This window comes from Streptomyces ruber (assembly GCF_014648075.1).
GTDB lineage: Bacteria > Actinomycetota > Actinomycetes > Streptomycetales > Streptomycetaceae > Streptomyces > Streptomyces ruber.
In genome coordinates, this window is sequence record NZ_BMQK01000001.1 from 787,259 (window position 1) to 844,400 (window position 57,142).

A 57,142-nucleotide genomic window follows, 5' to 3' on the forward strand; every position below is an offset into this window, starting at 1 on the left:
CGCCCGTCGCCCACCGCCCCCCTTGTCCGACGCGCTCCGCGCGGCACCTGTGGGGTTCGCCGCGCCGACGATCACGGCGAGCGCGGTGGAGACGAAGAGGGCGTTGCCGAGGCCCCAGCCCGCGCGGAAGCCGACCAGTTCGCCGACCGAGCCCGAGGAGCCTGACAGGGCCGCGAAGACCACGACCAGGGCGAGCCCCAGGAGCAGGGTCCTGCGGCCGCCGATCCGGCTGGAGACGAAGCCGGTGACCAGCATCGCCACGGCCGTGATCAGGAAGTACGAGGTGAAGAGCAGCGAGACCTGGCTCGCCGTGGCGTCCAGGCCCCGGGCGATGGACGGCAGGATCGGGTCGACGAGCCCGATTCCCATGAAGGCGACGACGGACGCTCCGGCGGTCGCCCAGACGGCCTTCGGCTGCCGCAGCAGCCCGCCCGCGCGCGCGTCGAACGGATCGTCCCCGGCCTGTGTGGTTCCTCCGACTGTCGCGTCGGTACCTCCCGCGCTGCTGCGCATGCCTGTCCTCCATGGCACGAAGGGATGAGTGGTGCATACACAGGATAAGTTAGCCTCGCTAATTAATGCAAGATACATCTAGTTTCGGCCGGTGACATGCCCCGTCCGGACGGGTGATCGTCCTTGACGGGAGGGGGCACGGGTAGGACCGTTGGGCCCTATGAGGGGCGAACCCAGTTGCCCGAAGTGTGGTGGCCGGGTCAGGGCTCCCGGCCTCTTCGCCGATTCCTGGCAGTGCGACGTGCACGGCACGGTGCATCCGCTGCAGCCCGTGCTCCCGCCCAGCGTCGAGGCCCTCAGCGTCGTGGTGCACCGCGCCCAGGTGCCGGTGTGGATGCCGTGGCCGCTGCCCGTCGGCTGGCTGTTCACCGGCGCGGCCTTCGCGGGCGACGACCGCAGTGGCGGCCGGGCCACCGCCGTGGCCTGCTCGGGCCCCGGTCCGCTCGGCGGCATCGGCGAGCTGCTGCTCATCGCGGAGGAACTCGGCGTGGGTCTCGGCGCACGGTACGCGGGCATCGACGGCCCCGACCCGGGCCCGTCCCTGAACGTGGAGAAGCCGCCCCAGGCGAAGGTCCTGGCCGCCGGCCGCCCCACCCCGCTCTGGCACGTCTCCGGCACCCCCGACGACCGCGCCGTCTTCGTCGGCGAGGCGCGCGGGCTGTGGCTGTGGGCGATCGTCTGGCCGGAGCAGTCCGGCATGCTCATGTACGACGAACTGGTGCTGACGGACCTGCGGGACGCGGGCGCCGAGGTCGATCTGCTGCCGTGCGGGGCGCTGTCCCCGAGGATCCTGGAGCCGTAGGGGGCTGCGGCAGGGGTCTGCCGTGGGGAGGGGTGCGGTGGGGGGCGCTGCGGCAGTCCCCTGCCGTAGGGAACTGCGGCAGGGGTCTGTCGTGGGGAGGAGCGCGGTGGGGGCGCTGCGGCAGGGGTCTGCCGTGGGGAACTGCGGTAGGGGGCGTAACCGGGGTACGGCTGTGACACATGAGGTCGGGCGCCGGTTATTCTGGAGCCGCCCCACCGTTCCCTCGCAGCCTGGAGCCCGCGTCGTGCGTATCGATCTGCACTGCCACTCCACGGCTTCCGACGGTACGGACACCCCGGCCGAACTGGTGCGGAACGCGGCAGCCGCCGGACTGGACGTCGTCGCGCTCACCGACCACGACACCACGCGCGGGTACGCCGAGGCGATCGGCGCGCTGCCCGAGGGGCTCACGCTGGTCACGGGTGCCGAGCTCTCCTGCCGCCTCGACGGCGTCGGCATGCACCTACTGGCCTACCTCTTCGACCCCGAGGAACCCGCGCTGCTCGCCGAGCGCGAGCTGGTGCGGGACGACCGGGTGCCGCGCGCCCGGGCCATGATCGCCAAGCTGAACGAGCTGGGCGTGCCGGTGACCTGGGAACAGGTCGCGCGGATCGCCGGCGACGGTTCGGTGGGCCGGCCCCACGTCGCCAGCGCCCTCGTCGAGCTCGGCGTCGTACCGACCGTCGGCGACGCCTTCACCGCCGACTGGCTGGCCGACGGCGGCCGGGCCCACGTCGAGAAGCACGAGACCGACCCCTTCGAGGCGATCCGGCTCGTCAAGGCCGCGGGGGGCGTCACGGTCTTCGCGCACCCCGGCGCCTCCAAGCGCGGCCGCACCGTGCCCGAGTCCGCCATCGCCGACCTGGCCGCCGCCGGGCTCGACGGCATCGAGGTCGACCACATGGACCACGACCCGGCGACCCGGGCGCGGCTGCGGGGCCTGGCCAAGGAGCTGGGCATCCTCACCACGGGCTCCTCGGACTACCACGGCAGCCGCAAGACCTGTGTCCTCGGGGAGTACACGACGGACCCCGAGGTGTACGGCGAGATCACGCGCCGGTCGACCGGGGCGTTCCCCGTGCCGGGGGCCGGGGGAGCCGTCGCCCGGTGAGCGGCGCGTGACTCCGTCACCGGGCGACCGACCCGGCTGACATCCCCACCCGCGTCTCCTCCCGCAGCCGTCCGCTGTCGCGGCGGCCGGCTCCCGGGCGTGCGCCGCGCGCTGCCCTGTGCCTTCGCGTGCCGCCAGGTGCCTTCACGCGCTCTCCGCGCGTAAGGGCTGGGCATGCGGGCGGCTGCCGCGCTCCCCTTCCTTCCCTTCTTCCTTCCTCCGACCACCCCTGTTCCATCTCGGCAAGGCGCTCCTGTGTTCGACCTGGCAGTTTTCGGTTCCCTCTTCCTCACCCTGTTCGTCATCATGGATCCGCCCGGGATCACCCCGATCTTCCTCGCGCTCACCGCGGGACGGCCGGCCAAGGTGCAGAAGCGGATGGCGTTCCAGGCCGTCTGCGTGGCCGGCGGAGTGATCGTGCTCTTCGGGCTGCTCGGCCACCAGATCCTCGACTACCTGCATGTCTCGGTGCCCGCGCTGATGATCGCGGGCGGGCTGCTGCTCCTGCTGATCGCGCTGGACCTGCTGACCGGCAAGACCGACGAACCCAAGCAGACGAAGGACGTGAACGTCGCTCTCGTTCCCCTCGGTATGCCGCTGCTCGCCGGACCGGGTGCCATCGTGTCGGTGATCCTCGCGGTCCAGAAGGCGGACAGCGTGACGACGCAGGTGTCCGTGTGGGCCGCGATCCTCGCCATCCACGTGGTGCTGTGGCTCACCATGCGCTACTCGCTGCTGATCATCCGCGTCATCAAGGACGGCGGCGTGGTGCTGGTGACGCGGCTCGCGGGCATGATGCTCTCCGCGATCGCCGTGCAGCAGATCATCAACGGGGTGCTGCAGGTGATCGAGGGAGCCTGAGCGGCGGGCGGACGCGCGGTCCGACACGCGGTCCGACACGCACGGAGCCCCGTGCGGCGCCGGTGTCTGTCCGGTGTCGCACGGGGCTCTGCGGAGCGCCTTGGTGTGGTGTTACGAGGCGTTCGAACTCGCGGGACGGATCCACAGGCGCTGTCCGATGGCGGCGGCCTGCTGGACGATCTGGTTGACGGAGGCGGCGTCCACGACGGTGGTGTCCACGGGCGTGCCGTCGACGTCGTCGAGTCGCATGATTTCGAAGCGCATGGCCTCTCCCTTCGTCTGGTCATCCTCCTCATGAGGACTACTGGAGCGGGTGTGCACGGAACGCCGTGTTCCGCGTTCCCGCAGAAGTCAACGGGGTGAGTGTTACGAACATTCCCTACGCTAAGGAAAATTTTCGAGACGCTAAATACTTGCGAGTAAGAGGAGTCGGGCGAGCGGACCCGGGCGAGCAGGCCCGGGCAGGCTGGGACCTGAAGGGAGCGGTTGTGTCCGGAGCGTGATCATCGAGACAATGGCTCCATATGAACGACGACCTCACGGCGCTGGGCGCCCGCATCGACCGTACGAACGAGCTGTTGCAGCGCGTGCTCGCCGAGGTGTCGAAGACGCCCTCGACCCATGCGATCTTCGTCGATGCCGGGTACCTGTACGCGGCCGCGGGACGGCTCGTCGCCGGCACGGAGGACCGGCGGTCCTTCGACCTGGACGCCGAAGGTCTCATCGACGCCCTCATCGACCGGGCGCGCACGGTCTTCGCGGACAGCCGGCTGCTGCGCGTGTACTGGTACGACGGGGCGCGGCGCCGCATCCACACGGCGGAGCAGCAGTCGATCGCCGAACTGCCCGACGTGAAGGTCCGGCTCGGCAACCTCAACGCGAACAACCAGCAGAAGGGCGTCGACTCCCTGATCCGCAGCGACCTGGAGTCACTGGCCCGCCACCGGGCGATCAGCGACGCGGCGCTCCTCGGCGGTGACGAGGACCTGGTGTCGGCGGTCGAGGCGGCGCAGGGATACGGGGCGCGCGTGCACCTGTGGGGCATCGAGGCACCCGAAGGGCGCAACCAGGCCGAGCCGCTGCTGTGGGAGGTCGACAGCCAGCGCACGCTGGACCTCGACTTCTTCAAACCCTTCGTCGCGCGGCGGACCGCACCCTCGTACGACGCCGCGGCCGTCGCCCGGCCCACGCGCGAGGACGTCCGGTTCGTGGGGGCGCAGATCGCGGCCAAGTGGCTGGCGGCGCGGGGACGCGAGGCGATGGCGGAGCTGCTGCACGGACACCCGTACCTGCCCGGGTCCGTGGACCAGGATCTGCTGGTCGAGGCGGAGGGGCTGCTGCAGTACTCGCTGCGGGGGCAGGCGGATCTGCGGCGGTCGTTGCGGGACGGGTTCTGGGAGCACCTCCAGGCGCAGTACTAGGGGGACTAGGGGGGAGTTGGGGGCCAGGGGGACCAAAGGAACTGAAGGAACCGAAGGAACCGAAGGAACTAGTAGGGGGCGCCGTCCCAGAAGCCGACGAGGGCGCGTGCCGTCGCCTCCGGCCGGTCCGTGTTGGGCGAGTGCTCGGCGCCCTCGACGACGGTGCGGTGGGCACGGAGGCGTAGCGCCATGTCGTCGAGGAGGGGCACCGGCCAGGTGTCGTCGCGTTCGCCGGAGAGCACGTGGACGGGGATGCGGAGAGCGGCCAGTTCGGCGACCCGGTCGGGTTCCGTGCAGAGCCGGCGGCCGGTGGCGATCAGCTGGGCCGGGCTGCCCGCGAGCCAGCGGCGGCGCAGCGCGGCGTTCTCCTCCGCATCGCCGTCGGGGGTGCCCGCGTCGGTCTCCTCGGGCGGCTGCACGGGGGACTCCATGGCCTGGATGGCCTCCCACACCGCGGCCATGTCCAGCACGGCGAGCGCGTCGCGGAGCAGCTTCACGCGCTGCTGCTGGGAGGCGGAGATCCGCGCCGGCCCCGAGGACATCAGCGTGAGCGAGGCGAACGGCGCCGGGTCGAGGAGCACCGCGGCACGGGCGATCTGCCCGCCGAGGGAGTGGCCGACGAGATGCAGCGGAGTGCCGGCGCCGACCGCCCGCGCCTGGGCGAGCACGTCCTGGGCCAGTTCGTACTGGTCGTAGGCGGACTCGTCGTCCCTGGGGCCGGGCGTCTCGTACTGGCCGCGGCCGTCGACGGCGACGGTGCGGTAGCCGGCGTCCGCCAGGGGCCGGTGCAGGGCGATGAAGTCCTCCTTGCTGCCGGTGTACCCCGGGAGCAGCAGAACGGTGCCCTTCTCGGCCGTGCCCGCCGCCATCTCGATCACGGCGAAGTCCCCGCGCGTGGTGCGCAGGCGGTGGGCCCGGGCGCCCGGAGGCGGGGTGAAGGTGGGAGGACGGCTCATGACAGGAGGCTATCCGGGGCCGGCCGCGGGGCGTTCTCCCGGGGTCCGCCGCACACGCCGGTACGCCGACGGCCCGGCCTCCTCGGTTCGCTTCGGCGGCCGAGGGGGCCGGGCCATCAGTGGCGCGGTGGCGCGGTGAACGCGATGGCGGGGTGACGGACGGCGTGCGCGTCCTGTGCGTCCGTCAGGCGTCCGCGGGCTCCGTGGCCGCGGTCTTGCGGGTGCGGCGGCGGGGCTTGGTCTCGGTCGCCTCGGTCGCCTGGGGTGCCTCGGTCGCCTGGGTGGGGACCGGGGTCTCGGTGGCGGTGGTCTCCTTGGCGGCCGCGGTCTTGCGGGTGCGGCGGCGCGGCTTGGCCTCCGCGGCCTCCGGTGCCTCCGATGCCTCCTCGGTGGTGGCCGCGGCGGTCTTGGCCGTGGCCGCGGTCTTGCGGGTACGGCGGGGCTTGGCCCCCGCGGCCTCCGGTGCTTCCGATGCTTCCTCGGTGGTGGCCGCGGCGGTCTCGGCCGTGGCCGCGGTCTTGCGGGTACGGCGGGGCTTGGCCGGGGCCGCGTCCTCCGTCGCGCCGTCCGCCGGGGCGGCTGCCGTGGTGGCCGTCGCGGGCTCCGTGGCCGCGGTCTTGCGGGTGCGGCGGCGCGGCTTGGCGGGGGCTTCCGCCGTGGCCGTGGCTGTACTCGTGGCCGTGTCCGCGCTTGTGGGCAGGGTTCCGGTGGTCGCGTCCTCGGCCCTGGTGAGGGCGGTCTCCGTGGTCTCGGCAGTGGCAGCGGCCGGGGCCGGCTCCGCGCTCCTGCGAGTGCGGCGACGGCGCGGCTTGGGGGCTTCCTCCGTGGCCACCGCGGTCTCCGGGGTGCTCACGGCCACCGCCGCGGCCACGGCCTCGGTGGGCTGCGGGGCCTCCTGGACGGCCGGCCGCTCCGCCGTCGCTCCACCGCGGGTACGGCGGCGACGGCGCGGCTCGGTGGTCCCGGCCGGCTCGGGGGAGTCCACCGGCTTCTCGGCGCTCGGGGCCGTACCGGGGGCCGCGCCCTCGACCGGTGCGCCGGCGCGCGTGCGACGGCGACGGCGCGGAGTGCGCGCCGGACGCTCCTCGCGCTCGCGACGGTCCTGCGCCGGGGCGGAGCCGGCACGTCCGCCGCGGGTCCGCGAGCCCGTCTCGCCCAGGTCCTCGACCTCCTCGGCCGCGAGCCCGGCGCGGGTGCGCTCGGAACGCGGCAGGACACCCTTCGTGCCCTCGGGGATGTCCAGGTCCGCGAACAGGTGCGGCGACGTGGAGTACGTCTCCGGCGGGTCGTTGAACGGGAGGTCCAACGCCTTGTTGATCAGCTGCCAGCGCGGGATGTCGTCCCAGTCGACCAGCGTGATCGCCGTACCGGTGTTGCCGGCGCGGCCCGTGCGGCCGATGCGGTGGAGGTAGGTCTTCTCCTCCTCCGGCGACTGGTAGTTGATCACGTGCGTGACGCCCTCGACGTCGATGCCGCGGGCGGCGACGTCGGTGCAGACCAGCACGTCGACCTTGCCGTTGCGGAACGCGCGCAGCGCCTGCTCGCGGGCGCCCTGGCCGAGGTCGCCGTGGACCGCGCCGGAGGCGAACCCGCGGCGCTGGAGCTGCTCGGCGATGTCCGCGGCCGTGCGCTTGGTACGGCAGAAGATCATCGCCAGACCCCGGCCCTCGGCCTGCAGGATGCGGGCGACCATCTCCGGCTTGTCCATGGAGTGCGCGCGGTAGACGTGCTGCGAGATGTTCGCGACCGTCGCGCCCTCGTCGTCCGGTGCCGTGGCCCGGATGTGCGTGGGCTGCGACATGTAACGGCGGGCCAGCCCGATCACCGCGCCCGGCATGGTGGCCGAGAAGAGCATGGTCTGGCGCTTGGCCGGAAGCATGTTGATGATCTTCTCGACGTCGGGCAGGAAGCCCAGGTCGAGCATCTCGTCGGCCTCGTCGAGCACCAGGGCCCGCACGTGCTTCAGGTTCAGCTTCTTCTGGCCGGCCAGGTCGAGCAGACGGCCCGGGGTGCCGACGACCACGTCGACGCCCTTCTTCAGGGCCTCGACCTGAGGCTCGTACGCGCGACCGCCGTAGATCGCGGCGACACGCACGTTACGCACCTTGCCCGCCGTCAGCAGATCGTTCGTGACCTGCGTGCAGAGCTCGCGCGTGGGGACGACGACGAGGGCCTGCGGAGCGTCGGTGAGGGATTCGGGCCGGGCGCGGCCGGCCTCGACGTCGGCGGGGACCGTCACGCGCTCGAGGAGCGGGAGGCCGAAGCCGAGCGTCTTGCCGGTGCCGGTCTTGGCCTGGCCGATGACGTCGGTGCCGGAGAGGGCGACCGGGAGCGTCATCTCCTGGATGGGGAAGGGGGTGGTGATGCCGACGGCTTCCAGGGCCTCGGCTGTCTCGGGAAGGATTCCGAGTTCACGAAACGTCGTAGTCAGGGTGCTGCCTCTTCTTGTGTGCGCGGTGCGAGGCGAGCGCGGGGGTCGTCTTTAACCGTGCCGGGGACGTCGGCCGCCTCACGGGCGGGCCGTGGGGCACGGGACCACTGCCGACGCTCTAGCGCTCGTACCGCTGAGGGTCCCTCCGATCGTCGTACGCACAGTGCCGTACGGTCAGGGAGGGCTGTCGGGTCGGAGCCGATCGGGCCACCGACCGGGCATCCTCATTCGTGCGGCCCGTCGAGTACTCGGCGGGCGCATTACCACCATACCCCGGATTCGCGCACATGCGATGGCCGATTTGGTCACGTAGTGGTCGTCACACTGTTTGACCAGGACCTTACGCCGTGCGGCAGGCGGGCTATTGTGCGCTCCATGACGACGTCTGACAAGCCTGACCACGCAGCCGAGACCTCCGCCGCGCCCACCGCCGTGGCCGCCCAGGACTGGGAGCGGGCCGCCGCCGACCCGCAGTACCGTGCCGCGGTCGTGGATCTTCTCGGAGCGCTCGCGTACGGGGAACTGGCGGCGTTCGAGCGGCTCGCGGAGGACGCCAAGCTGGCGCCGACACTGGCGGACAAGGCGGAGCTGGCGAGCATGGCGTCGGCGGAGTTCCTCCACTTCGAGCGGTTGCGGAAGCGGCTCACCGAGATCGGCGAGGAGCCGACGCGGGCCATGGAGCCGTTCGTCGCCGCGCTCGACGGGTTCCACCGCCAGACGGCTCCCTCGGACTGGCTGGAGGGGCTCGTCAAGGCGTACGTCGGCGACTCGATCGCCAGCGACTTCTACCGGGAGGTCGCGGCCCGCCTCGACGCGGACACGCGCGACCTCGTGCTCGCCGTGCTCGACGACACGGGGCATGCGAGCTTCGCCGTCGAGAAGGTCCGCGCGGCCATCGACGCGGACCCGCGCGTGGGCGGCCGGCTCGCCCTGTGGGCGCGGCGGCTGATGGGCGAGGCACTGTCGCAGTCCCAGCGGGTCGTCGCCGAGCGCGACGCGCTGTCGACCATGCTCGTCGGCGGCGTCGCGGACGGGTTCGACCTGGCCGAGGTCGGCAGGATGTTCTCGCGCATCACGGAGGCGCACACGAAGCGGATGGCGGCGCTGGGACTGGCCGCCTGAGAGCCGGCGCGGACTCGAACGGGCCGGGCCCGACGAGGCCCGTCCCGCAGTGCCGGCTGCTCGCTCCGCCGCGTGGCCGTACCTCTCACGGCAGTCGCCGTGCCCGGCGTTCCTCACGGGGCGCCGTCACGCTCCCGCGAGGAGCCGTCCTCCGGCGTGCGGGGCGGTGCGGGGCGCAGCGGTGGCCGGGCCGCCGTGTGGCGGTCCGGCGGCGTGTCACGCCGTCGCGGAGTGGCGCCGCAGTCTTTCCGAGGGCCGCAGCAGCAGCGACAGCGAGGCGGCCGAGACGGTCAGCGCGCCGCCGAGGACGACCAGCAGGTGCCCGGCTCCCAGCGCGGTGTGCGTGACGAACGCGCCGAACAGGGACCCCGCGACGCCGGTCGCCAGTACCAGGGTCCGCGACGGGAGGCGGTGCGGCAGCCGGTACACGGCGGCCCACGCGAGAACGAGACCGACAACCAGGGAACCGAGCGCTTCCAAGAACATCATGAGGGTTCCCTCCCGCACGGCCAGGGGCAAATCGGTCGTAGCCGGTCCTACCCTTCGCGAGCGTCGGCCAATCCTTCCCGCGGGCGGCATGTGCTCCATCTGCGCAGTTCAGGCCATGCGCGCGGGCTGGGCGCCGGCGCACGGGAAAGGGGGCCCGGCGGCGATACGCCGCCCGGCCCCCTTCACCACTGGCTCGTGCCGTGCCCCTACAGCGCGCTGAATCCGACCTTGCGCACGGAAGGCTCACCGATCTCCACGTACGCCAGACGGTCGGCGGGGACCAGGACCTTGCGGCCGTGGTCGTCCACGAGGCTCAGCAACTGCGACTTTCCGGACAGTGCCTCGGAGACCGCGCGCTCGACCTCCTCAGCACTCTGACCGCTCTCCAGAACGATCTCGCGGGGCGCGTGCTGCACGCCGATCTTGACCTCCACGGCTATGTCCCTCCGACGGTCAGTGAAGTGCGCGGCCTGCCGCGCTGTACCCAGCACACATTAGCCCGGCTGAGGGGACGAACACGGTCCGGTCAAGAACGCCAGGAGCGAACATCCGACGGGGCGCGGTCCCGGCCGGCCCGTCGGCGCACCGTTCCCGGTCCGGCTGACCGGCTGTCGGTGCGGCCGGCCGGATCCCGGTGTGGCCGGTCGGAAGTCGGTGCGGCCGGTCGGATCTCAGTGCGGCTGGTCGGTCCCGTGCAGCGGGAAACCCGCGATTCCCCGCCAGGCCAGCGAGGCCAGCAGCTGCACCGCCTGGTCGCGAGGCACGCTGCGGTCGCTGTGCAGCCAGGAACGCGCCACCACCTGCGCCAGACCGCCCAGCCCCGACGCGAGCAGCATCGACTCCGCTCGCGACAGACCGGTGTCCTCGGCGATGACGTCGCAGATCGCCTCAGCGCACTCGGTGGTGACCTTGTCGACGCGCTCGCGCACCGCGGGCTCGTTCGTCAGGTCCGACTCGAAGACCAGGCGGAAGGCCCCGCCGTCGTCCTCCACGTACGCGAAGTACGCGTCCATCGTGGCGCGGACCCGCTGCTTGTTGTCGGTCGTCGACGCCAGGGCGATCCGTACCGAGTCGATCAACGACTCGCAGTGCTGGTCCAGCAGGGCCAGGTAGAGATCGAGCTTCCCCGGGAAGTGCTGGTAGAGCACCGGCTTGCTGACGCCGGCGCGCTCGGCGATGTCGTCCATCGCGGCCGCGTGGTACCCCTGCGCGACGAAGACCTCCTGGGCGGCGCCCAGGAGCTGGTTCCGTCGGGCTCGGCGCGGCAGGCGAGTGCCCCGCGGGCGTACCGCCTCTGTCTGCTCGATGGCTGTCACGCCGCCTCCCAAAATCGTCCACATGCGGTGTGCGCCGCGCCGCCATCGTACTTTTGGGTAACCCGGGTGTGCGCGGTGCGAGCGCAGAATTTCACGGACAGGACGCCGGGGAAATGGTGTGGATCGCGCCAAACGGGGTCGGGCTGGGCGTACGGGCCCTCAGCCCCGTCGCCCGTACGCCCGACACCTCGCTCACCAGTGCCTTCCGGTCCTGCCCGGCGTTCTCACGGGGACGTCCCGCCGGGCGCCCCGCGCGCGGGACGTGACATCGGCGGACACGTCCCCGCGCGGGGACGCGCCACGGTCGTCACCGGTAGTCGTCCTCGTCCAGTTCGACGACCCGTGCCTGCTCGACGCGGTCGGCGTCGTCGGCGCTGTACGACTCGGTGCCGGTCAGCCGGTCGTCCCGGTTCGGCGTGATCTCCGTGTGCTGCTCGGCGGCGTCGGCCTCGGGTGCCTCGACGTCGAACTCGGGGGCGTCCGGTTCGGTGTCGAGGACCTCGGGGTCGGTGGGGTCGACGGTCATGCAGGGCTCCCTTCCAGGACCTCGGGTTTTCGTCCTTCTGGCTTCCCGGCCTCTGCGAGTGCCCTGTTTTCGAGCCTAGGAGACACACGATCGAGGCGCTATGCGACCTTACGGCGGTCCCGGCTCCCCGGTGTCCGCGGCGCACCCTCGGTGGCCCGGCGGAAACACCGCCGGTCTCCGCCGTGTACTGTCCGTGACTTCTTCCTGCCGGCGCATGGCCCGGGGCACCGCGCGGAGAGAACCCGCGGACCGGCGGAAAAGGCAGGAAACCTGCGAGGTCCAGCAGAAATCAGGGAGACGCACGAGCCCCGCGAGAACGGCTAACTCCCGTTGGTCCCACCGGTTCTGTGACAGCGAACACGTGAACCAGTGCGTGATCGTCTCGTAACATTGCCGCATGTCTTCGACCGAGTTGCCGTTCCCCCCGCCGGCCACTGTGCTCCCGAAGGTGGCACCCGTCAGGGTCGCGGAGGGTGAGCGGCTGCGATCGGTCGGGCTCCGGGGCAGCACGCTGACCGTACGGTCGAGACCGCCCCTGCGGGAGGGCCTGCCGCCCGCTCTGTACGTGCACGGGCTGGGCGGCTCCTCGCAGAACTGGTCGGCGCTGATGCCGATGCTGGACGAAGTGGCCGACAACGAGGCGCTCGACCTGCCCGGCTTCGGCGACTCGCCGCCGCCGGACGACGGCGACTACTCGATCACTGGGCACGCGCGCTCGGTGATCCGGTACCTCGACGCGGCCGGGCGCGGGCCCGTCCACCTCTTCGGCAACTCCATGGGGGGCGCGGTCGCCACGCGTGTCGCGGCCGTACGCCCCGATCTCGTCCGTACGCTGACGCTGATCTCGCCCGCGCTGCCGGAGGTCCGTGTGCAGCGGTCCGCGGTGCCGACAGGACTGCTGGCACTGCCGGGCGTGGCGGCGCTGTTCACACGTCTCACCAAGCAGTGGACCGCCGAGCAGCGCGTACGCGGGGTCACGACGCTGTGCTACGGCGATCCCGGGCGCGTGTCGCCGGAGGGGTTCCGTCACGCGGTGGAGGAGATGGAGAGGCGGCTTCAGTTGCCGTACTTCTGGGACGCGATGGCGCGCTCCGCGCGCGGGATCGTGAACGCGTACACCCTGGGCGGCCAGCACGGACTCTGGCGCCAGGCCGAGCGGGTCCTCGCGCCCACGCTCCTCGTCTACGGCGGCCGCGACCAGCTGGTGTCGTACCGCATGGCCCAGCGGGCCGCCCGCGCCTTCCGTGACTCCCGGCTGCTGACCCTGCCGGACGCGGGGCACGTGGCGATGATGGAGTACCCGGAGACGGTGGCCGCGGCGTTCCGGGAACTGCTCGCCGACACGGAGGGACGGGGCGGTCCGTCCGGTGCGGCGGACGGTCCGGCGGGTACGGGCGCGCGCGTGGATGTGAAGACGGACGAGCCCGGGTCCAAGGCCAAGTCCGAGTCCAGGTCCAAGTCAGGGCCCGAGTTCGAGTCCGGCAAGAATTCCGGTACCGGTTCCGGTACCGACGCCTCCGGCACGGGGAGTTGAGGCGCGGCGTGGGACGACACAGCCGCAAGGGACGCGCCGCCAAGGGCGGGGCGACCGACGTACCGGCGGCCCCGGGAACGGGGCCGTCCACCGGCGAGACCGGTGGGGCGCCGTCGCCTTCGGCGCCCGCGTCCGCGGAATCGATGGCACGTGTGGGCTACGCGGGGCACGCGGGGCCTGCCGCTCCTCCGGGGTCACCGGGACCGTCGGGGCCGGTACGGCCGATGGGTCCGACGAGACCGGGGGAGCCGACGGCTCACGGGACGCCCCCGTTCGCCGGCGGAACACCCGCGCGCGGGTTGCCGCCGCTGCCCGACGGCTATGCGGCGCGCGAGACGCCGGGCGGCGGGGCGGGCACGCCTCCGCGCGGGGTGCCGCACCTGCGTGTGGACACACCCGGGGGCGGGGCTACCCGGCTGCCGGACGGAACCCCCGAGTACGGCACCCCCCGTGTGCGCGGCGGGCACCCCGAGCAGCGTGAGACCGGCGGTGGATGGGGAAACCTGGGCAGGGGAACCGACAGCGGGACGGTAGCGGCCGGTGGCAGCGCCGGCACCGGTCCGACCGCGGAGGCGGGGACCCGCGCGGAGGCCGATCCCGCCGACGCGGCTGCCGGAGCCGGCACCGGGCGGTGGCAGGGCGCTTTCCTCGGCGACCGGCGACGTGCAGCGCGCGGGAAGTCGGCCGGACGCCCGGAGCCCCGCATCCCCCGGCAGCGCGAGGAGCCCGGGGTCAGGTCCGCCTCGTACCCCGACACCGATACCCGCCCCGCCTACCTGAACATGCCGCCCGCCGGTCCCCGGCAGGCCTATCTCGATGCCTTCGAGGAGGTCGACGACGTCTTCGCGCCCGGGCAGCGGCACCGGGTCGCCACCGCCGCCGCCCCCGCGACGGCCACCGGCAGCGGAGGCGACGGGGCCCACCGGACCCGCCGGACGGGCGCGCCCGATGGGATTGGCCGGGCCGGCGGCGGGAACGGCGACGTGCCGGCCGGGGCCCCGGGCGCCGAGAAGGGCAGGGGCGGCAGAGGACGGGCCTTCACGGGGATCGCGGCCGCCGCGGTGACCACCGCGCTGGCCGTCGTCGTGGCCGGGCAGGTCGCGGGCGGGGACGACGGCGCCACCGTGCCCTCGCAGGCGGCCGGGGGCGGTGAACGGGACAGCCAGGACGAGTTCGCCTCGCGGAGCGACGGGCGCCCCACCCCGTCCGGGGCGTCGAGCCCGGCGCCGCTGTCGTACGAGCAGAAGATGGACAAGACCTACGCGCTCGCCGCCGACCTCGACGGGAGCGGGGAGTTCCAGGCGGTCACGGGTTTCGACAAGGCACCCGGAGCGGGGCAGAAGTACCGTTACCGCGTCGACGTCGAGGAGGGCCTCGGGCTGGACGGGGAGCTCTTCGCGGAGGCCGTGCAGAAGACCCTGAACGACGACCGGAGCTGGGCCCACAACGGTGGCCGGACCTTCGAACGGATCTCCTCGGGCAAGCCGGACTTCGTCATCACGCTGGCCAGCCCCGGCACCACGGCCGACTGGTGCGCCAAGTCGGGCCTGGACACGACCATCGACAACGTTTCCTGCGACTCTGCCGCCACCGACCGCGTGATGATCAACGCCTACCGCTGGGCGCAGGGGGCGGAGACCTACGGCGACCAGATGTACGCGTACCGGCAGATGCTGATCAACCACGAGATCGGGCACCGTCTCGGGTACAACCACGTGACCTGCGACAAGGACGGCGACCTCGCGCCCGTCATGCAGCAGCAGACGAAGTTCCTCGAATACCGGGGCATCCACTGCGAAGCGAACCCCTGGCCGTTCCCCAAGACCTGACGGTCCGTGACGTTCGGGGACCGGTTCGACTCGTGGCGCCGGGGGTTCGGTCTGCTAAGGCCGTAAAACGCCGGTCGCGCGTGAAAGTTACGGCCGTTCACCCCTTCCGGTGGCGCGACGGACAACCGTCCGTCGCGCCACCGTCATGTCCGCATACGTTCGTCCCGCCGCGAGCCGCCGGTCCGACGGTGGCTGCCCACACGCGAGATGGGGGATGCACACGTGCGCATCGGACTGATCACCGAGGGTGGGTACCCGTATGCGAGTGGCGACGCCGGGCTCCGGTGCGACCGCCTCGTGCGCGGACTCGGGCAGCACGAGTTCGATGTCTACGCCCTCAGTCGCAGCGAGCGGCAGGAGGACGAGGGCTGGGTCCGGCTGCCGCCGCAGGTCAACCGGGTGCGGACCGCCCCGTTGTGGACGGCGGTGGACGACGGCGTCCGCCACGGCCGCCGTACCCGGCGGAGATTCGCCGAGGCGTACGGGGAACTGGCGGCCGCAATCTGCGCAGCGGCCGGGGGGCCGGTGGCTCCGCCGGTGGCTCGCGAGGGTGAGGACGACTTCGGTGATTCCGGTCTTTCCGGTCTTTCCGGTCTTTCCGGTGTCTCCGGTGTCTCCGGTGTCTCCGGTGTTTCCCGTGTCGCTGGCGTCTCGAGCGTCTCGAGCGTCTCGGGCGTCGTCGGCGCCCGCGGCATTGAGGCGGACCGTTTCGGCAACGCCCTCTACGCGCTCGCCGATCTCGCTCGTGACGAGGGCGGACTCGTCGGCGCACTGCGTTCGGAGGCCGCCGTGCGCGCGCTCGAACGCGCTTGTCGGGCGCCCGGCGCGGCGAGCGCCGCCGGTTCGGCGCGCGTGCCCGATCTCCTCACCGTCGCCGCCCACCTAGAACGCTCCCTGCGCCCCCTCTCGCTCGACTGGTACGGCGACGACGGGCTCGGCTCGGTCGACGTGTGCCACGCCGCCGACGGCGGGGCGGCCGCGTTGCCCGGGCTGCTGGCCCGCCATTTCTCCGGCGTTCCGCTGCTGGTCACGGAGGACCGCGTGCCCTTGCGGACGCACTACCTCGAGGCCGCCGGCAGCACCCCCGTCCGCGCGCTGCTCGCCTCCCTCCACGCGCGGCTGACAGCCGAGGTGTACCGGCAGGCGGCCTGTGTCACGGCCGGCGACGCGCACGTCCGCCGCTGGCAGGAACGCTGCGGTGCGAACCACGCCGGGCTCCGTACAGTCCGCCCCGGTGTGCGGCCGTCCCGCTCCGCCGCCCCGGCCGACCTCGCCGACCCGTACACGCTGGTCCGGGTCGGCCGCATCGAAGCCGCGGAGGACCTGGACTGCCTCCTGCGTGCCTTCGCGGAGATCCACGGCACCGAACCGAGAGCCCGGCTGCGCGTCATCGGCCCGCTCGACGAGGGACCGGACGGCGCGGCCTGGATCGAGGACTGCGAGACCGTGGCCGGGAAGTTCTTCCCCGCTGGGCCCGGCGAGACGGAAGGCGTGCGGGCGGACGGCGGTCGTCCGGTGTCGTTCGAGGTGATCGGCGCCGTTTGCGGGGCACCGGGCCTGGTGGAGGCGTACGCGGCCGGGGCGGTCGTCGTCCTGCCGAGTGTCGCCGAGGACGTTCCCGGCAACCTCGTCGAGGCCATGTTCCGCGGCCGGGCGACGGTCTCGCCCGATGTGGGAGCGGTGGCGGAGGTCGTCGGTGACACGGGACTCGTCGTGCCGCCGCACGAACCCATGGCGCTCGCGGACGCGTGCCTGGCGCTGCTGCGCGACCCGGAGCGCCGCGCACGCCTCGGCGCGGCCGCCCGCGCGCGAGCCCTTGAGTTGTTCACCGTCGAGCAGAACACCGCAGCCTTCCACGACATCTACATGGAGATCATCTCCCGTGCTCCGGTGCGAAGGCCGTTCGTGGACGAGGCGGGTGAGCCGCTGCCGTTCGCCGTCCCGGCCGAGGCCCACGTGCCCTGGCGCTGGGCGCAGCAGCCCCAGTCGGTGGAGCTCGTGCCCACGCCGAAGTCCGGGCGTACGGGAGAGGCGGTGCGATGAACGAGCGGGGACCTGTGGCCGTCCCGACCGCGGAGGGCGAAGCCAAGGAAGACGAGACCAGGGAGGACAAGGCCAGGGAAGACAGGGTCAAGGGGGGCGGGACCAGGGGGGACGAGGCCAGGGAAGACAGGGTCAAGGGGGGCGGGACCAGGGAAGACGAGGCCGCGAAAGGCGCGGACGCGACCCCCCAGCCTCCCGCGACGTCTTCACCACGTTCGGACTCCGCGGACCCCGTCAAAGCGCTGCTGCACCGCCATCGCGCACTCTGCGAGCGGGCCGTCGACCCGCTGGAGATCGCGGCGCGTCTCGAAGCGCACGGCATGACCGATCGCACCGCCGCCCGCTTCCGGCACCGCGACGTGTTCTCGCTGGCCGAGGAGCTGTACGCACGCGTGCCCCGTGTCGAGGAGACGCGGACGCCGGAGCGCGAGGTGGCCGGTGCGCCGGACGCGCTCACCGGGTGGACAGTGCTCGCCCTGCTGCCGGGCGCCCTGTGCGCGGTGACCTTGGGCGGCGCGTATCTCACCGAGGGCCGGCCGCGTCTCGTGACCGCCGCCGTCGGAGCCGTCGCCGTCCTCCTCGGTCTGCGGGCCTCCCTCCACCGAGGACCCTCGCACGCCCGACGGACCCGCCCCACGGGCAGCGCAGGCACAGCCACGTGCTGGCTGCTCGCGTACGCCCTCTGCGGCGACGGGCTGCTCGGGGCCGCTCTCGACGGCGGGCCGGACGGACCCTGGCCCCTGGCCACCGCGTCCGTCCTGGCCCTCGCCCTGGCGTGGGCCCCGGCGACCTGGTGTGCCGGTCTCTTCGCCGTACGCGCCCGCCGTGGACTGGCCGCGAGCCGGAGCCTGGGGGAGTTCGCCGACTTCGTACGTCCCCTTCTCCTCGGTGTGTCCGCCGTCTTCCTGTCCGCCTTGGCCGCGCTGCTCGCCCTGTGCGGCGCGGTGCTGCACGAACCCGTTGCCCATGCCGGAGCGGGCTCTCTGGGAGCGCTGCTGTTCCTCGCCCGGCTCCTCATCGCGCACGGCTGCCCGCGTCTTCCCGCCGCCGTCCTCAACTCGGCGGCGACGTTCGAGGCCGCTGCTCTGGCCACGGTTCTCATCGGCCGGCTGCCGGGCTGCTCGATCCTGACCGTTCCCGTGGAGACCGCCGTCGGCGCCTGGGGGCCGGGTGCCGTACCGGCACTGGCCTGCGGACCGGCCGCTCTGGGCCTCCTGATCCATGCCACTCGCACGCTCACCCGGGCCACGGTCCACACCACACCGCTCGGAACCCCTTGAACCCGGCTCGCCCCCGTCTCCACCGCGCCGGGACCCGCCCGCCCCAGGAGACGCCCGTGTGACCGGCAACCGCGCTCGACCGGTCCGGCACCCCGCGACGGGGTGCGAGCGCGCCCCTCCCGCGGAGCCGACACCGCGGGCCCTCCCCGACGCACGGCACCACCCCGTAAGGAGAACACCAGATGATCACCTCCCGAACCGGAGAGTCCGCCCCGGGAGCCGCCCGATGAGAGTGCTGCTGATCGGAGCCAACGGATACCTCGGCCGGTTCGTCGCCGATCGCCTGCTCGCCGACCCGGCCGTGCAGCTCACCGCACTGGGCCGGGGCGACGACGCCGACGTACGGTTCGACCTCGCCACCGGCAGCCCCGGCGCGCTCACCCGCTTCCTCGACGCGGTCCACCCCGGAGTGGTGATCAACTGCGCCGGAGCCACCCGAGGCGGCGCACGAGAACTCACCCGGCACAACACCGTCGCCGTCGCCACCGTCTGCGAGGCCCTCCGCCGCAGCGGTTGCGGGGCGCGCCTCGTCCAGATCGGCTGCGCCGCCGAGTACGGCCCCAGCCAGCCCGGCTCCTCCACGGCCGAGGACGCGGTACCACGCCCCGGTGGCCCGTACGGCGTGAGCAAGCTCGCCGCCACCGAACTGGTCCTCGGCTCCGGACTGGACGCCGTCGTGCTGCGCGTGTTCTCGCCCGCCGGTCCCGGCACCCCGGCCGGTTCGCCGCTCGGGCGCCTCGCCGAAGCCATGCGCCGTGCCATGCAGTCCGGTGACGGCGAACTGAAACTCGGTGGCCTCGGCGTCCAGCGCGACTTCATCGACGTCCGTGACGTCGCCCGCGCCGTCCACGCCGCCTCGCTCTCCGCCGCCCAGGGGGTGATCAACATTGGTTCCGGCCGTGCCGTGCGCCTCCGCGACACCGCCGCCGTCCTCGCCCGGGTCGCCGGATACGGCGGCGCCCTGCACGAACTCGACGGGCCGCCCGGGCACGTCCGGTCGGCCATCGGACACCCGCGCAGCGACCCGGACCACGCCTCTCCGGTCACCTACCCGTACCCGGACGGCTGCGGCAGCTGGCAGCAGGCCGACGTACGCACCGCCCGCGACCGGCTCGGCTGGCGGCCCCGCATCAACCTCGAGGAGTCCCTAGCCGACATCTGGATGGAGGCGGCATGCCGTATCTGACCGGCACGGCGGCCGGTGCCACGCACGACCGGCCGGTGTCCCCGGCGAGCCGGTCCAGACCGCGCAACGGTGTTCCGCCGCACCGTCTCCCGGGAGGCCGTGCCCGGTCACTGGGACAACACCGTCTCGCGTGCTGGACCAGGTGTCTCGGAATGAAAAAGGGCGTGGCAGTGTTACCGGGAGAGCAACTGTAGTGATTGACCGATCAACGGAGTCCCCGTGTCGCTGCCACCCCTGGTAGAGCCAGCTTCTGAGCTCACCGTAGATGAGGTCCGCCGGTACTCCCGCCACCTGATCATCCCCGACGTGGGCATGGACGGGCAGAAGCGGCTGAAGAACGCCAAGGTGCTCTGTGTGGGCGCCGGTGGCCTCGGTTCTCCTGCCCTGATGTACCTGGCCGCGGCGGGCGTCGGCACGCTCGGCATCGTCGAGTTCGACGAGGTGGACGAGTCGAACCTGCAGCGCCAGATCATCCACAGCCAGGCCGACATCGGCCGTTCGAAGGCCGAGTCCGCGCGGGACTCGGTCAAGGGCATCAACCCCTACGTGAACGTGGTCCTGCACGAGGAGCGGCTCGAGGCCGACAACGTGATGGACATCTTCAGCCAGTACGACCTGATCGTTGACGGCACGGACAACTTCGCCACCCGTTACCTGGTCAACGACGCCTGCGTGCTGCTGAACAAGCCGTACGTGTGGGGCTCGATCTACCGCTTCGACGGCCAGGCGTCGGTGTTCTGGTCCGAGCACGGTCCCTGCTACCGCTGCCTCTACCCGGAGCCCCCGCCCCCCGGCATGGTTCCGTCCTGCGCCGAGGGCGGCGTCCTCGGTGTGCTGTGCGCGTCCATCGGCTCCATCCAGGTCAACGAGGCGATCAAGCTGCTCGCCGGCATCGGTGAGCCGCTGGTCGGCCGACTGATGATCTACGACGCCCTGGAGATGCAGTACCGCCAGGTCAAGGTGCGCAAGGACCCGAACTGCGCGGTCTGCGGCGAGAACCCGACCGTCACCGAGCTCATCGACTACGAGGCATTCTGCGGCGTCGTCTCCGAGGAGGCCCAGGAGGCGGCGGCCGGGTCGACGATCACTCCCAAGCAGCTCAAGGAGTGGATCGACGACGGCGAGAACATCGAGATCATCGACGTCCGCGAGGTCAACGAGTACGAGATCGTCTCGATCCCGGGCGCCAAGCTCATTCCGAAGAACGAGTTCCTCATGGGCACCGCCCTGGAGTCCCTGCCGCAGGACAAGCGGATCGTCCTGCACTGCAAGACGGGTGTCCGCAGTGCGGAAGTCCTCGCCGTGCTGAAGTCGGCGGGCTTCTCCGACGCGGTCCACGTCGGCGGCGGCGTGATCGGCTGGGTCAACCAGATCGAGCCGCAGAAGCCGGTGTACTAGGCCCAGGCCGTCCCTGGAGGGGCTCGGCACCGTCGGTGCCGAGCCCCTTCCTGCTGTCGCCCGGGTGGTCCGGGAGCAGCGCGGGGCGGGCCGGCCCGGAGCCCGTTCGTCCGTGGGTCGCGTTACGAGCAGACCTTGCCGTCCGCCGGCACCTTCCCGTTCAGCAGGTACGCGTTGATCGTGGAGTCCACGCAGTCGCTCCCGCTCCCGTACGCCCCGTGGCCCTCGCCCTTCCAGGTCAGCTCCACACCGACGCCCTCGCCCAGCTCCTCCGCCATCCTCTGCGCACCCTCGTACGGCGTCGCCGGGTCCCCGGTGTTGCCCACGACCAGCACGGGTGCCGCTCCCGGTGCGCTCACCTCCGGTGTGTCGAACTGACCGGGCACCGGCCAGTCGTGGCACCAGCCCGCGGTGTCCCAGCCCAGGAACTCGCCGAACACCGGAGAGATCTTCCTGAACTCCGGCAGCAGTTCCTTCGTCTCCTCCAGCGTCGGCCGTTGCTTGTCGTCCAGGCACGATATGACCCGCTGCGAGTGCGTCGTCGTGCCGTACCGGCCCGAGGGGTTGCGCTCGTTGTAGGCGTCGGCGAGCGCGAGCAGTCCCGTGCCGTCCCCCTTCTCGGCCGCGTCGAGCGCGCTGGTCAGGGTGGGCCAGCTCTGCTCGCTGTAGAGCGGCAGCACGATGCCGGTGGTCGCCAGCGTCTGGGTGAGTTCGCGTTCCGCCGACGTCGGCAACGGGGTGGCGTCGATCCGGTCCAGCAGGTCCGCGATCTTGCGCGTGCCCTGTTCCGGGTCCTGGCTGGTGGACCTGAGGTAGTTGTCGAGCGCGCGCTGGAAACCGCGGGCCTGGTTCTTGGCGTGGCCCGCGGTGTCCGCGGTCGGGTCGACGACCGCGTCCAGCACCAGACGGCCCACGTTCTCGGGGAACAGGTGGGCGTAGACGCCGCCGAGTTCGGTGCCGTAGGAGATGCCGAAGTAGTGCATCTCGTCGTCGCCGAGGACCTGTCGCATCAGATCCATGTCGCGGGCCGAGTCGGTCGTCGACACGTGCGCCATCAGTTTGCCCGCGGTCTTCTCGCAGCCCGCTCCGAAGTCCGCCGCGTCCTTGAGGTACGCCGCCTCCTCGGCCGCGTCGTCCGGCGTGGCGTCCACGGATTCGGCGGCCTCGATGTCCTTGTCGCTGCGGCAGCGCACGCCCTCGCTGGCGGCGACCCCGCGCGGGTCCCAGCTCACCAGGTCGTACCGCTTCTGCAGATCGCCCGCGATGTCGGCGTACGAGGGCATCATGGACACGCCCGAGCCGCCCGGGCCGCCGAAGTTGAACAGGAGTGAGCCGATGCGCTCGCTGCTGCCGCCGCTCGCCCTCGACCGGATCAAGGCGAGTTCGATCGTCTCCCCGTCAGGCTTGTTCCAGTCCAGGGGTGCCTTCAGTGTCGCGCACTGCCAGGCGCCGCCGGGGGCGGGACCGTCCGAGGTGGCCTTGCACTTGCCCCAGGAGGGTTTCTGCGAGGTCAGTGAGGCTGGCAGTGTCGGTGTGCCGTCCGCCGACGGCGTGGCCGACGACGTCGTGTCCCCCTTGTCGTCCGCGCCGTCCGTGCCGTCTGCGGATGGGCCACCGCCGCAGCCGGCCAGCAGCAGTGCGGCGGTGGCCAGTCCTGTCCACCGTACGAATCGCGCCATGTGCACTTCCCCCTCGCAATGTCGTCCACCGAAGGTCGCGGATGACGGTCGTGCCATCGTATGCGCACCGCCGCGAGCGCCGTGGTGGCCTGTGGATAACTTCCTGACCTGTGCTTTTTCGGGTGTTCCGCCTTCGTTTCATGAGCACACGGCTCCCGCCTCGGGTACGTCTCCGCGGAGCAGGTAGCCGTTCACGGCGTCCCGCACGCATGTGTTCCCGCTGTCGTACGCGCCGTGGCCCTGGCCCTCGTACGTGAGCTCGACCCCGACGCCCTTGCCGAGCGCGGCCGCCATCTTCCGTGCGCCCTCGTACGGTGTGGCGGGGTCGCCGGTGTTGCCGATCACGAGGATCGGTGCCGCGCCGGATGCGCTGACGTCGGGGTGCTCGGCGGCTCCGGGCACGGCCCAGTCCGTGCAGCCGACCATGCCCCAGGCCAGGTAGTCGCCGAACAGGGGAGAGGCCTCGCGGAACCGGGGCAGCCCGGCCCGCACGTCCTCGCCGGTGTGACGGGATCTGTCGTCGGCGCAGGTGATGGCGACGTTCGCCGCGGTGCTGTTGCTGTACTCGCCGTTCTGGTCGCGGCCGTTCATCGAGTCGGACAGCAGCATCAGCACGCTGCCGTCACCGCCGTACGCCTGTTCCAAGCCCTCCGTCAGGTACTCCCAGAACTCCTGGGAGTACAGGGCCTGGGCGATTCCGCCCGTCGCGGCCGTCTGGGTGAGCTCGCGCGGCCAGATCCCGGGGATGGGCTTGCTGTCCAGCCCTTTCAGCAGCTGGGCGATCCGGTCCTGCACGTCCTGCGCGCTGTCGCCCACCGGGCAGCCGTCCTCCTTCGCGACGCAGTCGCTCGCGTAGTTGTCGAGTGCGAGCTGGAAGCCCTCCGCCTGCCCGAGCGAACCCTCTTCGGCGGTCTGCGTCGGGTCGACGACCGCGTCGAACACGGCCCGTCCCACCTTCTCGGGGAACAGGTGGGCGTAGACGCCGCCGAGTTCGGTGCCGTAGGAGATGCCGAAGTAGTGCATCTTGTCGTCGCCGAGGACCTGCCGCAACAGGTCCATGTCGCGCGCCGCGTCCGTGGTGCGGATGTGCCGCAAGGTACGGCCGGAATTCTTCTCGCAGGCGGAGTTGAACGCTCTGGTGTTGCTCAGGAACTCCTTCTGTTCCGTCGGGTCGTCGGGTGTCATGTCCTGCTGGAAGTACGCGTCCAGTTCGTCGTCGTCCTGGCACTTCACGGGTGCGCTGCGGCCGACCCCGCGGGGATCGAAACTCACCAGGTCGTAGCGGGTGCGCAGGTCCTCGTAGTCCTCGGCGAACGCCGGCAGGGTCGTGACGCCCGAGCCGCCGGGGCCGCCGAAGTTGAAGACGAGCGAGCCGATGCGTTCGTTCCCGCCGCGGCTCGCCCTGGCCCGGATCAACGCGATGCCGATCGTCGCCCCGTCCGGTTCGTCCCAGTCGAGCGGCGCCCGCAAGGTGGCGCACTGCCACGCGTCACCGTTCGGCAGGGGGGACGGCGCCTGCCCGTCGCCCTGGGCCGGGGACGGTGCCGGACAGCCCTTCCAGTCGAGTTCCTGGGCCGACACGTCACCGTCCCCGGAGCCGTCGTCCCCACAGCCCGCCAGCGACGTGCACAGCAGCAGGGCGGTGGCGGTCAGGGCGGCAGCGCGCGGCCGGGGCGAATCGGACATGCCTCCATCCTGGGGTCGACCCGGATACGGCGCTCGGGGCGCGGGCCGTGCGGGTGAGGCACCCTCCCGGTGATCGGGCTGCTTTTAAAGGGCGCCCTTCCGTGTCAGATGGTTGAAGGCCAGCCAGCCCGGCAGGACGGGCAGCCACAGGGTCAGGAGCCGGTAGAGCAGCACGGCGGGCGCGGCGACCTCCTTGGGGAGGCCGACGGCGATCAGACCGACCGTGAGGGTGGCCTCGACCGCGCCGACCCCGCCCGGGGTGGGGGCCGCGGAGCCGAGGGCGTTGCCGGCGAGGAAGACCACCGCGACGCTGGCGAGGCTCAGCGCGGGCATGTCCTCCCGGCCGAATGCCCGGATCGACGCGTCCAGGCACATCACGAAGCAGAACGTCAGCAGCAGCATGCCGCCGATGCCCGTGATCAGCTTCTGCGGCCGCTGCAGCACGTCCAGCATGCGCGGCACGACGCCCGCGAACAGCGACCTCACGCGCGTGACGACGAACTTGCGCAGGAACGGCACCGACGTCACCACGAGGACCAGGACCGCCACCGTCAGCAGACCCGCGATGACCGTGCGGGACGGCGACAGGGACGGTGTCTTCTCGGTGCCGGTCAGATAGCCGAACGCCAACAGCATCAGGATGTGGCAGCCGAGACCGAACAGCTGCGACGCGCCCACGCTCGCCACCGCGAGCCCCGGCCGCACCCCCGCGCGCTGCAGGAAGCGCGTGTTGAGGGCGACCCCGCCCACCGCGGCGGGCGCGACGATCTTCACGAACGAGCCGGCGACCTGCGCCGACACCGTCCGGAGGAAGGACACCCGCTCCGGGACGAAGCCCAGCAGGCTCATCGCCGCCGCGACATAGCTCAGCGCCGCGAAGAGGACGGCCGCGGCGACCCAGCCCCACTCGGCGTTGCCGATGAGCGGCCCGAACTCGATGTGCGTCAGCTGCGTCAGCAGGAAGTACGCGCCGATGGCGCCGGCGATGAAACTGATCAGGGTGCGTGGCCTGACCCGCTCCAGACGGGCGGGTTCGACCGGTGCCTGCGGTTTGATGAGCAGCACCTGGTGGCGGATCTGGGTGAGCAGGTCCTCCTCGCGGGCCTCTTCGACGGCCTCGTCGATCGCCCGCTTCTCGGCCCGCTGCTCGGCGCGTACGGCCTTCTTGCCGGGCTTGGTGAGGTCCGGGGCCGCGTCGGTGCCCTGCGCCTCCCGCAGACGCGCCTGCTTGGCCTGCTGGGACGCCTGCAGCACCGCCTCGCGCTCGCGCTCCGCCCGCTCCCGGGCCAGCCTGCGCAGCGTCGCACGGTGGGAGCGGGTCAGCGCGATGGGCTGCAGCATCGGCAGGCAGTCCGCCACCGCGTCGGGGCCGAGCACACCGACCGCGCACGCCACCGCCCGCTCGGCACCCACACGCAGTGCGAGCGTCGTCACCAGCTGGGCGACGTCCATGCGTAGTAGCAGATCACCGGCGGCGATCTCACCGCCCCGCAGATCGGTCAGGACCACCGTGCCGGAACGATCCACCACGATGGCGTCGCCCGCGAGCCTGCGGTGCGCGATGCGCCGTGACTGCAGGGCCTTCACCTGGTGCCAGGTCTCCCGCAGCAGATCGTCGGTGATCTCCTCGTCGGCCAGGGCGTCGAGGGTGCGCCCGCCGGTGTGCTCGTAGACGAGCATCACGGCGTCCGGGCCGAGCTCCGAGGTGGCGATCAGTCTGGGCGCGTTGGCACCGGCCGCGATGGCCGCGTACGCCAGCAGCGCCTCCTGCTCCAGCGCCTGGCGCAAGGACTGGAGGCTGCGGCGGGTGGCGAAGCCGCGCAGTGTGAGATTGCGCCACACCCGGTAGAAGAAGCCCTGCGCCTGCTGCTCCCGGTCGACCACCGTGACGTCCAGCGGCGGGCCGTCCTCCAGGGTCACGAAGTACCGCCGGCCCCGGTCGCCGGTCTCCGACGTGTCCGGCGCTTCCACGCGGGCCGCGCTCACCGGCTTGAAGCCGACCCGGCGCAGGCCCGCCATGAGGGTCCGGCCCGTGGGGCGCACGTTGGGCGAGCCGACCGCGTACAGCGTCCCGTAGGCGACGGACCAGCCGATCAGCACCGTCAGGATGATCGAGAACGGTGTCGTGTAGCCGGTGACGAGCATGGAGAACGCGTCGAGGAGCAGCACGATCCACAGCACCGCGCGCCAGCGCGGCCGCCGGGACATGCCCACCGCCGTCATGTAGGCGATGACGGGGGCGAGGTAGCCGTGCACCGGGTCGGTGAGGGCGTGAATGTCGCCGGGGGAGGGCTGGGTGAGGGCGTCCTGGATGGAGTCGGGGGCGGCCCTCGCGACCCAGAGGTCGGTGGCGAGCGTCACTCCGTGTGCGAGGACGGCCGCGAGCACGCCGTCGGCGATGCGCAGCCCGTCCCGTTTGATCATCCGCTCGATCGCGAAGGCGACCGGCACCAGGAGGATCGCGATGCTCGACGCCAGGCCGGCGATCTTGATCAGCAGGTCGGGCGCCTGACCGGTGCCCTTGTTGATGTCCTGTTCGAGTCCCGACGTGGTGCCGTGGGCGAACGCGGCGATCGCCAGCAGTACGGCGATGGCGAGCACGCCCACCAGGAGCCGCATGAGGTCGGAGGGGCGGTGCACGCGCGCGGGGAGCAGCGGTTCGTCGCCCTCCACCTCGTCGGCGTGCCCTTCGGCCATGACGACCGGGTCCCCGTCGATCTCCTGTCCGGTGTGGTCGTGGTGCTTCCCGGTGCGGCCGGGTGCGGCTCCGGCGGGTGTCCCGGAGGCGGTCGTGCCCTCGGCCCCGCCCCTGTCCGCGGTGTCCGGGCGCGACGACGCCTCAGAGGTGCCCGCAGTGTCTTCCGGGTGCACGCTCTGCCGCCTCATCGTCTCTTCGTGGTCTCGTATCACCAGTCACCGCCCGCACGATGGTGGCATGCCCCGCCGACACACACGGACATCAGGGTGCAATGCGGGGGCGCACAGTCTGCCCCAAGCGTCGCGCGAGGGCGAGGGAGGAGCGAGGCCGTCACCACCCCCCATTGTCGGTGACGTCGGGCAGGATGGGGCGGGTGAGTGAGGGAAGCCTTCCGGCGGACGCCCTGCCGGAGTACGCGGAGCGGGTCCTCGACGTCGCCGAACTGATCCCGTCCGGTCACGTCATGACGTACGGCGACATCGCCGAGTTCCTGGGAGAGGGCGGTCCCCGGCAGGTGGGCCGCGTCATGGCCCTCTACGGGGGAGCCGTGCCGTGGTGGCGGGTCGTCCGCGCGGACGGCACGCTGCTCCCCGGACACGAGCAGGAGGCCCTCGGGCACTACCGCTCCGAGGGAACACCGCTGCGCGAGGCAGGCCGCACTACCGAGGGACATATCCCGCGCATAGACATGAAGCACGCGCGATGGGACGGATCCATACCGGACGATCGGCCCGCCTGAAGGTGTCCGCCGCCCCGCGGACACCGGACCGGCCTCCGCCCCGTACGGGAGACGCGGGACATGTCCGCGGTATGCCGTACGTTCGTGGGACGAGGGACGCGCGTGCCGGGAGTGAACAAGAGGAAGCCCTGCCTCCGTACCACCCGCGGGCGTAACGTCGACTGCACCTGCCCCCCTCATCCCGCGGCCACCGCTCTCCCCGCGCGGCCGGCCGCCGACCAGAACACCCACCAGGACCGGCGAAACACGTGAGCTCCTCTTCCTCCCCCCGGCGCCTGCCGCACCACCCGGTGCGGCAGGGGGCCCGGGGCGCCTACCGACTGGTGCGCACCCCACCGGCCCGGGTGGTCTCCCCCCGTCTGGACGCAGACCAGCGCGCCGTGGTTGACCATGACACCGGCCCGCTGCTCGTCCTCGCGGGTCCGGGCACCGGGAAGACCACCACGCTCGTCGAGTCCGTGGCGGCCCGCGTCGCGCGCGGGGCGGACCCGGAACGCGTCCTGGTGCTCACGTTCAGCCGCAAGGCGGCGGTCGAGCTCAGGGACCGCATGGCGCTGCGCATGGGCGCCGCGCGCGCTCCCCGGGCGACCACCTTCCACTCCTTCTGCTACGCCCTGGTCCGCGCCCACCAGGACAGCGACCTGTTCGTCGAGCCCCTGCGGCTGCTCTCCGGCCCCGAACAGGACGTGGCGGTCCGCGGACTCCTCGCCGGCCAGCCCGACCTGGAGCGCCTCGGCCTCGCACACGTCCGCTGGCCCGCCGAACTGCGCGCCTGCCTCACCACGCGCGGCTTCGCCGACGAGGTCCGCGCGGTGCTGGCCCGCAGCCGCGAACTGGGACTGGGACCCGGCGCCCTGGACGCCTTCGCCCGGCGCATCGGCCGCCCCGACTGGCGGGCGGCCGCCGCCTTCCTCGCCGAGTACCTCGACGTCCTCGACCTGCAGGGAGTGCTCGACTACGCCGAACTCGTCCACCGCGCGGTCCTCCTCGCCCACCGCCCCGGCGTCGCCGAGGACCTCGCCGCCCAGTACGACGCGGTCTACGTGGACGAGTACCAGGACACCGACCCGGCACAGCTGCGGCTGCTCCAGGCCCTGGCCGGCGGCGGCCGCACCCTCGTCGCCCTCGGCGACCCCGACCAGTCCATCTACGCGTTCCGCGGCGCCGACGTGAACGGCATCCTGGACTTCCCCGACGCGTTCCCGCGCGCGGACGGCAGTCCGGCACCCGTGCAGGTGCTGCGGACGTCCCGCCGCTCCGGTGCCGGCCTGCTCGAGGCGACCCGCCGGCTGACGCGGCGCATGCCGCTCACCCGGCTCCCCGCGGACAAGGTGCGGGCCCACCGCGAGCTCGCGCCCGTACGGGACGGCGGGCACGTGGAGGTCTACACGTACCCGACCCCGGGCACGGAGCTCGACAACATCGCGGACATCCTGCGCCGCGCCCACCTGGAGGACGGCGTCCCCTGGAAGGACATGGCCGTCCTGGTGCGGGCCGGTGCCCGCAGCATCCCGTCGGTCCGGCGCGCGCTCACCGCGGCCGGCGTGCCCCTGGAGATCGACGGCGACGACCTCCCGCTGCGGCACGAACCCGCGGTCGCCCCCCTGCTGACGGCACTGCGGGCGGTGGCGAGCGCCGAACTGCAGGAGACGGTCCCCGGCCGCCCCGAAGGCGCCGGGACCCACGCGGCGTCCGGGGAACACGGCCGGGCCCCCTCGATGGAGGCGGACGACGCGGCCCGGAACCACGGGACACCCGGCCCGGAGACCGGCGTCCACGAGGACCCGGCCACGCCCGCGGAGACGGACGGCGCCGACGAAGCCGCGGGCGGACCCCGACCGCGGACCTCATGGCTCGACACCGAGACCGCGCTGGACCTCCTGGTCTCCCCTCTCGCGGGCATGGACACCGCCGACCTGCGCCGCCTCGGCCGCGCCCTGCGCGAGGAGGAACGGGCCGCCGGCAACCCCGTACCACCGCCCTCGGACGAGCTGCTGGCGCGCGCACTGGCCGAACCGGAACGGCTGGTCGCGCACGACCCGGCGTACGCACGCGGCGCGCAGCGCCTCGGTGACCTGCTGCGCAGGACCCGCGCACGCCTCGCGGACGGCGGTACGGCCGAGGAGGCGCTGTGGGAGCTGTGGAACGGCACCCCCTGGCCCCGGCGGCTCGAGACGGCGGCCCGGCGCGGCGGCGCGGCCGGACGCAACGCGGACCGCGACCTCGACGCCGTGTGCGCCCTTTTCGCGACGGCCGCGCGCGCGGAGGAGCGTACCGGCGGACGCGGCGCCCTGAACTTCCTGGAGGAGATCGAGGCCGAGGACATAGCCGCCGACACGCTCACCCGGCGGGCCGTACGCCCCGACGCCGTCCGTCTGATGACCGCTCACCGTTCCAAGGGCCTGGAGTGGCGCCTGGTCGTCGTCGCGGGCGTGCAGGAGGGCCTGTGGCCGGACCTGCGCCGCCGCGGATCACTCCTGGAGGCCGACCGCATCGGCCGCGACGGCCTCGCCGAACCGCTCACCCCGGGAGCGCTCCTGGCGGAGGAACGGCGCCTGTTCTACGTGGCCGCCACGCGCGCGCGGGAGCGCCTCGTCGTCACCGCCGTCAAGGCCGCGGCCGACGACGGCGACCAGCCCTCCCGCTTCCTCACCGAACTCGGCGTCGAACCCAGGGACGTCACCGGCCGCCCCCGCCGGCCGCTCTCCGTCGCCGCGCTCGTCGCCGAACTGCGCGCCACGACCGTCGACCCGCGCGCGTCCGACGCCCTCCGGCAGGCCGCCGCCCGCCGCCTGGCCCGGCTCGCCGCGCTCGGCGACGAGGACGGCCGCCCGCTGGCGCCCTCGGCCCACCCCTACCGCTGGTGGGGCATGTTCGAGCCCACCGAGAGCAAGGTCCCCCTGAGGAACCGCGACCAGCCCGTCGCGCTCTCCGGCAGCGCCCTCGACCAGCTGGCCAACACCTGCGCCCTGCAGTGGTTCCTCGGCCGCGAGGTCAGGGCCGACGCGCCCGCGACTGCCGCCCAGGGCCTCGGCAACGTCGTGCACGTCCTCGCCGACGAGGTCGCGTCCGGCCGTACCCCCGCCGACCTCGACGTCCTGATGGAGCGACTCGACTCCGTGTGGAACGCGCTCGCCTTCGACGCGCCCTGGAAGTCCGAGCAGGAGAAGAACCACGCGCGCGCGGCGCTCGAGCGCTTCCTGCAGTGGCACGTCATGGACCGCACCGGACGCACCCCGGTGGCCAGCGAGCACGACTTCGACGTGACCCTGGAGGCCGGCGACTACGAGGTGCGCATCCGCGGCTCCATGGACCGGGTCGAGACGGACGGCGAGGGCCGCGCCTACGTGGTCGACTTCAAGACCGGCAAACAGGCCCCCAGCTCCGCCGAGGTGGCCCGCCACCCCCAGCTGGCCGTGTACCAGCTCGCCGTCCGTGAGGGCGCCGTGGACGAGGTCTTCGACGGCGTACGGCCCGAACCGGGCGGCGCCGAGCTCGTCCAGCTGCGCCAGGGAGCCGCGAAACGGGACGGCGGCGACACGCTGCCCAAGGTCCAGGCACAGGAGCCCCTGGACGGGGAGTGGGCCGGGGAACTGCTGGCCACCGCCGCCGGCAAGGTCCTCGACGAACGGTTCTCCCCGACCGCCGGCCAGCACTGCGCGCACTGCGCCTTCCGGGCGTCGTGCAGCGCCCGCCCGGAAGGCCGCCACGTGGTCGAGTGACGTCCATGGCAATGGTCCGGCGCCGGCGGTGACGTCCGTGACGGAGAACACCACACGCGCTGACCTGCGGTTCTCCCGGCCCGAACGGCGATTCGGCCCCCTTTGTCAGTGGTCGCGGCTAGCCTCTCTGAGATGTCCGCCCGCATCACCGATCCCGAACAGCTCAAAGAACTCCTCGGCATCCCGTTCACACCGGAGCAGACGGCCTGCATCACCGCGCCGCCCGCCCCGCAGGTGATCGTGGCCGGAGCCGGTTCGGGCAAGACCACGGTGATGGCCGCGCGCGTGGTGTGGCTGGTGGGCACCGGACAGGTCGCCCCCGAACAGGTGCTCGGCCTGACGTTCACCAACAAGGCGGCCGGCGAACTCGCCGAACGCGTCCGCAAGGCCCTCGTCAAGGCGGGCGTCACCGACCCGGACGCCATCGACCCCGACGACCCGCCGGGCGAGCCCGTCATCTCCACCTACCACGCCTTCGCGGGCCGCCTGCTGACCGACCACGGCCTGCGCATCGGGCTGGAACCCACCTCCCGCCTCCTCGCCGACGCCACCCGCTACCAGCTCGCCGCGCGCGTGCTCCGCGAGGCCCCGGGCCCCTACCCGGCGCTCACCCGCTCCTTCCCGGACCTCGTCAGCGACCTCCTCGCCCTCGACTCCGAACTCGCCGAGCACCTCGTCCAGCCCCACGAGCTGCGCGCGCACGACGCCGCACTGCTGCGCACCCTGGAAGGCGCCAAGCTCACCAACGCCGACCTGCGCAAGGTCCCCGAGACGGCCGCCGCCCGCCGCCAGCTCGCCGAACTGGTCGGCCGCTACCGGGCGGCCAAACGCGAGCGTGACCTGCTGGACTTCGGCGACCAGATCGCCCTCTCCGCGACCCTCGCAGGTCTCCCCGAAGTGGGCCGCGCCCTCCGCGACGAGTTCCGCGTGGTCCTCCTCGACGAGTACCAGGACACGTCCGTGGCCCAGCGCGTCCTCCTCTCCGGCCTCTTCGGCGACGGCACCGGCCACCCCGTGACCGCGGTCGGCGACCCCTGCCAGGCCATCTACGGCTGGCGCGGCGCCTCCGTCGCCAACCTCGACGACTTCCCCGACCACTTCCGCCACGCCGACGGCCGCCCCGCGACCCGCCAGGCCCTCAGCCAGAACCGCCGCAGCGGCGGCCGCCTCCTCGACCTCGCCAACGGCCTCGCCGAGCCGCTGCGCGCGATGCACGCGGGCGTGGAGGCCCTCCGCCCCGCTCCCGGAGCCGAGCGCGACGGCACGGTCCGCTGCGCCCTGCTGCCCACCCACGCCGAGGAGATCGACTGGATCGCCGACTCCATCGGCCACCTCGTGCGCACCGGCACGGCACCCGGAGAGATCGCCGTGCTGTGCCGCACCGCGACCGACTTCGCCGAGATCCAGGCCGCCCTCGTCGCCCGCGACGTCCCCGTCGAGGTCGTCGGCCTCTCCGGCCTGCTGCACCTCCCCGAGGTCGCCGACCTCGTCGCCGTCTGCGAGGTCCTCCAGGACCCCGGGGCCAACGCCTCCCTGGTCCGGCTGCTCACCGGACCCCGCTGGCGCATCGGCGCCCGCGACCTCGCCCTCCTGGGGCGGCGCGCCCGGTTCCTGGTCTCCCACGCGCGCGCGGGAGACGACGACCCCGACCGGCGGCTCGCCGCGGCCGTCGAGGGCACCGACCCGGCCGAGGTGATCTCGCTGGCGGACGCCCTCGACACCTTCCTGGAGATGCCGATCGAGGCCGAGCGGGAGGACGACGGACTGCCCTTCTCGCCGGACGCGCGCGTGCGCTTCGCGCGGCTCGCCGCGGAACTGCGCGACCTGCGCCGCTCCCTCGCCGACCCGCTCATGGACGTCCTCCACCGCGTCCTCGCCGTCACCGGCCTCGAGGTCGAGCTCTCCGCGTCCCCGCACGCCCTGGCCGCCCGCCGCCGCGAGACGCTGTCCAACTTCCTGGACATCGCCGCCTCCTTCGCCGCGAACAGCGACGGCGAGGCCACCCTGCTCGGCTTCCTCGGCTTCCTGCGCACGGCCGCCCAGTACGAGAAGGGCCTCGACAACGCCCTTCCCGGCGGCGAGAACACCGTCAAGGTGCTCACCGCCCACCGCTCCAAGGGCCTCGAATGGGACGTCGTGGCGGTCCCCGGCCTGGTCACCGGCACCTTCCCGAGCAGCCAGGGACGCGAGAAGTGGACCGCCCAGAGCAAGGTCCTCCCGCACGCGCTGCGCGGCGACGCCGACACCCTGCCCGACATCGAGGCATGGGACTCCCGCGGCATGAAGACCTTCCACGAGGCCATGAGGGAACACCAGCACACCGAGGAACTCCGCCTCGGCTACGTCACGTTCACCCGCCCCCGCTCCCTGCTCCTCGGCTCCGGTCACTGGTGGGGACCCACCCAGAAGCGCCCGCGCGGCCCGTCCGACTTCCTGACCGCCCTGTACGAACACTGCGCCGCCGGCCACGGCGAGATCGAACACTGGGCGGACGAGCCCCAGGAGGGCGAGGAGAACCCCGCCCTGAAGGAGGCGGCCGCCGACCACGCCTGGCCGCTCCCCCTGGACGACGCCGCCCTGGCCCGCCGCCGTGCCGCCGCCGACATCGTCCTGACCCACCTGGAGACCCTCGCCCACGAGGAGCACGCCCACCCCGGCGCCGTACCCGACCCCTCCTCCCACGACGACCCGGACTGGCCGCCCTCACCGGACCCGGACGCCCCCGAGGACGACGCCCCCGACCCCGAGGACACCGCGGACTGGGACTCCTGGACGACCGGCCGGCCCGCGATCCCCCACCAGGCACCGGCCGCCGAGGCACGCCCGCACCCCGCGGACGCGCAGCCCCCCGTCCCCGCGAACGCGCAGCCCCTCACCCCCGAGGAGGAGCGCACCATCGCCTCCTGGGACCGCGACCTCGACGCCCTCACCGGCGAACTCCTGCGTGCCCGCGCGCGTGTCACCGAAGTTCCCCTGCCGGCGTCCCTGACCGTGTCCCAGTTGCTGCACCTGGCCGCCGACCCGGACGGCTTCGCCCAGGAACTCGCCCGCCCCATGCCACGCCCCCCGCAGCCCGCCGCACGCCGCGGCACCCGCTTCCACGCCTGGGTCGAGACACGCTTCGAGGAACTGCGGCTGCCCCTGCTGGAACCCGACGAACTGCCCGGCAGCGAAGCCGAGATCGCCGACGAACAGGACCTGGAAGCCCTCAAGGAAGCCTTCGAGAACACCCCGTACGCCCACCGGACGCCGTACCGCATCGAGGCCCCCTTCCAGATCACGATCGCCGGACGCGTCGTCCGCGGCCGCATCGACGCCGTCTACACGAGGGCCGACGGCGACGGCACGACGTACGAGATCGTCGACTGGAAGACCCACCGCGCCCACACCGCCGACCCCCTGCAGCTCGCCCTCTACCGCCTCGCCTGGGCCGAGCAGCAGGGCGTGCCCCTGGAGTCCGTCGAGGCCGCGTTCCTCTACGTACGGACCGGCGACGTCGTACGCCCCGAGTCCCTGCCCGACCGGACCGCACTGGAGCGGCTCCTCCTGCGCGGAGACATCCCGGACGCCTCGGAACCCGCCGCCGAGGAGCCGCCTGACCAGCATGTCCGCACGGGCCGATAGGCTCGTGAGCATGAGCAAGACCGTCGACGAAGCCGTCAGCGCCGACAGCGCCACGCACGCTGTCCGCACGTACATCGAGAACCACCGCACCGCCTTCCTCGACGACCTCATGGAATGGCTGCGCATCCCGTCGGTCTCGGCCCAGCCGGAACACACCGCGGACGTACGGCGCAGCGCGGACTGGCTCGCCGCCGCACTGAGGCGGACCGGCTTCCCCACCGCCGAGGTCTGGGAGACGCCCGGCGCCCCCGCCGTCTTCGCCGAATGGCCCTCCGACGACCCGGACGCCCCCACGGTCCTCGTCTACGGACACCACGACGTCCAGCCCGCCGCCCGCGAGGACGGCTGGGACACCGAACCGTTCGAGCCCGTAGTCCAGGGAAACCGCCTCCGCGCGCGCGGGGCGGCCGACGACAAGGGCCAGGTGTACTTCCACACACTCGGCGTCCGCGCCCACCTCGCCGCCACCGGCCGCACCGCCCCGGCCGTCCACCTCAAGATGCTTGTCGAGGGCGAGGAGGAGTCCGGCTCCCCGCACTTCCGCGCCCTCGTCGAACAGCAGGCCGACCGTCTCGCCGCCGACACGGTGATCGTCTCCGACACCGGCATGTGGGCCGAGGACACGCCCACGGTGTGCACCGGCATGCGCGGCCTCGCCGAATGCGAGATCGAACTGCACGGACCCGCCCAGGACATCCACTCCGGCTCCTTCGGCGGCGCCGTACCGAACCCCGCCACCGCCGCCGCCCGCCTCGTCGCCGCCCTGCACGACGAGCACGCGCGCGTGGCCGTCCCCGGCTTCTACGACGGTGTCGTCGAGCTCACCGACCGCGAGCGCGCCCTCTTCGCCGAGCTGCCCTTCGACGAGCGGAGCTGGCTGGACACGGCCCGCTCGACGGCGACGCACGGAGAGGCCGGGTACACCACCCTGGAGCGCATCTGGGCCCGCCCGACCGCCGAGGTCAACGGCATCGGCGGCGGCTACCAGGGCCCCGGCAGCAAGACGATCGTCCCCTCCTCGACCACGGTGAAGCTCTCCTTCCGGCTGGTCGCCGGGCAGGACCCGGACCACATAGAGAAGGCCGTCCGCGACTGGGCGGCCGACCGGGTACCGGCGGGCATCCGCTGCGAGGTCAGGTTCGGCGCGGCCACCCGCCCCTGCCTGACACCGCTCGACCACCCGGCCCTGCAGTCCGTCGTCCGCGCGATGGGCCGCGCCTTCGGGAAACCGGTCCGCTTCACACGAGAAGGCGGCTCCGGGCCCGCGGCCGACCTCCAGGACGTCCTCGGCGCACCCGTGCTCTTCCTGGGCGTCTCCGTCCCCTCCGACGGCTGGCACGCGCCGAACGAGAAGATCGAGCTCGACCTGCTCCTCAAAGGCGTCGAGACCAGCGCCCACCTGTGGGGCGAGCTGGCCGGGAACCGGTACGAGGCACACTGAGGAAGGGCCCGCACCCAGCCACCCGCCCGTCCGCCCGCCGTACATCCCGCCGAACCGACCGCCGAGCAGCCCGTCGAGACACCGTTCCCCCGGGGGAGTTGGAAGCACCTGTGACCACCTGGACCGACCACACCGCCGACCGTCCCATCTCGCTGACCGCCCCGAGCGGCATCGACCGGGCCGCCCACCACCGGCTCGACGAGGCCTGGCTCGCGGCGGCGTGGAGCCACCCCACCACGCGCTGTTTCGTGGTCTCCGGCGGACAGGTCCTGATCGACGAGACGGAGGAGGGCACCACCGAACTCGTCATGACGCCGTCCTTCGAGGCCCCGCTCACCGAGGCCCACCGCTACTTCCTGGGCATCGACGACGACGGTGTGAGCTACTTCGCACTCCAGAAGGACTCGCTGCCCGGCCGCATGGACCAGTCCGCCCGCCCCGCGGGTCTGCGCGAGGCCGGCGCGCTGCTCTCCCCGCGCGACACCGGCCTCATGGTGCACGCGGTCGGCCTGGAGAACTGGCAGCGCACCCACCGCTTCTGCTCCCGCTGCGGCGAGCGCACCGTCATCGCGGCGGCCGGCCACATCCGCCGCTGCCCCGCCTGCGGGGCCGAGCACTACCCGCGCACCGACCCGGCAGTGATCATGGCTGTCATCGACGACGACGACCGTCTCCTGCTCGGCCGCCAGGTGCACTGGCCCGAGGGGCGCTTCTCCACCCTCGCCGGTTTCGTCGAGCCCGGCGAGGCCATCGAGCAGTCCGTGCGCCGCGAGGTCTTCGAGGAGGCGGGCATCACCATCGGCGAGGTCCAGTACGTCGCCAGCCAGCCCTGGCCCTTCCCGTCCAGTCTCATGCTCGGCTTCATGGCCCACGCCACGTCCACGGAGGTCAACGTCGACGGCGACGAGATCGGCGAGGCGCGCTGGTTCTCCCGTGAGGAACTGCGCACCGCCTTCGAGTCCGGCGAGGTCCTCCCGCCCTACGGCATCTCCATCGCGGCCCGCCTGATCGAACTCTGGTACGGCAAGCCCCTGCCGAGGCCGGGCGGCGCGGTCTGACACGCGCGCCTGCTGTCCGGGGCCCGGACAGCACGAGGCGGCCCCTGAGACGTTCGGACGGACGCGAACGTCTCAGGGGCCGCCTCTAGGCCGCGGGACCGCTCCGCCGCGGCTGCCCGCGCCGTGCCGGCGCGCCGGCACGGCGCCGGTCGTGCGCGACCCGGCCGGGCTCCGCACCGCCGCCAGCGTCAGGGTGGCCAGGGAGCGCTACCCCGTGTCGGGGCTCGCCGACTGGGTTCACGGAGGAAGTCCGGCATCGACCAATCGATAGAGCTGGGAGGGAAACATGGATGATTCTTACGGGTGGGCGAATCGATTCTTCTCTACCCGTTCAGGTTCTGACCACAACGCGTGGGGGTATCCCAACTGTGGCGCGCTCACCTCATCCAGCCATTCGAGCTGACGCGTTGGAATTTCCAGATCGCTGGCCGCGAGGTTCGACGTGAGCTGATCTACGCTCCTCGGTCCGACGATGGGAATCACCCCCTTCGACATTGACCACTTGATCGCTACCCGCTCCGGAGTCGTATCGAGGTCCCGGGCGACGCTCTCGACGGCATCCAGAATTCTCGCCTTGGCGGGGGCGTCCTCCTTGTGCAGGAACTGGCTGATCGAGCTCTGTGCGCGACCTGTCGCGCCCCGCCGGTACTTGCCCGTCAGAAGACCACCGCCGAGAGGCGAGAACCCGAGGACGCCCAGGCCAAAGGCTTCTGCCATCGGTACCAACTCCCGGTCGGCGCTACGCTCGACGAGACTGTACTCGACCTGGATCGCCACGAGAGGGGCCCAGCCCTGCTGCTGCGCCAGGGTGGCTCCCGTCGCCACACGCCATGCGGGGAAATTGGAGAGACCGGCATACAGAATCTTACCGGCGCGCGTCAGGTCATCGAAGGCTCGCAATATCTCTTCGATGGGTGTGGATGCGTCGGCCACATGGGCCCAGAGCACGTCCACCCGGTCGGTGCCCAGCCGACGCAAGCTCTGCTCCAGAGACTGGATCATCGCTTTTCGGCTGTTCCCGGTCATTTGCAGGCCGCTGCTTGCCGAAGAACCCATGGTGTACTTCGTCGCCAGAACTATGTCCTCGCGATCCGAGGAGATAATGTCTGAGAGGTACTCCTCAGCATCCCCCGACTGATAGTTAGAAGCGGTATCGATGAAGTTTCCTCCCGCTTCTCTGTAGGTGTCATACATCGCCTGAGCCTCGACCGCATGCGCCCCATGCCCCCAGCCCATGCCGAAATTACCTGTCCCCAGCGACAGTTCCGATACTCGAAGCCCCGATCTGCCGAGAAATCGATATCGCATACGTTTCTTCACTCCTCGCGTCGATCCGGCATGAGCAGGCTCCTCACACCTGGCAGCTCCCGCCGCCAGGCACCCACCTTTCCCGTCGCTGAGCGTATAGTCCATAACGTGAAGTCCAGTGATGTTTATCGATCGTCCAGCGCTGAGGTCACCCTCGATGCGCATGACCCCATCCGGGACGTCCTAGCACTGGCGCGACCCCAGACCGTCGCTCCCGTCCCGCTTCACGCGACGGCGCCGTGGGGAGCTCGGTTCTCCCCCTTTCCGCACATCAAGCTCGGCGTGATAGTGGAAGGCGAGTGCTGGCTGTGCGTCGACGGACTGGAACCTATTCTCCTGAGCACGGGCGACTTCTATCTCCTCGGGAACCCACCCCCTTATGGCCTCGGGAGCTCGATCGAGGCAGCCCGAGCTCGCGACTCGTACGGGCCGCTCCGCAAGGAAACTCCCGCGAGTAGATCCGAGATCACTCAAGGCTCCGTCACGTATGCGTGCAGCGTCGACTTCGAGTTCCAAGGTTCCGATGCATCGACCCTGTTCTCATCGCTCCCCCCGGCCATGCTTGTCAAAGCAAACGATACTGACGGAAGGCTGCTCTGGAATATCGCGACCCTCCTCGTCCACGAGATTGAGACGCCAAAGGCGGGGCGGTCTCTTGTCCTAGAGCATCTAGCCCAGATCCTTCTGGTGCACATGCTGAGGTCGCACGCCGGTTCGTCCCATGAGCCCCTGGGGTGGCTCGCGTCGGTCGTCGACGATGGGATCGGGGCGGCGTTACGGGCTATGCATGCTGAACCGCGCCGTCGCTGGACGCTCGAAGAGCTCGCTAAGCTTGCGATGATGTCGAGGTCAGCCTTCGCTGCGAACTTCAAAAATAGAGTGGGGAGACCTCCTCTGGATTACCTCATTGAGTGGCGAATGCAGCTAGCGCGTGCCGCACTGCGCACGGAGGACTCCCTCACGGCCATAGCAGGAGCCATCGGATACCAGTCCGAGAGTGCTTTCAGTACTGCTTTTCGGCGCGTTGTCGGGATGTCACCGCGAGAGTTCCGCGTCTCCCTGCATGCGCAGCCGAGGGGCCGTAGGTAAGATGCTTCTGTTTACTTCTGATCGTCGAACTCGATCTTTCATGAGGGCTCGTCAGCTTGTCGACGGGCCCTTTGTGTGTGCGGTGGGTGTTGGTGCGGCAACCGGCTGACAACTCAAAGCCTGCCCGGAGCGTCGACCAACCCGGACAGTCCTCTGTCGCTTGATCTGATGGCCGGCAAGTGGGTCGGGTTCGGAAAGGACTTCGGCGTGAACACGGGACCGTGGGAGCTGCGCTGCGCCTGCTGGACCGATTCCACGGGTCGGGCGAGTATCGAGAGGTACTCGGCTCCACCGGAGTGAGGGAGTGCGGGCATCCCCGGGCGGTCCACCTTGGCGGGGCCAGCAGAAGACCCCCGTCTGTCTCTTCGTCGGACGGGGGTCACTCTGTGTGTAAGGGGGAGCCGGATCGTCAGACGCCGAGCGCCTGCTTCACCTGCGCAAGACTCGGGTTCGTCATCACGACCTCGGAGCCACCATCGGCGGGAACCACCTGAACGGTCGGAACCGTCTGGTTCCCGCCGTTCGCCTTCTCCACGAACGCCGCGGACTCCGGGTCCTGCTCGATGTTGATCTCGGTGTACGCGATGCCCTCGCGGTCGAGCTGGCCCTTCAGTCGACGGCAGTAGCCGCACCACGTGGTGCTGTACATCGTCACAGTGCCCGGCATGTCCAGGTGCTCCTTCGGCTCGAATGCGTCGTGGCTGTGAAAGGGAACGTACGCGAGCGGGCCGCCATTCCCGCACGCCACCCTGCCCGCCGCGCGCGGGAACGCCTCCCGCATTAGTACGACCGCGAGACCCTGCCTGTGGACAACGTGCGCGTCCGCCTCCGGCGACCTGGCAGCATGGCGGGGTGACAGCAGCAACGCACTCCACCCTGTTCCCGCAGGTTCCGGACACGCCCGACGCGGTGCTCGAGGGGCTCGACCCCGAGCAGCGCGAAGTGGCGACCGCCCTGCACGGTCCGGTGTGCGTGCTGGCCGGAGCCGGCACGGGCAAGACACGGGCGATCACCCACCGCATCGCCTACGGAGTGCGCGCCGGGATACTGCAGCCGTCCAGCGTCCTGGCCGTCACCTTCACCAACCGCGCCGCCGGAGAGATGCGCGGCCGGCTGCGCCAGCTCGGCGCCTCGGGCGTGCAGGCCCGTACGTTCCACTCCGCCGCGCTCCGCCAGCTCCAGTACTTCTGGCCCCGAGCCGTCGGCGGCCCCATGCCGAGGATCGTCGACCGCAAGATCCAGATTGTCGCGGACGCCGCCGCGGCCTGCCGCATACGTCTCGATCGCAACGAGCTGCGGGACGTCACGGCAGAGATCGAGTGGTCCAAGGTCACGCAGACCGTCCCCGGCGACTACGCGGCGGTGGCCGCCGAGCGCGGCCGCGACGCCCCCCGGGACCCGGCCGAGATCGCCAAGCTCTACGCCGCGTACGAGGACCTCAAGCGCGACCGCGCCCTCATCGACTTCGAGGACGTCCTGCTGCTCACCGTGGGTATCCTCCAGGACCGGCGGGACGTGGCGGAGCAGGTGCGCGCCCAGTACCGGCACTTCGTCGTCGACGAGTACCAGGACGTCAGCCCGCTGCAGCAACGCCTGCTCGAACTGTGGCTCGGCGAGCGGGACGACCTGTGCGTCGTCGGCGACGCCAGCCAGACCATCTACTCGTTCACCGGTGCAACTCCGGACCACCTGCTCGACTTCCGCACCCGCCACCCCGGAGCCACGGTCGTCAAGCTCGTCCGTGACTACCGCTCCACCCCCCAGGTCGTCCGCCTCGCCAACGGCCTGCTGGCCCAGGCCCGCGGCCGTGCCGCCCAGCACCGGCTGGAGCTGGTCTCCCAGCGCGCCCCCGGGCCCGAGCCCGTCCACACCGAGTACGGGGACGAGCCCGCCGAGGCCGAGGGGGCGGCGAGCCGTATCCGTGACCTCATCGCCTCCGGTGTCCCCGCGAGCGAGATCGCCGTCCTGTTCCGTACGAACTCCCAGTCGGAGATCTACGAGCAGGCCCTCGCCGACGCCGGGGTGCCCTATCAGCTGCGCGGTGCCGAGCGCTTCTTCGACCGTCCCGAGGTGCGCAAGGCGAGCGCCGCCCTGCGCGCGGCGGCCCGCTTCGGGGCCAACGACACGCTGCTGGACGACACCGTCGACCTGCCCTCGCAGGTGCGTGCCGTGCTGTCGGGCGAGGGCTGGACCAGCGAGCCGCCGGCGGGCTCCGGTGCGGTCAGGGAGCGCTGGGAGTCGCTGGCCGCGCTGGTGAACCTCGCGCAGGACTGCGCCGCCACCAGCCCCGGTGCCACCCTCGGTGACCTGGTCGCGGAGCTCGACGAGCGGGCGAACGCCCAGCACGCCCCGACCGTCCAGGGCGTCACACTGGCCTCGCTGCACTCCGCCAAGGGGCTCGAGTGGGACGTCGTCTTCCTGGTCGGTGTCGCCGAGGGCATGATGCCGATCACGTACGCCAGGACCGACGAGCAGATAGAGGAGGAGCGCCGCCTGCTGTACGTGGGCGTCACCCGGGCACGGGAGCGCCTCCACGTCTCCTGGGCCGTGTCCCGCTCGCCCGGCGGCCGGCCGAACCGCCGCCCCAGCCGTTTCCTCGACGGCCTGCGTCCCGGATCGTCCGCCGTCGCGGCCCGGAGCGGCGCGGGCGGAGCCGGAGGCATCGAGCGGAGCCTCACCGGCGGCAGCGCCACCGTCCCGGCCCCCCGGCGCACCAGCCGCACCCCGGCGCGCTGCCGGGTCTGCGGCCGCTCCCTGCGGGACGCCGGCGAGATGAAGCTGATGCGCTGCGAGGACTGCCCTTCCGACATGGACGAGGGCCTCTACGAGCGGCTGCGCGAGTGGCGCCGGATACAGGCCCGGAGCAGCGGCCAGCCGGACTTCTGCGTCTTCACCGACCGCACACTAATGGCCATCGCGGAAGCGGGGCCGAGCACTCCGGTTGAGCTCGCGCGCATCCCCGGCGTCATCTCCCGCAAGCTGCAGCGCTACGGCGCCGACGTTCTCGCCATCTGTGCAGGTCAAGAGGTTGCGGAAGAGGACCCGGACGACTGATGCGAACTCGTCGAAAAAATAGTTTGCGCGCGCCCCAACAATCCCCATAGGTTCTGAGGCACGAAAGCAGCGGCCTTCTCGGAGGCCCTGATTCCGTGATGTACTGCATATCCGTCGGGTCGGCTCACGCCGATCCCCCTAGACGCCGAGAGGAGGCGAGTTCAGTGATCAGCATCGAGACCAGCACCATCAGCAGCTTCAAAATGACCGATCGCTCGGCCGTCTCCCTGTGCATGCTCGGCGCCTCGATCCAGGGCACCGGTCTGTCCGGCATCCGTGCCGTTCGTCCGGAGTCCTTCCTGTCTCTCGCGGATCTCCCTGTCCGGGAGCGCAATGAGCGACCGACCAAGGCACTGGAAGCAGCAGTAGTGGCACAGGCGCAGGCCTATGCCTTTGCGGCGGCCGCCGGTGCCGGATCCCAGAAGCAGACGCAGCACCACACGATGTGGGCCTTCCGTGGGCCTGAACCCTGGAGTGATCCAGCCTGATCGGCGATCAGGCCGGCGCCTTCAGGGCCGCGGAACCCCACCCGGGATCCGCGGCCCTTCTGTTTGTCCCCGACCGGGGACGGCAGAGCGAGGGGCCTCGGGGACGAGACAAGTGCCCCGGCACCAGCCGCCACCCGGCCGACCGGCCGGAACGACCAGACGAGGAAGACGAACCGTGCAACTCGAAGCGCACGCCCCGTCCGCACCGCCTTTCCAGACACTCCCCCCGCCCGGCCCCACGGAGGACTCCTTGACCCCGCTCACCGCACTCACCGCGCTCGATGACGCCATCGAGAACCTGGGCGTGCCCGTCCCCTGCCGTTCCTACGACCCGGAGGTCTTCTTCGCCGAGTCGCCGGCCGACGTCGAGTACGCCAAGTCCCTCTGCCGCACCTGCCCGCTGATCGAGGCATGCCTCGCCGGCGCCAAGGAGCGGCGTGAGCCCTGGGGCGTCTGGGGTGGAGAGCTGTTCGTCCAGGGTGTCGTCGTGGCCCGCAAGCGGCCGCGTGGCCGCCCGCGCAAGAACCCGGTCACGGCATGAACACCGCAGGCACGATCGATCATCCCGTCACACACGACCCCAGTAAGCAGGCCCCGATGAAGCCGTCCGCCAGTGAGCCCGTGGGCTCCGCGAACCCAGACGTCACTACCACCGGCGCACACGACTCGCGCCAGAACAGGACCCGTGAGATGCAACTCATCCCAGAAGCCCTGGCCCGTGCGCATATGCAGGACCGTCTGCGGGCGGCCGAGCAGGAGCGCACGGCGGTCCGCCTGGTGGCGGCCCGGCGCATGCAGCGCCGCGCCGAGCGCGCCTCGATGCGGGCGCGGCGCGCGCTCGCCATGGCCGTCATGCACTAGCGCACGCCGCCGAGCGGATGACCGCGCAGAGCGCATCAGGGGGTCGGTCCGTCGGGGCCGGCCCCCTGCCGGTGGTGCGGTCGAGGGGAATCGGGTGTGTCGGAGAGCCCGAATGCCCTCAGCACGCCGCCCGGGTGGACGGCGACGGGCTCACGCCCCCGCCGCCGGTTCGTCCTCCTCCGGTTCGTCCTCCGCCGGCTCCGCTCGTCCTGACCCGGCCTCTGGCTCCGGTACGAACCCCGGCAGCCACTCCTCCAGCTCGTCCCGCAGCCGCACGGTCGCGCCGAGTTGGCACAGCACGCCGATGGTGCTCAGCGTCACCCGGTGGATCAGCAGGTACGACGGGGGCAGGTTGAGCTGCTTGCCCAGCCGGTGGGCCGGGGATCGCGGGTCGGCCACACGGGACGCCTGGGTACGCAGCCAGCTCCGGGTGAAGGTGAACTCGTCCGCCTGGGCCGGTTCGATGATCGGCAGGAGGTAGTCCAGCACCGCGTCGGCGTCCAGCTCCACGGACTCCTTGACGAAGCCCTCGGCGCGCAGCATCTCGTAGACCGCCTCGGCGCGCCCTTCGAGGGTCAGGCGCAGGGACTCGCCGATCGGTGCGGGCAGCCCGTCCGGGAGCCGGTCCACGGTGCCGAAGTCGAGGACGCCCAGACGCCAGCCGTTCTCCTCGTCCGGCAGCAGACGGAAGTTGCCCGGGTGCGGGTCGGCGTGCAGGAGGCCGGTGCGCGAGGGGCCGGAGAAGAGGAACCGGGCGAGGAGCTGGCCCGCGCGGTCACGCTGCTCCCGCGTGCCGTGGGCTATGACCTCCGACAGCGGTGTGCCGTCGATCCATTCGGTCACCAGCACCTGGTCGCACCGGTGGACCACGGCCGGTATCAGGACGTCGGGGTCGTCCGCGAACTCCTGGGCGTGCGCCTGCTGGGCCTGTGCCTCCAGGTCGTAGTCCAGCTCCTCGGAGACACGGTCGCGCAGTTCGGCGATCAGCGGCTTGATGTCCATGCCGGGGACCAGAGGGCCCAGGAGGCGGGCGAAGCGGCTGAGCTGGTTCAGGTCCGACAGGAGGGCCTCACCGGCGCCCGGGTACTGCACCTTGACCGCGACCCGGCGGCCGTCGTGCCATGTCGCACGGTGCACCTGCCCGATCGAGGCGGCCGCCGCGGGGCGGTCGTCGAACTCGGCGAACAGCTCCCGCCAGTCCTGTCCGAGCCGCTCCGCCAGCACGGAGTGCACCGTCCGTGCCGGCATCGGGGGCGCCGCCTCCTGGAGCCTGGTGAGGGTGGCGCGGTAGGGCCCCGCCACCTCCTCGGGCAGCGCCGACTCGAAGACGGACAGCGCCTGACCGAACTTCATCGCGCCGCCCTTGAGCTCGCCGAGCACCTTGAACAGCTGCTCCGCCGTGCGCTGTTGCAGCTCGCGGCTCACGATCTCCGCGGACTTGCCGCCGATGCGTTTGCCGAGTCCCCAGGTGGCGCGCCCGGCGAAGCCGATCGGGAGCGCGGCGAGCTTGGCGGTGCGGGTGACCGCCTTCCGGGGAAGATCAGACATGCGCCCTCCAGGTCCCGGACCGCCGTGCCGTGTGCGCCGTGCGGGACGAGCTCGTTGCCGGCTGTTGCTCTGCCATTGTCGCGTGCGGCTCTTCCTCCCCCGAGGGGTGCTTCCCGTTACCTTCACCTCTCTCCGCGGCGGCGCACGGGCATGCGGGATGTGGCCACACCGGTCGTGAGTGCCAGACGAGGTCCGGTGCCGCGACCTCCCAGCGGGTGCCCGCGCAGGACGGCAGCCGCCCGTCGAGGAAGGCGAGCGCGTGCGCCGCGGCGGTTCCGGCGACCGTCGCCGCCAGGGCCAGGTCGCAGGCCTCCACCCGGTGGGGACGGCCCGACCGCCACTGGGCGACCAGCCGCGGCCAGCACTCGTCCCGGTCGGCGCGGCCCCTGTCGAGGCAGCCCGCGCAGCCGGTCTCACCGGGCAGGACGAGCGGGCCGACGACGCCGGTGCCCTCGACGACTCCCGCGTGCAGGTGGGGCGTTCCGGAGGCGATGAGCTGATCGGTGTCGGCCGGGTCGGGGGCGTGGACGTCCACCGCGCGGCGCGGGGCGAGGATCACCAGACCGAAGCCGGGGTCCTCGCCCGCGGCGGCCGAGGCGGACACGCGCGGGGGACGGTCCGGCGCCGCCCGTCGCACCGCGCGGCGGGCCGAGAGGTCCCTGCGCTCGCCCACCGACTCGGCCGGCAGGCCGCCCGGTGCCACGTCCCCCGGGTCGACGTGGCCGCCGTCGCGTACGTCGACCTCGCCGACGCCCGCGCCCGCGAGGAGCGAGGCGACGGTAGAGCCGACCCGGCCCGCGCCGCGCACCTGGATCCGCAGGGTGCGGCGGGCGGCCAGGCGCGCCATGGCCTCTCCCGGTTCGCGGGCCACGAGGGAGAGCGCGGCGAGGTCGGGGCGCAGCCGCCGTATGGCCGTCTCCCTGCCGCGCAGGGTGTCCGCGGCCGGGCCGCCGCCTGTCACGTCGTCGAGCAGGCCCGCCGCGGCCAGGCGCTCCACCAGTGCGTCGACGCGGTCGTCGGTCAGGCCCATGCGGCGGCCCTCGTCGCGCAGGAGGGGCAGCCCGCGCGTCCCGTCCAGCAGGTCCAGGAAGCGGCCCGTCGCCCGGTCCATCGGGCCCAGCACCATGGCGTGCGCGGGTGCCATGCCGAACTGCGCGGTGTGGAGATCGAGCCAGCCGCGCCGCAGCGCGGGTTTCACCATCGGATGCATGATCGGCCCCCGTAGCCGTAGGCGTGGTCGTACGGTTCCTGCGTCGGCGGGTGGTCCGTCCGGTCCGCCGACGGGGCCAGCATGCCCGGCTTTCGACGCGGAGCGTCGGGAGTTGTCCACAGGCGTCCGCATTAGTCGTACAAATCGAGCGCGGGGTGTGCGGATCGGAGCCGAACCGCCCCGGAGGCGGGACTTCCCCCGCGGGCAGCGGGTAACGTCGGGGCGTGCCCGCCGACCCACTGCACCGTGCCAAGAAGCCAGAGCGCAGCACGACGAGCGAGCCGTCGCGCGGCTCGGGGGCGAGCGCGATCGAGGTCCGCCGGAGTGACCGACGGCGCAGAACGGTCTCCGCGTACCGCGAGGGCGATCGTACCGTCGTGCTGATCCCCGCCCGGATGTCCGAGGCGGAGGAGCAGCGCTGGGTCACCGTCATGCTCGACAAGCTCGCCGCGCAGGAGAGCAGGCGAAAGCTCGGTGACACGGAGCTGGCCGAGCGTGCCGAGCGGCTGTCGGTGCAGTATTTCGACGGCCGGGCCCGGCCCGAGTCCGTGCGCTGGGTCACCAACCAGAACACGCGCTGGGGGTCGTGCACGCCGTCCGAGGGCAGTATCCGCCTCTCCCACCGGCTGCAGGGCATGCCCGAGTACGTCGTCGACTACGTCCTCCTGCACGAGCTCGCCCACCTGCTCGTGCCCGGCCACGGTCCCCGTTTCTGGCGGCTGCTGGAGGCCTACCCGCGGACCGAGCGGGCCCGCGGCTACCTCGAAGGGGTGGTCGCGGCCGACCGGCTGCCGTATCTGCCGGCCGCGCGCGGGGAGTGACCGCACTGAGCGCGGGCCGGCGCGAACCGGCCGGCACGCGCGCGTGCCCCTCCAGCGGAACGGGCCCGGTCACGAGGTTTTGTACCGGGTCCGTACCGGTCTCGTCCCTGGCCGGATTCTGCCGTTAGCCTGACGCGACGCACTCGCACCAGGGACGGGGGACGGTCGTAACGCATGGCCAGGGAATTCCAACGCGGCCACAAGGCCAGGATCAGTGACTTCACCGCGGGGACGGATCTCTACGTGGGGGTGCGGATCTCCGCTCCCGAAGTGACCTTCGACATCAGCTGCTTCGGGCTGGACGCCGACGAACAGCTCTCGGACGACCGCTACTTCGTCTTCTTCAACCAGCCGAAGACCCCGGAAGAGGCCGTTCAGCTGCTGGGCCCGCAGGCGGGCGACACGGAGTCCTTCCGCGTGACGCTCGACAGGATCCCCCCGAAGATCCACAAACTGTCGTTCACGGCCTCGATCGACGGGGCCGGGCAGATGTCGCAGATCGCCCCCGGCTACATCCGTGTCGTCGCGGGCGGCCAGGAGGTGGCCCGCTACTCCTTCGAGGGAACGGAGTTCTCCACCGAGCGGGCCGTGATGCTCGGTGACTTCTACCTGAAGGACGTGTGGCGGTTCGCCGCCGTGGGACAGGGCTTCGACGGGGGTCTCGACGCGCTGCTGCGGAACTTCGGCGGTGAGGTCGCCGAGGAGGAGCCCGCCGCGCCGCCGCAGCCGGAGACCGGTGCCGTACCGGGGTTCGCGCCGCCCGCCGAGGCCGCCGCCCCGCCCCCGTTCGCACCCCCGGCCGCCCAGGCCGCCCCGGCCATGCCGTCCGCCCCGGCGCCCGCACCCGAGCCGGCGCGGGATCCCGCACCGTCCTCGGAAGCGCCCCCGCCGCCGGCCCCGGCGCACCCCCGGCCCACCGTCGCAGCACCCCTGCACACCTCTCCGGGCACCGTCCCGCCGCCCGCACCCGCGCCGTACGGGCAGCCGCCCACCCCGCCGCCCGGTCACGGCCACCAGCCGCCGGCCCCGAGCGCGCCCCTGCCGCCCGGTTACCAGCCGTACGCCCCGCAGGCACCACAGGCTGCCCAGGCACCGCAGGCCCCGACGCCGCCGCCGTTCCACGACCCGCAGCCACCCACGACGCCCCCCGGCCATGGTCAGCAGCCCCCGGCCGCACCCCCCGGCCACGGTCAGCAGCCGCCGTACGGCCAGGTCCCGGGCCAGGCCGGTCCTCCCGGCGTGCCTGGCGTGCCCGGCGTGCTTGGAGCCGGTGCCCCGTCCCCGTACGGCGTGCCGCAAGGCGCCCCGCAGGGCGGCGCCGGAGTGACCGCCGCGCTGCGCGCGTTCAGGGAGACGCCCACCGGCCAGCGGTGGACCCAGCAGAACGCGAAGCTGATCCGTGTCGACCTCGGCGTCGCCGGTGACCAGCCCGTGCTGGCCCGCCAGGGCAGCATGGTGCTGTACCAGGGCAAGGTCGACTTCGGCTACAAGGGCGCGGGCTTCGCCGGCCGCCTCGTGGGCAACGCGACCGGCCAGGAGATGCAGCTCATGCGCTGTACGGGCCGGGGCCAGGTCTTCCTCGCCGACGAGGCCGCCATGCTGCATCCCATCGAACTCCAGGGCGACGCGATCTGCGTCTCCGCGGAGAACGTGCTGGCCTTCGACGAGAGCCTGCAGTACGAGGTGCGCAGGATCGACGGACACGGCATCCCCGGGGGCGCGCTGTTCACGATGCAGTTCCAGGGGACCGGCACGATCGTGGTGAAGACGCACGGCACGCCCGTCGTGCTGCCCGTCACGCCCACGACGTTCGCCGACTGCAACGCCGTGGTCGCCTGGTCCGCGGCCTCCCAGGTGATCGTCTCCAGCCAGGTGCGGATGCGCCGCAACGCCTACCCGGGAGACACCGGCGAGAGCGTGAACCTCCAGTTCCGGGGAGCGCCCGGCAACTTCATCGTCGTCCAGCCGTACGAGGTCCAGGGGAGCCCATCATGAACCAGCCGCTCGCGGGCTTCGCCCCCGCTCCGGTCACCGCCCGCATGGAGAACCACGGCGACCACATGCTCAAGGTCGCCCTGCAGACCGGTAACGACCTCTTCGCGCGCGTGGGCTCCATGGTCGCCTACGAAGGCTTCATCCAGTACGAGCCCAACCCGCCCGCCGTGCGCCAGATCGCCCGGGACTGGGCCACCGGGGAGGGCGCGCCCCTGATGAAGTGCTCCGGCGACGGCCTGCTCTACCTCGCCGACTACGGCGCGGACGTCGTCGTGATCAACCTCGACGAGGACGCGATCTCCGTCAATGCCACCAACCTGCTCGCCTTCGACGCGCACCTGACCTGGGGCGTCGAGCGCGTCAAGGGGCTCGCCAAGTTCGCCGGACAGGGCATGTGGAACACCAGGATCTCCGGCCAGGGCTGGGTGGCGCTGACCTCCCGGGGCAAGCCGATCGTCGTCGACTGCGGAAGCGGCGAGGACGAGACGTACGTCGACCCCGACGCCCTCGTGGCCTGGTCCCCGGACCTGAAGGTGAAGGGCAAGCGCAGCTTCACAGCGCAGTCGCTGATCGGCCGCGGCAGCGGCGAGGCGTACCAGATGGCGTTCTCGGGGCGGGGCATCGTCGTCGTCCAGCCCAGCGAGGACAGCACCGACCGTCTCCGAGTCCGGGGCTGAGAGGGAGCGACACACCATGCAGAGCCCGATTTTCGGCCACAACGAGCAGCAGACCCGGGAACGCTGGAGCCTGCAGAACGAGCAGATGCTGCGTGTGGCCCTGACCGGCCACGACGACGTCCTCGCGCGCAAGGGGACGATGGTCGCCTACCAGGGGATGGTCGAGTTCGACGCCGAGGTGCAGAGCAGCGGCCGGCGGCGTGAGCGCGCCCGCACGGGCGAGGGCCTGGACCTGATGCGCTGCCACGGGCAGGGCACCGTCTACTTCGCCAACCTGGCGCAGCACGTGCACGTGGTGGACGTGGACCACGACGGCCTCACCGTGGCCAGCGGCTACGTACTGGCCATGGACTCCTCGCTGCACCACGAGGTCATCGCCGTCGACAGCCTGTACGGCATCTCCGGCTCGGGGAAGTACCAGCTCAACATCACGGGCCGGGGCAAGGTCGCCCTGACGACCTCGGGCATGCCGCTGATGATGCACGTGACGCCGGACACCTACGTCAACTGCGACGCCGACGCGATCGTGGCCTGGTCCACCGGGCTGCGCGTCCAGATGCAGGCCCAGACGCATTCCTCCGGGGTGTGGCGGCGCCGTGGCAACACCGGTGAGGGCTGGGAGCTCAGCTTCATGGGCCAGGGCTACGTACTCGTCCAGCCGAGCGAGCTGCTGCCGCCGCAGAACGCGGCGATCTCCGGCCTAGCCGGCCAGTACGGCATGGGCCAGCAGGGGGCGCGCGGACAGAACCAGGGCAACGTCTGGAGCTGACCGCACCGGTGACGTGTAAGGGGCGACCACCATTGCGGTCGCCCCTTACACACGTCTGCCGCCCTTACACGTCTGCCCCCTCGCGCACGCCTGCCGCCCTCGCGCACGTCAGGTGCGAGGAGGAGGCGTCAGAGCCTCTCGCGCGTCGCCTCCAGCAGCCGTACGACCGACTCGTCGGCCACGGTCGCCACCTCGTCGAACGCGAACCAGCGCAGGTCGAGCGACTCGTCGCTGATCTGCTGGAGCGCGCCCGGCGGCGCCACGGCGGCGTACTGCACGTCGAGGTGCCAGTGGCAGGGCGGCGGGATCGGGTGCCGGTCGAGCCGCACCGGACCGCCGGGGAGCAGCGCCAGCCCCGCTATGCCCGACTCCTCCGTGGCCTCGCGCAGCGCCGCGTCCGCGACGGTCGCGTCCCCCGGCTCGCAGTGGCCGCCCATCTGCAGCCACATGCGCAGCTTGCGGTGGAGCGTGAGCAGCACCCGGCCGTGCCCCGGATCGATCACCAGGGCGCTCGCCGTGAGGTGCCCGGCGTGGCACGACTTCCACGTGCCGTCCGGATGCGTCTGCAGGTGGTCCAGGTACGTCTGACGCAGGTCCTCCTGCCGCTCGTACCCCTTCAGCACGAGGACCGCGTCGTCGTGGAGGCTCACTCGGCGCCGTCGCTCTTGCCGTCGCCCTTGCCGTCCTCGCCGTCGCCGTCCTTCGTCAGGTCGGGCCTGCCGGGGGCGTCGCCGCCGGCCGCCTCGCCGAGCATCCTGTCCAGCTCGGAGAAGTCGAGCTGCTCGCGGTGGACGAAGCCGTCCGGGTCGTCCAGGTCGGAGGCGGTGGGCAGCATGTCCGGGTGGGACCACAGGGCGTCCCGGCCGTCGACCCCGCGCGCGTCCGTGAGGGACGCCCACAGGCGCGAGGCGTCCCGCAGCCGTCGGGGGCGCAGCTCCAGCCCGATCAGCGTGGCGAACGTCTGCTCGGCCGGACCGCCGGAGGCGCGGCGGCGGCGCAGCGTCTCGCGGAGCGCGTCCGCGGACGTGAGGCGCGGCTTCGCGGCCGAGTGGACCACCGCGTCCACCCAGCCCTCCACCAGCGCCAGCGCCGTCTCCAGCCGGGCCAGGGCGGTCTTCTGCTCCGGGGTGTCCTCCGGCTGGAACATTCCCTGCTGCAGTGCCTGCTGCAGCTCGTCCGGGTTCTGCGGATCGAACTGGCCGACCACGTCCTCCAGCTTCGCCGTGTCGACCTTGATTCCGCGCGCGTAGCCCTCGACCGCGCCGAACAGGTGCGAGCGCAGCCACGGCACGTGGGCGAACAGACGCTGGTGGGCGGCCTCGCGCAGCGCCAGGTAGAGCCGCACCTCGTCCTTGGGCACGCCCAGGTCCTTGCCGAACGCCTCCACGTTCACCGGCAGCAGTGCCGCCCGGCCGGCCGGGCCGAGCGGCAGGCCGATGTCGGTGGAGCCCACGACCTCGCCCGCGAGTACGCCCACGGCCTGCCCGATCTGCGAGCCGAACATGGCGCCGCCCATCGAGCGCATCATGCCGATCAGCGGGCCCGCCATGGCCTGCATCTCCTCGGGCAGCACCTCGCCCATGGCCGCGCCGACACGCTCGGCGACCGGGTCGACGAGCTCCTGCCACACCGGCAGCGTCGCCTCGACCCACTCCGCGCGGCTCCACGCCACGGCGGAGCCCGCCCCGGACGGCAGCGACGTCGCGTCGTCCAGCCACAGGTCGGCCAGGCGGACGGCCTCCTGGACCGCGGACCGCTCGGCCGGGCCCACGCTCGCGTCCTTGGTGCCGTCGGAGGTGCCCTGGGCGACCGTCTGGCGGGCGATCTGCTTGGCCATGTCCCAGTTCACCGGGCCGCCCTCGTACGAGAGCATCTGGCCGAGCTGCTGGAACGCGGCGCCCAGGTCGCCCGGGTTCATGGAACCGAACATCGCGGCGAGCGGATTGTCGGCGCCGGGGCCTCCCGCGCCGGGCAGCCCGAAGCCGAACGGGTTGGCCGGTCCCTGACCACCACCGCCCTGCTGGTCCTTCTTCTTGCCCTCGTCGCCGTTCTCCGGCTCCTCCGGCGGAAGGCCGAATCCGAATGGGGTGTCACTCACGGGATTCCTCGGCTGGTTAGGCCGCCGGTTCTTCCCGACGGCACGGCTGCCCTACGACACCACCCAGGGTAGACACCACGGCCGGTTAGGGCCTCGGTGCTTCGCCGACCGGAGGGCTGCGGCAGGATGGATGCCACCTGGTACGTACGCGTCACACGTGCACGTACTGAAGACAACCGCTGGAGACGCCCGGTGAGTTCCCCAGATCCGCAGGTTCGCGCAGCGCGAAACCCTTCCACCAGTCCGGCCTCGCGCGGGCCCGTCGTCGCGGTCACCGGCGCCGCGAGCGGGGTGGGCGCCCTGCTCACCGAGCGGCTCACCGCGTCCGACGAGATCAAGCAGGTCGTCGCCATCGACGAGCGGCGCGGTGACTGCGCGGCCGCGCAGTGGCACATCCTCGACGTACGGGACCCGGCGATCGCCGACAAGCTGCGCGGCGCGGACGTGGTGGTCCACCTGGCCGTCGACCTCGATCTGGAGACCGACACGGCGGCCCGGACCGCCTACAACGTCCGGGGCACGCAGACCGTGCTCACCGCCGCGGCCGCCGCCGGCGTCCACCGGGTCGTGCTGTGCACGTCCACGATGGTGTACGGGGCCCTGCCCGACAACGAGCTGCCGCTGTCGGAGGACGCCGAGCTGCGGGCGACCGCCGAGGCGACCGGCGTCGGCGATCTGCTGGAGATCGAGCGGCTGGCCCGGCGCGCGCCGCGCGCCCACCCGGGCCTCAACGTCACCGTCGTCCGCCCCGCGGTGCTCGTCGGAGGCACCGACACGGCGCTGACCAGGTATTTCGAGTCGCCCCGGCTGCTGGTGGTGGCCGGCTCGCGGCCCGCCTGGCAGTTCTGCCACGTCGAGGACCTGTGCGGCGCCCTGGAGTACGCCGTCCTGGAGAAGGTGGACGGTGAGCTGGCCGTCGGGTGCGACGGATGGCTGGAGCAGGAGGAGGTCGAGGAGCTCAGCGGGGTCCGCCGCATGGAACTGCCGTCCGCGGTGGCGCTGGGCGCCGCCGCGCGCCTGCACCGCATCGGGCTCACCCCGTCCCCGGCCGGAGACCTGGCGTACACGATGTACCCCTGGGTGGTCAGCGGCAGCCGCCTCCACGACGCCGGGTGGCGGCCGCAGTGGACCAACGAGGAGGTCCTCGCCGAGCTGCTGGAGGAGGTCTCCGGGCGGCACACGGTGGCCGGGCGGCGGCTGGGGCGCAAGGACGCGACGGCGGCGGGCGCCGCGGGCGCCACGGTCGCGCTGCTCGGCACGGCCGCGCTGGTACGGCGCGCGCGGAAGGCGCGGCGGCGCATCTGACCGCATGACCGCACCCGCGGGGCGGGCTCCCCGCGCGCGTGCCCACGGGACGTCCGTGCGGGGCAGTCCGCGCGGTGGGGCACGATGGGTGGCATGGCACCCAGTGACGAGCACCGCAACGACCACCCCGGAGAGCGCACGGCGCACGAGCCGATCAAGCTCATCGGCATCCGGGAGACCCCGCTCTCGGTGGACGAGGTGTTCCGGGCCGTGGGCGACGACGCGGCCGGCGGCACCGCACTGTTCGTCGGCACCGTGCGCAACCACGACGGGGGCGCCGACGTGGAGGCACTCGCGTACTCCAGCCACCCGACCGCGGAGGCGGAGATCCGGCGGATCGCCGAGAAGATCGTCGCCGAGTTCCCGGTACGGGCCCTGGCCGCCGTGCACCGGGTGGGGGACCTGACCGTCGGGGACCTCGCCGTCGTCGTGGCGGTGTCCTGCCCGCACCGCGCCGAGGCCTTCGAGGCCTGCCGCAGGCTCATCGACGACCTGAAGCGCGAGGTGCCCATCTGGAAGCACCAGACGTTCTCCGACGGCGGCGAGGAGTGGGTGGGGGCCTGCTGAGACCGGTGCCGGCCGGGCGGAAGTTCCCCTCCGGTTGCGTAACCCCACCCCGGGCGCCAGCGTTGACGGTGCGGAGGTTTAATCTGCTGATCAGTGAGCCTCGGACGCTCACACGGGGTTGGGAGGTCGGCATGGGAGCGCTCGCCTGGCTGTCGATTCCGCTTCTGGCGGCGATCGGAGCCGGACTGTGGGGCAGTTGGGTCAGCCGGAACCGCAAGAGCATCGAGGACGGCACCGAGCTCGAGGGCTACATGCGTTTCCGCGAGGCCATGGAGAAGTCCCGGTCCGGCGGCTGACGGCGGTCGGCCCCGGACGGACGGCCCGGACAGTGCACTGACAGGCCGGTCCCGTACTGTCGTTCCATGCCACGCCGTACGGCGACGATGCTCGCCTCCACCCTGATGCTGATCGCGCTCCTGTGCGCGGGAGTGTTCATCCCCGTGCCGTATGCGGAGATGTCTCCGGGGCCGACGGTGAACACCTTGGGCGAGCACGACGGCGAGCCGGTGCTGCAGATCTCCGGGCACGAGACGTACCCGACGACCGGGCACCTGAACATGACGACGGTCCGGGTCACCAGCGCCGACTACCGGATGAACCTCGTCGAGGCGGTGTACGGGTGGCTGGCCCACGACAACAAGGTCGTGCCCCACGACACGCTCTACCCCGACGGCAAGACCGAGGAGCAGTCGACCCAGGAGAACGCCGAGGAGTTCAGCCAGTCCCAGGAGAGCGCCAAGGTCGCGGCCCTGAAGTCGCTGGACATCCCGGTGCAGTCGTGGGTGATCGTCCAGTCGGTGCTCAAGGACTCCCCGGCCCAGGGCAGGCTGCACGCGGGCGACGTGATCAAGTCCGTCGACGGTACGGCGGTGAAGGCGCCCGGCGACGTCGCCGAACTGGTCACCAGGCACAAGGTGGGCGAGGAGGTCCGGTTCACGATCGTGCCCGCCGACGAACAGGCCGCCGCCGAGAAGGAGAACCGCACGGCGAGCAGGACGAAGGACGTCACGATCACCACGGCGGCCTCCGACGACGAGGGCGCGGACCGGGCCGTCGTCGGCATCGCGGCCGGGACCGACCACACGTTCCCGTTCACCATCGACATCAAGCTCGCCGACGTCGGCGGGCCCAGCGCGGGCCTGATGTTCGCCCTCGGCATCGTCGACAAGCTGACGGAGGAGGACCTCACCGGCGGCAGGTTCGTCGCGGGCACCGGGACCATCGACGACGACGGCACGGTCGGTCCCATCGGCGGCATCGAGATGAAGACCGTCGGCGCGCGCGACAAGGGGGCCCAGTACTTCCTGACCCCCGAGGACAACTGCGCGTCGGCCGCCAGGGACGTCCCGGACGGGCTCACCCTCGTCAAGGTCGGCAGCCTGGACGACGCACTCGGCGCCCTCGAGGACATCCGCTCCGGCAAGACCGACGACCTGCCCGAGTGCACCACCGGGAGCTGACCGGCGACCGTACGCGCGCGGGGCGCCCTCCGGCCCGGAGGGCGCCCCGCGCGCGTACCGCGGCCTCACGGCGGCCGGCCCGTGGTCAGTCCTCGAACGTCGCCGCCAGCGCCTCCGCCAGGCCCGGCACCAGGTCCTTGCCGGTCAGCACCTCCGTCGGCGAGTCCTTCTCGCGCAGCCGGAGCGCGGACTCGCGCGTGCCGTCCCGCAGGACCGCGACCGTCATACGGACCTCCTGGCGGTCCGGGTGCCCGGCGACCCACTCGGCCAGACCGGCCTCGTCCAGCCCCTCGGGCACCGCGGCCTCGGCGGACGGCGGCAGCATCAGCCGCTCCACCGTGAGGGCGCAGCCGGCCACCGCGCCGGGCCACGCGATGGTGCCGAGGAACTCGTCCAGCGGCCGGCCGGCGGGGATCTCCTCCTGCTC

47 protein-coding genes and 1 pseudogene (2 of these 48 cut by a window edge) are annotated in these 57,142 nt (G+C 72.1%); 30 read left to right on the plus strand and 18 right to left on the minus strand.

What is annotated here, in order from left to right; all coding sequences use genetic code 11:
* Window positions 1–513, minus strand: the beginning of a protein-coding gene (locus IEZ04_RS03680) for an MFS transporter (protein WP_189215110.1). The gene continues 858 nt to the left of window position 1, outside the view; only the first 513 of its 1,371 coding nucleotides appear in the window; the start codon lies at window positions 511–513; the stop codon falls past the left edge of the window.
* Between the two features lie 160 nt (window positions 514–673).
* On the opposite strand from IEZ04_RS03680, the gene IEZ04_RS03685 reads away from it, so the two are divergent.
* From IEZ04_RS03685 to IEZ04_RS03695, 3 genes are all read left to right on the plus strand, one after another.
* Window positions 674–1,315 (plus strand): DUF6758 family protein, encoded by a 642-nt coding sequence (locus tag IEZ04_RS03685; protein WP_189215111.1) that lies wholly within the window; start codon window positions 674–676, stop codon window positions 1,313–1,315.
* 244 nt (window positions 1,316–1,559) lie between these two features.
* The gene (locus tag IEZ04_RS03690) at window positions 1,560–2,426 is read left to right on the plus strand and encodes a PHP domain-containing protein (RefSeq protein ID WP_189215112.1); all 867 of its coding nucleotides are present in this window, start codon (window positions 1,560–1,562) and stop codon (window positions 2,424–2,426) included.
* Window positions 2,427–2,681: 255 nt separating this feature from the next.
* On the plus strand, window positions 2,682–3,287 hold the full coding sequence (locus IEZ04_RS03695) for a MarC family protein (protein WP_189215113.1): 606 nt from the start codon (window positions 2,682–2,684) through the stop codon (window positions 3,285–3,287).
* A gap of 111 nt (window positions 3,288–3,398) precedes the next feature.
* Here the strand turns inward: IEZ04_RS03695 and IEZ04_RS03700 are convergent, their stop codons facing one another.
* On the minus strand, window positions 3,399–3,551 hold the full coding sequence (locus IEZ04_RS03700) for a DUF8834 family protein (protein ID WP_189215114.1): 153 nt from the start codon (window positions 3,549–3,551) through the stop codon (window positions 3,399–3,401).
* A gap of 260 nt (window positions 3,552–3,811) precedes the next feature.
* Between IEZ04_RS03700 and IEZ04_RS03705 the strand changes: the two genes are divergently transcribed.
* Window positions 3,812–4,708, plus strand: a complete 897-nt coding sequence (locus IEZ04_RS03705; RefSeq protein WP_189215115.1) for an NYN domain-containing protein — start codon at window positions 3,812–3,814, stop codon at window positions 4,706–4,708.
* Window positions 4,709–4,776: 68 nt separating this feature from the next.
* Here IEZ04_RS03705 and IEZ04_RS03710 read toward each other — a convergent pair whose 3' ends face one another.
* Window positions 4,777–5,664 carry an alpha/beta fold hydrolase gene (locus IEZ04_RS03710; protein ID WP_189215116.1) on the minus strand — a complete coding sequence of 296 codons (888 nt, stop codon included), beginning with the start codon at window positions 5,662–5,664 and terminating at the stop codon, window positions 4,777–4,779.
* A gap of 184 nt (window positions 5,665–5,848) precedes the next feature.
* Entirely contained in the window at window positions 5,849–8,002 is a 2,154-nt protein-coding gene (locus tag IEZ04_RS03715) for a DEAD/DEAH box helicase (protein ID WP_229820812.1), read from the minus strand.
* A gap of 459 nt (window positions 8,003–8,461) precedes the next feature.
* Between IEZ04_RS03715 and IEZ04_RS03720 the strand changes: the two genes are divergently transcribed.
* Window positions 8,462–9,217, plus strand: a complete 756-nt coding sequence (locus tag IEZ04_RS03720) for a ferritin-like fold-containing protein (protein WP_189215117.1) — start codon at window positions 8,462–8,464, stop codon at window positions 9,215–9,217.
* Between the two features lie 216 nt (window positions 9,218–9,433).
* On the opposite strand, the gene IEZ04_RS03725 is transcribed toward IEZ04_RS03720, so the two are convergent.
* From IEZ04_RS03725 to IEZ04_RS03740, 4 genes are all read right to left on the minus strand, one after another.
* On the minus strand, window positions 9,434–9,703 hold the full coding sequence (locus tag IEZ04_RS03725) for a hypothetical protein (RefSeq protein WP_189215399.1): 270 nt from the start codon (window positions 9,701–9,703) through the stop codon (window positions 9,434–9,436).
* 209 nt (window positions 9,704–9,912) lie between these two features.
* On the minus strand, window positions 9,913–10,140 hold the full coding sequence (locus IEZ04_RS03730; protein ID WP_189215118.1) for a DUF3107 domain-containing protein: 228 nt from the start codon (window positions 10,138–10,140) through the stop codon (window positions 9,913–9,915).
* 237 nt (window positions 10,141–10,377) lie between these two features.
* Window positions 10,378–11,022 carry a TetR/AcrR family transcriptional regulator gene (locus tag IEZ04_RS03735; protein ID WP_189215119.1) on the minus strand — a complete coding sequence of 215 codons (645 nt, stop codon included), beginning with the start codon at window positions 11,020–11,022 and terminating at the stop codon, window positions 10,378–10,380.
* 307 nt (window positions 11,023–11,329) lie between these two features.
* Entirely contained in the window at window positions 11,330–11,548 is a 219-nt protein-coding gene (locus IEZ04_RS03740) for an Rv3202a family protein (protein WP_189215120.1), read from the minus strand.
* A gap of 397 nt (window positions 11,549–11,945) precedes the next feature.
* Here IEZ04_RS03740 and IEZ04_RS03745 point away from each other — a divergent pair, with 397 nt between their 5' ends.
* The 6 genes from IEZ04_RS03745 to moeZ all read left to right on the plus strand — a co-directional run bounded on the left by IEZ04_RS03745 (window position 11,946) and on the right by moeZ (window position 20,818).
* Window positions 11,946–13,082, plus strand: a complete 1,137-nt coding sequence (locus tag IEZ04_RS03745) for an alpha/beta fold hydrolase (RefSeq protein ID WP_189215121.1) — start codon at window positions 11,946–11,948, stop codon at window positions 13,080–13,082.
* A 386-nt stretch (window positions 13,083–13,468) separates the two neighbouring features.
* The gene (locus tag IEZ04_RS03750) at window positions 13,469–14,911 is read left to right on the plus strand and encodes a DUF3152 domain-containing protein (RefSeq protein ID WP_373296244.1); all 1,443 of its coding nucleotides are present in this window, start codon (window positions 13,469–13,471) and stop codon (window positions 14,909–14,911) included.
* Between the two features lie 222 nt (window positions 14,912–15,133).
* Window positions 15,134–16,954 (plus strand): DUF3492 domain-containing protein, encoded by a 1,821-nt coding sequence (locus IEZ04_RS03755; RefSeq protein ID WP_229820814.1) that lies wholly within the window; start codon window positions 15,134–15,136, stop codon window positions 16,952–16,954.
* 320 nt (window positions 16,955–17,274) lie between these two features.
* Entirely contained in the window at window positions 17,275–18,234 is a 960-nt protein-coding gene (locus IEZ04_RS03760) for a hypothetical protein (RefSeq protein ID WP_308429772.1), read from the plus strand.
* Between the two features lie 226 nt (window positions 18,235–18,460).
* Entirely contained in the window at window positions 18,461–19,420 is a 960-nt protein-coding gene (locus tag IEZ04_RS03765; RefSeq protein ID WP_189215123.1) for an NAD-dependent epimerase/dehydratase family protein, read from the plus strand.
* Between the two features lie 219 nt (window positions 19,421–19,639).
* Window positions 19,640–20,818: an adenylyltransferase/sulfurtransferase MoeZ gene (moeZ, locus tag IEZ04_RS03770; protein ID WP_189215124.1), complete on the plus strand. Its 1,179-nt coding sequence runs from the start codon at window positions 19,640–19,642 to the stop codon at window positions 20,816–20,818.
* Window positions 20,819–20,940: 122 nt separating this feature from the next.
* Here moeZ and IEZ04_RS03775 read toward each other — a convergent pair whose 3' ends face one another.
* From IEZ04_RS03775 to IEZ04_RS03785, 3 genes are all read right to left on the minus strand, one after another.
* On the minus strand, window positions 20,941–22,497 hold the full coding sequence (locus IEZ04_RS03775) for an alpha/beta hydrolase (RefSeq protein ID WP_189215125.1): 1,557 nt from the start codon (window positions 22,495–22,497) through the stop codon (window positions 20,941–20,943).
* A 138-nt stretch (window positions 22,498–22,635) separates the two neighbouring features.
* Entirely contained in the window at window positions 22,636–24,183 is a 1,548-nt protein-coding gene (locus IEZ04_RS03780; RefSeq protein ID WP_189215126.1) for an alpha/beta hydrolase, read from the minus strand.
* 84 nt (window positions 24,184–24,267) lie between these two features.
* The gene (locus IEZ04_RS03785) at window positions 24,268–27,069 is read right to left on the minus strand and encodes a lysylphosphatidylglycerol synthase transmembrane domain-containing protein (protein ID WP_189215127.1); all 2,802 of its coding nucleotides are present in this window, start codon (window positions 27,067–27,069) and stop codon (window positions 24,268–24,270) included.
* A gap of 176 nt (window positions 27,070–27,245) precedes the next feature.
* On the opposite strand from IEZ04_RS03785, the gene IEZ04_RS03790 reads away from it, so the two are divergent.
* From IEZ04_RS03790 to nudC, 5 genes are all read left to right on the plus strand, one after another.
* Window positions 27,246–27,620, plus strand: coding sequence for an MGMT family protein (locus IEZ04_RS03790; RefSeq protein WP_308429773.1), 375 nt, complete (start codon window positions 27,246–27,248; stop codon window positions 27,618–27,620).
* Window positions 27,621–27,868: 248 nt separating this feature from the next.
* Window positions 27,869–31,342, plus strand: coding sequence for an ATP-dependent helicase (locus IEZ04_RS03795; protein WP_189215129.1), 3,474 nt, complete (start codon window positions 27,869–27,871; stop codon window positions 31,340–31,342).
* A gap of 132 nt (window positions 31,343–31,474) precedes the next feature.
* A complete protein-coding gene (locus tag IEZ04_RS03800) occupies window positions 31,475–34,966 on the plus strand; it encodes an ATP-dependent helicase (RefSeq protein WP_189215130.1) in 3,492 nt (1,163 codons plus the stop codon).
* 10 nt (window positions 34,967–34,976) lie between these two features.
* Window positions 34,977–36,407, plus strand: a complete 1,431-nt coding sequence (locus tag IEZ04_RS03805) for a dipeptidase (protein WP_189215131.1) — start codon at window positions 34,977–34,979, stop codon at window positions 36,405–36,407.
* Window positions 36,408–36,517: 110 nt separating this feature from the next.
* Complete coding sequence (gene nudC / locus IEZ04_RS03810) at window positions 36,518–37,465, plus strand: NAD(+) diphosphatase (protein WP_189215132.1); 948 nt, start codon at window positions 36,518–36,520, stop codon at window positions 37,463–37,465.
* A gap of 297 nt (window positions 37,466–37,762) precedes the next feature.
* Here nudC and IEZ04_RS03815 read toward each other — a convergent pair whose 3' ends face one another.
* Entirely contained in the window at window positions 37,763–38,878 is a 1,116-nt protein-coding gene (locus tag IEZ04_RS03815; RefSeq protein WP_229820815.1) for an aldo/keto reductase, read from the minus strand.
* Between IEZ04_RS03815 and IEZ04_RS03820 the strand changes: the two genes are divergently transcribed.
* The gene (locus IEZ04_RS03820) at window positions 38,804–39,862 is read left to right on the plus strand and encodes an AraC family transcriptional regulator (RefSeq protein ID WP_189215133.1); all 1,059 of its coding nucleotides are present in this window, start codon (window positions 38,804–38,806) and stop codon (window positions 39,860–39,862) included. The genes IEZ04_RS03815 and IEZ04_RS03820 overlap by 75 nt on opposite strands.
* Window positions 39,863–39,958: 96 nt before the next feature.
* Window positions 39,959–40,162 (plus strand): annotated as a pseudogene (locus IEZ04_RS34585) (XRE family transcriptional regulator); the annotation flags it as partial.
* A 109-nt stretch (window positions 40,163–40,271) separates the two neighbouring features.
* Here IEZ04_RS34585 and IEZ04_RS03825 read toward each other — a convergent pair.
* Complete coding sequence (locus IEZ04_RS03825) at window positions 40,272–40,529, minus strand: mycoredoxin (RefSeq protein ID WP_189215403.1); 258 nt, start codon at window positions 40,527–40,529, stop codon at window positions 40,272–40,274.
* Between the two features lie 185 nt (window positions 40,530–40,714).
* On the opposite strand from IEZ04_RS03825, the gene IEZ04_RS03830 reads away from it, so the two are divergent.
* The 4 genes from IEZ04_RS03830 to IEZ04_RS03845 all read left to right on the plus strand — a co-directional run bounded on the left by IEZ04_RS03830 (window position 40,715) and on the right by IEZ04_RS03845 (window position 44,265).
* Entirely contained in the window at window positions 40,715–42,916 is a 2,202-nt protein-coding gene (locus tag IEZ04_RS03830; RefSeq protein WP_189215134.1) for an ATP-dependent DNA helicase UvrD2, read from the plus strand.
* Between the two features lie 164 nt (window positions 42,917–43,080).
* Entirely contained in the window at window positions 43,081–43,404 is a 324-nt protein-coding gene (locus IEZ04_RS03835; protein ID WP_189215135.1) for a hypothetical protein, read from the plus strand.
* Window positions 43,405–43,579: 175 nt separating this feature from the next.
* Entirely contained in the window at window positions 43,580–43,945 is a 366-nt protein-coding gene (locus IEZ04_RS03840) for a WhiB family transcriptional regulator (protein ID WP_189215136.1), read from the plus strand.
* Window positions 43,942–44,265 carry a putative WhiB-interacting protein gene (locus tag IEZ04_RS03845; protein WP_189215137.1) on the plus strand — a complete coding sequence of 108 codons (324 nt, stop codon included), beginning with the start codon at window positions 43,942–43,944 and terminating at the stop codon, window positions 44,263–44,265. The genes IEZ04_RS03840 and IEZ04_RS03845 overlap by 4 nt, the downstream gene beginning before the upstream one ends.
* A 150-nt stretch (window positions 44,266–44,415) precedes the next feature.
* On the opposite strand, the gene IEZ04_RS03850 is transcribed toward IEZ04_RS03845, so the two are convergent.
* Window positions 44,416–45,813 (minus strand): ABC1 kinase family protein, encoded by a 1,398-nt coding sequence (locus tag IEZ04_RS03850; protein ID WP_189215138.1) that lies wholly within the window; start codon window positions 45,811–45,813, stop codon window positions 44,416–44,418.
* A complete protein-coding gene (locus tag IEZ04_RS03855) occupies window positions 45,806–47,023 on the minus strand; it encodes a ThiF family adenylyltransferase (RefSeq protein WP_189215139.1) in 1,218 nt (405 codons plus the stop codon). The genes IEZ04_RS03850 and IEZ04_RS03855 overlap by 8 nt, the downstream gene beginning before the upstream one ends.
* 224 nt (window positions 47,024–47,247) lie before the next feature.
* Between IEZ04_RS03855 and IEZ04_RS03860 the strand changes: the two genes are divergently transcribed.
* The 4 genes from IEZ04_RS03860 (at window position 47,248) to IEZ04_RS03875 (ending at window position 51,285) form a co-directional block, all read left to right on the plus strand.
* Window positions 47,248–47,844 carry a M48 metallopeptidase family protein gene (locus tag IEZ04_RS03860; protein WP_189215140.1) on the plus strand — a complete coding sequence of 199 codons (597 nt, stop codon included), beginning with the start codon at window positions 47,248–47,250 and terminating at the stop codon, window positions 47,842–47,844.
* Window positions 47,845–48,018: 174 nt separating this feature from the next.
* Window positions 48,019–49,839: a TerD family protein gene (locus tag IEZ04_RS03865; RefSeq protein ID WP_189215141.1), complete on the plus strand. Its 1,821-nt coding sequence runs from the start codon at window positions 48,019–48,021 to the stop codon at window positions 49,837–49,839.
* On the plus strand, window positions 49,836–50,516 hold the full coding sequence (locus IEZ04_RS03870) for an AIM24 family protein (protein WP_189215142.1): 681 nt from the start codon (window positions 49,836–49,838) through the stop codon (window positions 50,514–50,516). The genes IEZ04_RS03865 and IEZ04_RS03870 overlap by 4 nt, the downstream gene beginning before the upstream one ends.
* Before the next feature lie 16 nt (window positions 50,517–50,532).
* Entirely contained in the window at window positions 50,533–51,285 is a 753-nt protein-coding gene (locus IEZ04_RS03875; RefSeq protein ID WP_189215143.1) for an AIM24 family protein, read from the plus strand.
* 128 nt (window positions 51,286–51,413) lie between these two features.
* On the opposite strand, the gene IEZ04_RS03880 is transcribed toward IEZ04_RS03875, so the two are convergent.
* Both IEZ04_RS03880 and IEZ04_RS03885 read right to left on the minus strand, forming a co-directional pair.
* The gene (locus IEZ04_RS03880; protein ID WP_189215144.1) at window positions 51,414–51,935 is read right to left on the minus strand and encodes an NUDIX hydrolase; all 522 of its coding nucleotides are present in this window, start codon (window positions 51,933–51,935) and stop codon (window positions 51,414–51,416) included.
* On the minus strand, window positions 51,932–53,383 hold the full coding sequence (locus IEZ04_RS03885) for a zinc-dependent metalloprotease (RefSeq protein WP_189215145.1): 1,452 nt from the start codon (window positions 53,381–53,383) through the stop codon (window positions 51,932–51,934). Before IEZ04_RS03885 ends, IEZ04_RS03880 begins: the two co-directional genes overlap by 4 nt.
* Window positions 53,384–53,575: 192 nt before the next feature.
* Here IEZ04_RS03885 and IEZ04_RS03890 point away from each other — a divergent pair, with 192 nt between their 5' ends.
* The 4 genes from IEZ04_RS03890 to IEZ04_RS03905 all read left to right on the plus strand — a co-directional run bounded on the left by IEZ04_RS03890 (window position 53,576) and on the right by IEZ04_RS03905 (window position 56,715).
* Window positions 53,576–54,688, plus strand: coding sequence for an SDR family oxidoreductase (locus IEZ04_RS03890; RefSeq protein ID WP_189215146.1), 1,113 nt, complete (start codon window positions 53,576–53,578; stop codon window positions 54,686–54,688).
* A gap of 84 nt (window positions 54,689–54,772) precedes the next feature.
* Window positions 54,773–55,255, plus strand: coding sequence for a molybdenum cofactor biosynthesis protein MoaE (locus IEZ04_RS03895; RefSeq protein ID WP_373296245.1), 483 nt, complete (start codon window positions 54,773–54,775; stop codon window positions 55,253–55,255).
* A gap of 131 nt (window positions 55,256–55,386) precedes the next feature.
* Complete coding sequence (locus IEZ04_RS03900) at window positions 55,387–55,551, plus strand: hypothetical protein (protein WP_189215148.1); 165 nt, start codon at window positions 55,387–55,389, stop codon at window positions 55,549–55,551.
* Window positions 55,552–55,617: 66 nt separating this feature from the next.
* Window positions 55,618–56,715 carry a YlbL family protein gene (locus IEZ04_RS03905; RefSeq protein WP_189215149.1) on the plus strand — a complete coding sequence of 366 codons (1,098 nt, stop codon included), beginning with the start codon at window positions 55,618–55,620 and terminating at the stop codon, window positions 56,713–56,715.
* A gap of 85 nt (window positions 56,716–56,800) precedes the next feature.
* Here the strand turns inward: IEZ04_RS03905 and IEZ04_RS03910 are convergent, their stop codons facing one another.
* Window positions 56,801–57,142 carry the 3' portion of a PPA1309 family protein gene (locus IEZ04_RS03910; RefSeq protein ID WP_189215150.1) on the minus strand. Its footprint extends 201 nt past the window's final position, so 342 of the gene's 543 nt are visible here — the last part of the coding sequence; its start codon lies beyond the right edge, outside the window; the stop codon is at window positions 56,801–56,803.

Excerpts from the sequence above, each read along its gene's own strand:
- IEZ04_RS03685 (WP_189215111.1), top strand. The coding sequence starts at position 674 with ATGAGGGGCGAACCCAGTTGCCCGAAGTGTGGTGGCCGGGTCAGGGCT.
- IEZ04_RS03700 (WP_189215114.1), bottom strand. The coding sequence starts at position 3,551 with ATGCGCTTCGAAATCATGCGACTCGACGACGTCGACGGCACGCCCGTG.
- IEZ04_RS03705 (WP_189215115.1), top strand. The coding sequence starts at position 3,812 with ATGAACGACGACCTCACGGCGCTGGGCGCCCGCATCGACCGTACGAAC.
- IEZ04_RS03710 (WP_189215116.1), bottom strand. The coding sequence starts at position 5,664 with ATGAGCCGTCCTCCCACCTTCACCCCGCCTCCGGGCGCCCGGGCCCAC.
- IEZ04_RS03715 (WP_229820812.1), bottom strand. The coding sequence starts at position 8,002 with ATGACGCTCCCGGTCGCCCTCTCCGGCACCGACGTCATCGGCCAGGCC.
- IEZ04_RS03725 (WP_189215399.1), bottom strand. The coding sequence starts at position 9,703 with ATGTTCTTGGAAGCGCTCGGTTCCCTGGTTGTCGGTCTCGTTCTCGCG.
- IEZ04_RS03740 (WP_189215120.1), bottom strand. The coding sequence starts at position 11,548 with ATGACCGTCGACCCCACCGACCCCGAGGTCCTCGACACCGAACCGGAC.
- IEZ04_RS03745 (WP_189215121.1), top strand. The coding sequence starts at position 11,946 with ATGTCTTCGACCGAGTTGCCGTTCCCCCCGCCGGCCACTGTGCTCCCG.
- IEZ04_RS03760 (WP_308429772.1), top strand. The coding sequence starts at position 17,275 with ATGACCGATCGCACCGCCGCCCGCTTCCGGCACCGCGACGTGTTCTCG.
- IEZ04_RS03765 (WP_189215123.1), top strand. The coding sequence starts at position 18,461 with ATGAGAGTGCTGCTGATCGGAGCCAACGGATACCTCGGCCGGTTCGTC.
- IEZ04_RS03775 (WP_189215125.1), bottom strand. The coding sequence starts at position 22,497 with ATGGCGCGATTCGTACGGTGGACAGGACTGGCCACCGCCGCACTGCTG.
- IEZ04_RS03780 (WP_189215126.1), bottom strand. The coding sequence starts at position 24,183 with ATGTCCGATTCGCCCCGGCCGCGCGCTGCCGCCCTGACCGCCACCGCC.
- IEZ04_RS03785 (WP_189215127.1), bottom strand. The coding sequence starts at position 27,069 with ATGAGGCGGCAGAGCGTGCACCCGGAAGACACTGCGGGCACCTCTGAG.
- IEZ04_RS03790 (WP_308429773.1), top strand. The coding sequence starts at position 27,246 with ATGGGGCGGGTGAGTGAGGGAAGCCTTCCGGCGGACGCCCTGCCGGAG.
- IEZ04_RS03800 (WP_189215130.1), top strand. The coding sequence starts at position 31,475 with ATGTCCGCCCGCATCACCGATCCCGAACAGCTCAAAGAACTCCTCGGC.
- IEZ04_RS03805 (WP_189215131.1), top strand. The coding sequence starts at position 34,977 with ATGAGCAAGACCGTCGACGAAGCCGTCAGCGCCGACAGCGCCACGCAC.
- IEZ04_RS03820 (WP_189215133.1), top strand. The coding sequence starts at position 38,804 with ATGAGCAGGCTCCTCACACCTGGCAGCTCCCGCCGCCAGGCACCCACC.
- IEZ04_RS03815 (WP_229820815.1), bottom strand. The coding sequence starts at position 38,878 with ATGGACTATACGCTCAGCGACGGGAAAGGTGGGTGCCTGGCGGCGGGA.
- IEZ04_RS03825 (WP_189215403.1), bottom strand. The coding sequence starts at position 40,529 with ATGCCGGGCACTGTGACGATGTACAGCACCACGTGGTGCGGCTACTGC.
- IEZ04_RS03845 (WP_189215137.1), top strand. The coding sequence starts at position 43,942 with ATGAACACCGCAGGCACGATCGATCATCCCGTCACACACGACCCCAGT.
- IEZ04_RS03850 (WP_189215138.1), bottom strand. The coding sequence starts at position 45,813 with ATGTCTGATCTTCCCCGGAAGGCGGTCACCCGCACCGCCAAGCTCGCC.
- IEZ04_RS03855 (WP_189215139.1), bottom strand. The coding sequence starts at position 47,023 with ATGCATCCGATGGTGAAACCCGCGCTGCGGCGCGGCTGGCTCGATCTC.
- IEZ04_RS03865 (WP_189215141.1), top strand. The coding sequence starts at position 48,019 with ATGGCCAGGGAATTCCAACGCGGCCACAAGGCCAGGATCAGTGACTTC.
- IEZ04_RS03870 (WP_189215142.1), top strand. The coding sequence starts at position 49,836 with ATGAACCAGCCGCTCGCGGGCTTCGCCCCCGCTCCGGTCACCGCCCGC.
- IEZ04_RS03875 (WP_189215143.1), top strand. The coding sequence starts at position 50,533 with ATGCAGAGCCCGATTTTCGGCCACAACGAGCAGCAGACCCGGGAACGC.
- IEZ04_RS03895 (WP_373296245.1), top strand. The coding sequence starts at position 54,773 with ATGGGTGGCATGGCACCCAGTGACGAGCACCGCAACGACCACCCCGGA.
- IEZ04_RS03900 (WP_189215148.1), top strand. The coding sequence starts at position 55,387 with ATGGGAGCGCTCGCCTGGCTGTCGATTCCGCTTCTGGCGGCGATCGGA.
- IEZ04_RS03905 (WP_189215149.1), top strand. The coding sequence starts at position 55,618 with ATGCCACGCCGTACGGCGACGATGCTCGCCTCCACCCTGATGCTGATC.